The following is a 56841-nucleotide window of genomic DNA, read 5'->3' as shown; positions in this document are numbered from 1 at the left end:
CAGGATCGAGATTGGCGTCGCAGGCAAGCTGCCGCAGCCGTTCGATCTGAATCTTCTCCCGCGCCGGATCAGCCGGCGGCAGGTCGTTGTTTGCTTTCAGGACACCCACTTTCTGGGTGCATTTGAACCGTTCGGCCAGCATGTGAACCAGCGCCGCGTCGATATTGTCGATGGACGCCCTGAGCGCTTTCAGTTCTTCGACCGCCCGGCTTTCGCCCAGCCGGCTTTCCGCTTCGCTCATCGCTTCTTGCCCTTGCCCAGTCCCGGCAACCCGGGCAGTTTCGCTCCGCCGAGGCCCGGAAGACCCGGCATGCCCGGCGGCAGACCGGCACCGCCCAGTCCACCGGGAAGTCCGCCGCCCATACCGCCCGGAAGGCCTTTCGGCAGCTCCATGCCACCCGGCAGCTGGCCGGATTTGGCCATCTCCTCGAGCGCCTTCGGATCGACATCCGGCATGCCGCCGCCCATGCCGCCCATCAGCTTGCCGAGCATGCCTTTTTTCTTGCCCATGGCCTTCATCATGTCGGCCATCTGGCGATGCATCTTCAGGAGCTTGTTGACCTCGGCCACCTGGACACCCGAACCGGCGGCAATGCGCTTCTTGCGGCTTGCCTTCAGAAGATCCGGCTTGCGGCGCTCCGTGGGCGTCATCGACTGGATGATCGCGACCTGACGCTTGAACATCTTGTCGTCGATGTTGGACGCCTCGATCTGCTTCTTCATCTTGCCGACACCGGGAAGCATGCCCATCATCCCGGACATGCCGCCCAGTTTTTCCATCTGCTTGAGCTGTTCGGCGAGATCGTCCAGGTCGAACTGACCCTTCTGCATCCTTTTCGCCATCTTCGCGGCCTGTTCCGCATCGATGGCTTCAGCCGCCTTCTCAACCAGCGAAACGATATCGCCCATGCCCAGAATGCGGTCGGCGATCCGCTTGGGATGGAAATCTTCCAGCGCATCGGACTTTTCGCCCGTCCCGATCAGCTTGACCGGCTTGCCCGTGACCGCCTGCATGGACAGCGCCGCGCCCCCGCGGCCGTCACCGTCCATACGGGTCAGTGCGATACCGGTGATGCCCACCCGTTCGTCGAAACTCTTGGCCAGATTGACCGCATCCTGACCGGTCAGGGAGTCGGCGACCAGCAGGATCTCATGCGGCTGGGCGGCGGCCTTGACGTCGGCCATCTCCATCATCAGCGGCTCGTCGATATGGATGCGGCCGGCGGTATCCAGCATCACCACGTCGTAACCGCCGAGCTTGGCGGCAGACATCGACCGCCTGGCAATTTCGACTGGTCCCTGGCCCTCGATGATCGGCAGTGTGTCGATGCCGTTCTGTTCGCCCAGCACCTTCAGCTGTTCCTGGGCAGCCGGGCGACGGGTGTCCAGCGAGGCCATCAGCACCTTGCGCTTGTCCCGCTGGGTGAGACGTCTGGCCAGTTTCGCCGTGGTCGTCGTTTTACCGGACCCCTGCAGGCCGACCATCATGATCGCAACCGGCGCCGGCGCGTTCAGATCAATCGGCTGGGCCTCTTCGCCGAGCATTTCGACAAGCTGATCGTGAACGATCTTCACGACCATCTGGCCCGGCGTCACGGACTTGACGACTTCCGCGCCCACGGCCCGGTTGCGGACCTTGTCGGTGAAGGACCGCACGATCGGCAGGGCAACATCGGCCTCGATCAGCGCGCGGCGGATTTCGCGCAGCGCTTCGTTGACGTCATTTTCCGACAGCGCCCCGCGGCCGGTGAGCTTGTCGAAAATACCGCTTAATCGATCGGACAGGCTTTCAAACATCAAAGGGTCCTTGAACATCGTCGGTTTCGGGAAATCTCCCGAACCATATGGGCCGCCGTCCCTCATTTCCAGCCGGATCGAACTGCACAAAGCAGTTTCGCACCCGAGGGCGCATCGCGCTGTCGGGTGGTGACCTCCGGGAACTCTTTAGACCTGTACGGGTCCCGGTCGGCGGATCGAATTGTTGCTCACTCATATGGAGTTCGAGGGTCTATGCCTGAAAGCACAGGGAGAGTCAAGGAAAGCGGCCCGCTGTCACGCAGCAGCCCTGCCTCTCACAGCCCTGCCGGGATCACCTGAATTATTCCGCATCCCGCCGCGACGACTCATAGGCCGCCGAGATCCGGTAGTAATCGTCAAAACCGATCCTCTGCCGAAGCTCCTTGAAATCCATCAGATCGGGCGTGCGGTCCTGATCCGTTTTCAGTTTCTCCAGCGTCGCGGTCATCGCCTTCATGGCACTGGCCATCAGGGTCAAGGGATAGGCGGCGATTGCATAACCGATCTCCCGAAGCTCCCGGTGCGACAGGTCCGGTGTCTCGCCACCTTCGACGATATTCGCCATCTTCGGACCGGGCAGCTCACGACAGATTTCCGTCATCTCGGCAACGGTCTTCGGCGCTTCGACGAACAGGATATCGGCGCCGAGTTCCTTGAACTTTGCGGCCCGCGCGATCGCTTCGCCCAGCCCGTGGTCATGACGCGCATCGGTACGCGCCAGGATCAGGATGTCGGCGCCCGCTTCCCTGGCGTCCTGCGCCGCACGGATCCGGTCGAAGGCCTCTTCGCGCGCCACCACCGCCTTGCCGGGCGTATGACCGCACCGCTTTGGAGCGAGCTGATCCTCGATCATCACCGCCGCCGCCCCGGCCTTGGCCAGTCCGGTGACTGTCCGGCGCACATTCATGGCATTTCCGTACCCCGTATCCCCATCGGCCAGAAGCGGGATCCGCACCGCATCGGTGATATTGCGCGCCTGGTCGAGCACCTCCCCGTAGGACATCAGACCGAGATCCGGCTGACCGATGCGCGATGCCGAAGCGGCAAAACCGGACATGAAGGTCAGATCGAAACCCGCCTGTTCGATCAGCTTTGCCGACAGCGCGTCATAGCAGCACGGCATGACATGAAGCGTGTCTTGCGCCAGCAGGGCGCGGAGCATTTCGGCCGGAGACGGCATGATCGTGAGACCTCAGAGTTTGAACGGGATATACAGCGCCAGGTCGGTCCATACGTAGAGAATGGCCGCCGAAAACAGCATCAGGAGCAGGAACGGCAGCACGCCGCGCGACACATCCGTCAGACTGGCCTTGGCAACCGACTGGATGACATAGAGATTGAGTCCGACCGGCGGCGTGATCAGCGCGCATTCCACCATCACCACCATGAAAACACCGAACCAGATCGGGTCGAACCCGAGCAGCATCGCCGCCGGCAACAGCACCGGTGTCATGATCAGGACCATCGACAGCGCCTCGAAGACCAGTCCCATGATCAGAAGCACCACCGAAACCACCAGGATGAAGCCAAGTTGCGTGTCGATGTTCTGGCCGATGAAGACCGAAATCTCCTGCGGAATCCGGTAGAGCGTGATCGCCTTGCCGAACACCTTGGCGCCGGCGACGATCAGAAGGATGGCGACGGTCGTCGCCATGCTCTCGAAAATCGCCTCGCGAAAGCCGGTCCAGTTCAGCCGGCGCATCGCCAGCGTGATCACCAGTGCACCGGCAAGGCCCAGCGCGGCCGCCTCTGTCGGCGTTGCCGCACCGGTATAGATCACCCCGATGACATAGGCGGCCAGCACGACCGCCGGCAGGGCCCGCAGCGTCGCCCGGAACCGTTCGGGCCATTCCGTCGCCGGTTCCGGCGTGAACCCGCCAAACCAGCGCGCATAGATCATGGAAAAGGCAATGAACAGCACCACCAGCAGGATTCCCGGCCCGATACCGGCCAGAAACAGATCCAGCACCGACTGTTCGGTAACGAAGGCATAAACGATCATCGGAATGGAGGGCGGGATCAGAATGCCAAGGGTGCCGCCGGCGGCGAGCAGCCCATAGACGAACCGCCGCTCATAGCCGCGGCTGATCATTTCCGGGATCGCAACGGTGCCGATGGTCGCCGCCGTGGCGACGGAAGACCCGGAAATCGCCGCGAAGATACCGCAGGAGATGATGGTGGCAATCGCAAGGCCGCCGGGCCAATGACCGACCCAGGCGTGAACCGCCGCGAACAGGTCCCGGCCGACCCCTCCCTTCAGCAGAATGTTCGACATCAGCAGGAACAGCGGCACGGCCAGCAGGATGAAGCCGTCGAGAGTCGACAGGATCGCCTGGGGCGCCATCAGCGGTGAAAACCCGCCCAGCATCAGCAGGGCCAGACCAAGTCCGGCCAGCGCAAAGGCCACCGGCACCCGGATCAGCAGCAGCGCGAACAGCGCAACGAGAATGAGCACGACCGTCATGCCGAAGCCCCGCCGTCCCGGTTGTCTTTCAGGTCGCCATATGAAGCGGGTGTGCGCGCCAGTTCGATCAGCGCCTGCACGAACAGCAGCGAAAATCCGAACGGGATCGCCAGTTCAGAGACCCAGGTCGGCATGTCCAGCATGGAACCGGTGGTGCGTCCGCGTTCGAAGGACTCAAGGAAGATGTCGCCACCCTTCCAGGCAACCATGGCGCTCAGCAGCGCAATGGCGGCCATCGACAGCACCCGGCAGACAGTGCGCGCGCGCGGACCCATCCTGTCGGTCATGACATCAACGGCAATGTGATGGTTGGCCTGAAGCAGCCAGGGCATGGCGATCATGGTTCCCCAGATCAGGCAGAGCTGGGACAGTTCCGCAGCCCAGATGGTCGGGGCCACGAACAGGTACCGCGCCGTGACCTCATAGGTCAGCATGGCACCGGCAGCGAAAAACAGCAGCGCCGCGATCCAGGCCAGCGCCTTCAACAGATGAGAAAAGGGTTTCATGACATTTCCCGGCACCGGGACCTGCGGCCACCGGAGGGTTCAGAAAGAAAGGATACCGGCGGCGGCCGGGAAACATCCGGTCGCCGCCCAAAGATGTCGAGTTCGCGTCAGAGTTTCTGAGCCGCGTCCATCACCTTCTTGCCGAGGGGGCCGGATTTTTCGATATAGGCATCGTAAACCGGCTGGCTGACTTCTTTCCAGGCTTTCATCTCATCCTCTGACGGGGTGTAGATGGTCATGCCGTTCTTCTCGGCTTCCGCATAGGCTGCGGCCTCGATCTTGGACATCCGGTCCCGCACATCCGCCTCGGCTTTCAGCGCCGCGGCGTGGATGATTTCCCTGTGCTCTTCCGGCAGTCCGTTCCAGAAGTCCGTGTTCACCACGACGATGAACTCGATATCGGCGTTGTTGGTCACGGTGATCGTGTCCATCACCTCCCACAGCTTGCGGGATTTCACACCGGAAACGCCCGTCATGCCGATATCCACCGTACCACGCTGATAGGCCAGATATTGTTCGGAACCGGAAATCAGCGTCGGTGCACCCTCGGCAACCGTAACGAAATCGCCAAGCGTCTTGCCGAAGACACGGACCTTCTTGCCCTTCATGTCGGCCGGCGTCTTGACCGGGCCGCCGTTGGAAATCATGATCGCCCCGCCATAGGCCTGCCACCACAACACAGTGGAGCCGGTTTCCGCGATCGCCTCATCGAGCGGTCCGCGTACCGGCGAGCCCGGCGCCACGGCCGCACGTACCTTTTCTTCCGTATCGAAGAGGAACGGCTGGTAGAAGATATCAACCGCGGCCACGTCGCCGACATAGCGCGTCAGCGAAGCAACACCCATCTCGATGGTCCCGGAGCCGACGGCCGCCGGGACTTCCTTGTCCTTGAAGAGCTGCGCGGAATCGTAGATTTCAACGGCGATATCGCCATTCGAGGTCTTTTCCACCTCTTCCTTGAAGAGCTGAAGGTTCTGACCCAGGTGGCTCGTCAGCGGCAATTGCAGCGAAATGCGCAGGGTCGTGTCGGCGGCCTGTGCCGACCCGGCTGACAGGCCGAGGGCCACTGCGGCGCCAAGCGCCCAGGAAAATGCTTTCATATTATTATTCCTCCCAAAAAGCCTTTCGCTTCAGTCACGAAAGATTCCGGCAGCCACTCTTGCAAAAGCCGATTTCTGGGTCAATACGCCTCAAAGAACGTGCAAGCGGGACTGTCTGCACCCTCAACGCTATCCGGAACCTTGCATTTTGCGATGCACAAGCAGATAAAACCCCATCTGAAACCGCACGACTGCCCTGCAGACAGCCGTCCATCCCGGATGCTCGGTAAATGAATTTTCGAGCCATTGCCCTGCCGATCGGCCGTTTGCTCATCCTGATTTCCCTGTTGATGATCCTTCCCGCGGTTGCCGACGCATTCGCGGCCAATCCCGATTGGCGGGTCTTTCTCGTCTCCGGCCTCGTGCTGGGAACCGCCGGTGTTCTGACGACAATGGCCTTTCGCGGAGAACGTCCACCGATTCATTTTCGCGAAGCGATCCTGTTCGTGAACGCCGCCTGGTTTGCTTTTTCCCTCGCCGGAGCCGTCCCCTTCTATTTCAGCGGCCTGGGCATCAGCTTTACGGATGCCTTTTTCGAAACGGTCTCCGGACTGACGACGACCGGTTCCACGGTTCTGACCGGCCTCGACCGTTTTCCGCCGGGCATCCTGCTGTGGCGCGGCCTGTTGCAATGGATCGGGGGAATTGGCGTCATCGCCCTCGGAATCTGGCTGCTGCCGGGCCTGAGGGTGGGCGGAAGCCAGCTGTTTGCGCTGGAATCCTCTGAAAAGACCAGCAAGCCCTACGGCCAGATCGCGCCATTCGTCTATCGGCTGCTACTGCTTTACGGCACCCTGACATTCAGCTGCCTGCTGCTCTACCGGCTCTGCGGAATGAGTTTCTTCAATGCCGTCATCCATGCCATGACCACGGTGTCCACCGGCGGCTTTTCCACCTCGGATCAGTCCTTCGGCCAGTTTCCCGGCATCGCCGTCTACTGGGTCGCGACCGTGTTCATGCTGCTGTCGAGCGTACCGTTCCTGTATCTGATCAGAAGCCTGGAACGCCGGCAGTTCGACCGGGACGCCCAGATCGGCTTTCTGTTTTTCTTCGTGACCGCCGCATCTCTGGGGGTCTTTTACTTCGAACGCTTCATCGTCCATGACACACCGCTCCACATGTTCACCCTGGCGGTTTTCAATGTCGTGTCCGTCATCACCACCACCGGCTATGCGGCCAACGATTACCTGCAGTTCGGGCCGGCGGTGATCGCGATCTTTTTCGTGCTGACCTTCTTCGGCGGCTGCAGCGGCTCCACGGCCGGCGGTTTCAAGATGTTCCGCGTGGCGATCCTCCTCAGCTACATCCGCTCGCTCCTGCGCAGGTTCGTCCGCCCGCACCGGGTCGCCGAACCGCGGTATCAGGGTCATGCCGTGTCCGGCAATGTTCTTGAGGGAATTCTGGTCTTCGCGGTGCTCTACACAGGCACATTCGCGGCATTTTCCGTCATCTACATGATGCTGGAACTCGATCTGGAGACCGCCCTGAGCGCCTCGATCACCGCACTGGCGAATGTCGGTCCCGGCGTCGGCAACATCATCGGTCCCTCCGGAACCTTTCAGTCACTGCCGGACGTGGCCAAATGGTTCCTGGCCGTGGAAATGATCATCGGACGGCTTGAGATCATCGCGGCGTTTCTGCTCCTGACCCCCGATTTCTGGCTCGACTGACCGCACCGGAAGACCACCGCCGGACAGTGTGTCCGGCGGTGGTCCCGGTCAGGCAATCCGGCTGTGCGCACAGCAGAGGAGGTGATTGCCCGAAACAGAAATTACGGCTGGACGGCTTCGAATTCGTCCGGGTCCAGGAGGCTGTCCTGGTTCATGTCGGCGGCGTTGAAGACATCTTCGGACAGGCTCGGCACGGCAGCCGAGATTTCTTCGAAGGTGACGAACCCGTCCTGATTGCTGTCGACAGCATCAAACGACATGCCCTGGGCGAGCGCCGCGGTGGACACCGTGAACGCACCGACAAGAAGAGCAGCTGTAAGACGTTTGGACATGATTTAACCTCCAAGGGTTTGGTTTCCCGGGCTTTTCCGCGCTATTGAGCGTTGATCGGCGCCCGTTGTTCCGTCCGTCCGGCGAGCCCCTGCGACCCGCTGAACCGGAACGGGCTGACAGTGCTTCGGGATCCCGACGGCCAAAAGGCCGCTCCGGGGAAAACTCGCGGCATTGTTGTGACTGACAATCCTGCTCAGCCATCGGTTGGTCAAATTAATGTCATTTTTGACGATTTCAGGCGGATTTTGGACTGCGCCTGAGCGTCTGTCCTTACACCGGCAGGACTCTCAGCGTGAACCGAAGATCGCCGAGCCAACCCGCACGCAGGTGGCGCCGAAGCCGATGGCCACCCTGTAGTCGGACGACATGCCCATGGAGAGCTGGCTCAGTCCGTTGCGGCCGGCGATCTTTTCCAGAAGCGCGAAATGTTCACCCGGAGCCTCGTCCACCGGCGGAATGCACATCAGACCGACGATATCCAGACCGATTTCGTCCCGGCAGTCCTTCACGAAGGCATCGACCTCCTTCGGCGCAATGCCCGCCTTTTGCGGCTCCTCGCCCGTATTGACCTGGATGAAACACGGAAGCTGCCGTCCCTGTCTGTCCATTTCCGCTTTCAGCGCCCTGGCGATTTTCGGCCGATCGATCGTGTGAATCACATCGAAGGTCGCAACCGCCTCCTTTGCCTTGTTCGATTGCAGAGGGCCGATGAGGTGCAGCTCGACCCCGTCATACTCTGCGCGCAGCCCCGGCCATTTGCCCATCGCCTCCTGGACCCGGTTTTCACCGAACACCCGCTGGCCGGCCTCAAGAACCGGAAGGATCGCCTCCGCGTCAAAGGTCTTCGAAACCGCGATCAGGGTGACCGCCCCTTCCCCTCGGCCGCAGGCAGTCTCGGCATTGCGGATATCGGCCTTTATCTCTTCCAGACGATCGGTTGCGGACACCATGAAATGCTCCAGTTGGACGGCGATTGTGATCCAGGTCCCCTTGCCGGCGACGGGACGAGAGGCCGGAACCGGCCCTGTCCCTCTTAGCAGATTCATGAAATTCTCTTCAAACCCTTCTTCGACGCCCCGTCTCCCTGCCGGAAAGCCCCCCGGAACTGCCGTTGATATTACGCATTTGTTCATTTGTTTTGCCCACGATCCACCGCATGAACCACTACAACTCCCTGCATCCCGAATGACCGCATTCGGACTGCGCGCATTTGCCGTTGTCCTCGCGCTCGCTTTGCAGGGCGTCGCTGCGAAGTCGGAGACCTTCACCTTCGCGATCGGTGACTGGCCGCCCTTCACGTCCCCCGGGGCTCCCGGCTTCGGACAGCACGCGCAGAAGGTTCGCGAGACTTTCCAGGCAGCCGGACATGACGTGCGCTTCGAGTTCTTTCCCTGGCTCCGGTCTTTCGAGATGACCCGCCACGGCAGCATGCCGGCGACTTTTTCCTGGATCTTCGAAGAGGAAAGAGCGGAGGATTTCCTCTATCCGGAAACGCCCATAGACTTGGCCCGATACGTCTATTTCTACCGCCGGGACCGGTTTCCGGACGGTCTGGAGGCCATGAGCTTCGAGGATATCAAGGCCCGAGGACTGACCGTCGTCGGCATTCCCGGATACTGGTACCAGGCACCGCTGGAAAAGACCGGAGTAGTCTTTCAGGCGGTCCCGGAGGAAGCGCGGGCATGGAACATGCTCGCCCACGGCCGGGCGGACGTTTATATCGAGATAGACCGTGTCGGCCAGCGCCACAGCCGCTCCATCCTGGAGGACGCGGCGGCATCCATCGCCATGTCCGAACCGATCCGCGTCTTTCCGCTTTATGTTCTTTTCAGCAGGACCCACCCGGACGGGCTGCGAATGAAGAATATCTGGGATGCATTCGCGAACCGGCCGCGCATTTCTTCCGCCCGACCGGCCATCCGGTAGCTTTACGAATGCGGCATTGCGACATAAACAGGCAACAGCGAGATCAATCTCCTCTCACATGTTGACCCCGGGCCCGATTTCTGGTGACAGTCCGGCAGTCAATCATTCAGGAATTCCGCCGGTTCAGGCGGCAGGAACAGACGGCGCATTTGATGGCAACGGAACGGTATAACGCGCGCGAAGTGGAAGCGCGCTGGCAGAAGATCTGGAACGACAAGGACGTTTTCGTCACCCACAATGACGATCCGCGCGAAAAATATTACGTCCTGGAAATGTTCCCCTATCCGTCCGGCCGTATTCACATGGGCCATGTGCGCAACTATGCCATGGGCGACGTCGTCGCCCGCTACAAGCGCGCCAGGGGATTCAACGTTCTTCATCCGATGGGCTGGGATGCCTTCGGCATGCCGGCGGAAAACGCCGCGATGCAGAACAAGGTCCACCCGAAGGACTGGACTTACGAAAACATCGCCGCCATGCGCGACCAGCTCAAGATCATGGGTCTGTCCCTCGACTGGAGCCGGGAATTCGCGACCTGCGATGTCGGATATTACACCCAGCAGCAGCGGCTCTTCCTGAAATTTCTCGAAGCCGGGCTCGTCTACCGCAAGAACGCCAAGGTTAACTGGGACCCGGTCGACATGACCGTGCTCGCCAACGAACAGGTGATCGACGGGCGCGGATGGCGTTCCGGCGCGCTTGTCGAGCAGCGTGAACTGACCCAGTGGTTCTTCCGCATTTCCGATTATTCGGAAGAGCTTCTGGAAGCCATCGACTCTCTGGACCGCTGGCCGGACAAGGTCCGCCTGATGCAGAAGAACTGGATCGGCCGCTCCGAAGGCCTGCGCATCCGCTTCGAGTTCACCCGTCCGGCGCCGACCGGCGACAAGACCCTCGAGATCTTCACAACGCGCCCGGACACCCTGTTCGGCGCATCTTTCATGGGTCTTTCCCCCGATCACCCCATCTCGGTGAGCCTCGCGGAGGACAATCCGGAGCTCAAGGCCTTCATCGAGGAATGCCGCCGGGTCGGAACCTCCGAAGAAGCTATTGAAAAGGCAGAGAAAAAGGGTATCGATACCGGGCTTCGCGTCAAGCATCCCCTCGACAGCTCCATCGAGCTGCCGGTCTATGTCGCCAACTTCATCCTGATGGACTACGGCACCGGTGCGATCTTCGCCTGTCCGGCCCATGATCAGCGCGACCTCGATTTTGCCCGCAAATACGGCCTTCCGGTCAAACCGGTCATCCTGCCGAACGGGGCCGATCCGGCAACTTTCGAGATCGGCGACGACGCCTTTACCGATGAAGGCACCATCTTCAATTCGGATTTCATGGACGGTCTGCCCATTCCCGAGGCCAAGGAAGCCATTGCCGCCAGGCTGGAGGCCGTCACGGTGGACGGTGCCCCGCAGGCCGCACGCCAGGTGAACTACCGCCTGCGCGATTGGGGCATCTCGCGCCAGCGCTACTGGGGCTGCCCGATCCCGATCATCCACTGCGACGATTGCGGGGTTGTTCCGGAAAAGGACGAGAACCTGCCGGTCGAACTGCCGGAAGACATCAATTTCGACAAGCCCGGCAATCCGCTCGACCGCCATCCGACCTGGCGAGAGACCACCTGCCCGAAATGCGGCAAGCCGGCGAAGCGCGAAACCGACACCATGGATACCTTCGTGGATTCCTCCTGGTATTTCGCCCGCTTCACCGCCCCGGACTGCGACCAGCCGACTGACCCGGAGGCCGCCAACGGCTGGCTGCCGGTCGACCAGTATATCGGCGGCATCGAGCACGCGATCCTGCACCTGCTCTATTCCCGCTTTTTCACCCGGGCGATGCAGAAGGTCGGCGCGCTCGACCTGAAGGAACCTTTCAAGGGACTTTTCACCCAGGGCATGGTCACGCACGAGACCTATCGTCTCGGAGAAGGCGCCAACAGCCGCTGGGTCTCCCCCGCCGAAATCCGTATCGAGGATACCGACGGCGGACGGCGGGCCGTTCTGCTGGAAAGCGGCGATGAAGTCGCCATCGGCTCGATCGAAAAGATGTCGAAGTCGAAAAAGAACACCGTCGACCCGACCGACATCATCGACACCTACGGCGCCGATACGGCCCGCTGGTTCATGCTGTCCGACAGTCCCCCGGAACGCGATGTCATCTGGACGGAAGACGGCGTTCAGGGTGCCTGGCGCTTCGTGCAGCGTGTCTGGCGCCTGATCGGCGACATAGCGGAAAAGAGTGAACCGCGCGGTGGCAAGGCCCCTGAAGTTGCCGGCAAGGCGCTGGAACTGCGCCGCGCCAGCCACAAGACCCTGGCCGCGGTTTCCGGCGATCTCGAGTCCCTCGGGTTCAACCGTGCGGTGGCAAGGCTCTACGAGTTTGTCAACACGATCGGCAAGGCTCTCCATGACGGCATTGACGAAACCGCGATGGAATATGCGGTCCGTGAGGCAGCCGATTTTCTGGTCCATATGATGGCACCGATGATGCCGCATCTGGCGGAGGAATGCTGGTCGGCCCTCGGTCACGACAACCTGATATCGGAAGCCGGCTGGCCGGAAGCGGACGAGGCGCTTCTTGTCGAGGATTCGGTCACCTACCCGATCCAGATCAACGGAAAGCGGCGCGGCGAACTGACCATTGCAAAAGAGGCTTCCAAAGAGGAGGTCGAAGCGGCTACCTTGGCGCTTGATATCGTCCAGAAGGCACTGGCCGGAAATTCGCCGAAGAAGCTCATCGTGGTACCGCAAAGGATCGTGAATGTCGTTGTCTGACAACATCTTCGAGAGCAGCAACCTGCTCCGCCGCGTTGCCCTTTGCGCCGCCTTCGGACTGGCCATGACCTTGAGTGCATGCCAGGTACGCCCCCTTTACGGCTCCGGCACGGGTGAGTTCGGCACCACCTCCTCGCCTGTCACCACGGAGATGGCGGCGATCGATCTCGATTCCATCGACAGCAAGTTCGCCAACGAGGACGCCTCCCGCGTCCTCTACAACGAACTCACCTACCGGTTTGAACGCGGCGCGGGATCGCCGGCCAAGAGATACCGCCTGAAGATCCTGATGGATGTGGGAAATTCGGAAGTCGGTGTCGAACAGTTCGCGGATGTTCCCTCCGCCTACACCACCACGATGAACACGACCTTTGTTCTCAGCGATATCAACTCCGACGAAACGCTCATGACGGGCCGCGCCTTCAAATCCGCATCCTATGATTTTTCCGATCAGCGTTTCGCCAACCAGCGGGCCTATCGGAATGCGCAGGAACGGGTCGCAAAGGCGGTTGCCGATGATATCGCGGCCCGGATCGCCGGCTATTTCGCCAGCCGGTCCTAGGTTGGACGCCGACCCGGGCCCCGTGAACCGGCCTGTTTGGAAGTGCCGAACAATCCTCCGCGATCATCCGGTCACGGAGATGTCGAGAAAACCAGCCAACTGAGGAGCCCACCGGTCTTGACCGTCCTGAAAGCCGGGGAAATCGACCGATACCTTGCCAATCCGCCCGCAAGTGGCGGTGTCGTGCTGATTTTCGGTCCCGACACGGGGCTTGTCTCCGAACGCGCGGCCCGGCTGGTGAAAAAGGCTACCGAAGGCGATGACGACCCCTTCAACCTCATCAAGATCGACGCATCGGACATCAGCTCGGATCCGAATCGACTGATCGACGAAGTCCTGACAGTGCCGCTTTTCGGCGGACGGCGGATCGTCTGGGTGAAGGACGCCAGCGGGAAAAACCTCAATCCGGCCGTGGACCCGGTTCTCAAGCTCGAGGACTGGCAGACCCTCGTCGTTCTGGAGGCCGGCGACATCAAGAAGGGTGTCGGCCTGCGGAAACTCATCGAAACGCACAAGCGGGCCATCGCACTGCCCTGCTATGCGGACAACGATCGTGGCATCGACCAGTTGATCGACGAGGAGACACGGGAAGCCGGTCTGACGATTACCCGCGAGGCGCGATCGGCACTGCACAGCCTGCTGGGCGGCGACCGTATGGCCAGCCGCGGTGAGCTCAAGAAACTCTGCCTCTATACCCTCGGCAAGGGCCGCATCGAGAGCGAGGATATCGAAGCCATTATCGGCGACGCCTCGGCCTTTGAAACATCCGAACTCATCGATGCCGCCGCCTCGGGCAACCTCGGCCTGCTCGATCACGGGCTTGAACGTCTGGCCGAGGCCGGTTCCAAGGCTTCGGTGATCGCCAATCAGGCGCTGAAACATTTTCAGCAATTGCACCGGATGCGAATCGATATCGACCAGGGCAAAAATGCCCAGCAGGTCATCGATTCGCAGCGCCCGCCGGTCTTCTTCACGCGCAAGGCAGGTTTCGCGCAGCAGCTCAGAATCTGGTCCCTGAAGGATCTGGAGCGCGCGATGGGTATCCTGGGAGAAGCCACAAGGATCTCGCGCCTGAACGATCCTCTCGGCGTCCCTGTGCTGTCCGAAGCCCTGCTGACGCTGGGGCGGGCTGCAAGGGCCCGCAACCAGCGGCGATAACGGCACACGCGGACCGGCTCCGGCGCTGACCCCGAGCCATCGTGCTGTCGCGACTTCACCCGGTCTCTCTCTCAGCGGTATCGTTTTCCCGACACGATGACGGGCCGATACCCCTGTTTCCGGTCGCAATTCAGCTCGGCGGCAAGAAACAAAACCCTGCCCCGACCCACCTGAGAAACATGCAGGAAAAGCGGTCGATGGCAGACCCTTGCGCGTCTGGTCCCTAACGGGTTTCGACGCCGAGTTTGCGGCACAGCTCATCGAGCTGTTCGAGAGAGGTGTACTTGATTTTGAGGTCGCCGGTTTCCTTGCCCGGCTTGTGACCCACACTCACCTTGAGACCCAGCGTGTCGCTGAGGCGTTTTTCCAGCGCCTTGGTATCGGCATCCTTTTGCGGCTTCTCGCCGGGAGTTTTTTCGCCCTTCATCCTGGAAAGCGCATCCGGATCCTGGGAGATCTTTTCCGCGTCGCGAACCGTCAGGCCCTTCTCGACGATCAGCTCGGCCAGCGCCGCGGGGTCTTCCACGGTGATCAGGGCCCGCGCATGCCCGGCGGTCAGAAGTCCTTCGGCCAGATAGTCCTTCACCGAATTCGGAAGCTTGAGCAGACGCATCGTGTTGGCGACATGGCTGCGGCTCTTGCCGATCACCTTTGCCAGCTCACCCTGGCTGTAGCTGAAATCGGCTGTGAGCTGCTCGTAGCCCATCGCTTCCTCGATCGGATTCAGGTCGGCGCGCTGAACGTTTTCAATGATGGCAAGCTCAAGCGCTTCCTGGTCGGTGACGTCCCGGATGATGATCGGCGCCTCATGCAGGCCCGCACGCTGCGCCGCCCGCCAGCGGCGTTCCCCGGCGATAATCTCGAAGCGATCGGCCTTGCCTGCCGCCGGCCGCACGAGGATCGGCTGGACAATGCCCTTTGCCTTCAGGGATTCGGCAAGGTCCGCAAGATCCTTCTCGGTAAAGGTCTTGCGTGGGTTACGCGGATTCGGTTCGATATGCTCGATCGGCACCTTGCGCGTATCACGAATGAATTTTTCCGGCGGCGGCGCGGCTTCCGGAGCAGAATCTCCGATCAGGGCCGCAAGTCCACGGCCCAAACGCTTGTTCTTGACCTCTTTTTCCGCCATACCGCACCTTTTTTCTTCTTATATATCAATATCTTATAACGTCACAGCCTCCCAGGAAGCCGTCACGCACCTTTTCCGACAATTCGGTTCCGATTCGAACCGGCTCAGGCAGCAACCCGCCGCAACTCCCGTTCACGCTGAATGATCTCGGAGGCAAGGCGCAGATAGGCCTGGCTGCCTGCGCATTTCAGATCATAAAGCAGGGCCGGTTTGCCGTAGGACGGTGCTTCCGAAATGCGGACGTTCCGAGGGATGATTGTATCGTAAACCGCATCGCCCATGGTCTCGCGCACATCGGCAACCACCTGGCTGGAAAGATTGTTGCGGCTGTCATACATGGTCAGGACAATGCCATGAATGCTCAGCTCCGGATTGAGGGCGTTCTTCACCTGCTCCACCGTGCTGAGCAACTGGCTGAGACCTTCCAGCGCGAAGAATTCGCACTGCAGCGGCACCAGGATCGAATGCGACGCGGACAGGGCGTTGATCGTCAGGAGGTTAAGGGACGGCGGACAATCGATGAGAACATAGCTGAAGCCGATTTCCTGAAACAGCCGTGACTTGGTCAGCGACTCGATCGCAGCCCGCAACCGGAAGGCCCGGTCGCTGGTCGACGCGATCTCAAGTTCCAGCCCCAGAAGATCCATGGTCGACGGCGCAACCCAAAGCCGTTGTACGGTGGTTTCACGTACGGCTTCCGCAAGCGAGCAGTCGCCGCTCAGCACCTCATAGGTCGACAGACCACGATCCCGCCGCTCGATACCGAGCCCGGTCGACGCGTTGCCCTGGGGATCGAGATCGATCACCAGAACCTTTTCCCCGATGGCGGCGAGCGCCGTCCCGAGGTTGATGGCCGTCGTGGTTTTACCCACGCCGCCCTTCTGGTTCGCAAGCGCGAGAACGCGCGGTGTTTCGGGAAGCATGTTCATTGCCACCACACCTTCCTGGGCTACTCAGGCCGGGCTGATATATTGGAAAAAAGAAGCATCCGGCTCATTGGATCGACAAGACTTACCTTTTCTACCAGATCGAAGTCCCAACGGGCAGAGGCTTCGTTAACTTCTCTCTTAAAATCCTGACCTTTGTGGAAAACAGCCTTTGCACCCTGCCGGGTAAACGGTTCGCAAAGTTGAAAAAGCGGATCCAGCGCCGCCAGCGCGCGTGCCGAAACCGCATCGACCCTGCCCAGCGACCAGTCTTTCGCAACCGATTCGATCCGGCCCGGATGCACGGTCCCCCTGGACCCCGTCTCTCGCAGGGCAGTTCTCAGAAAGGCCGCCTTGCGCTGATTGCTCTCGATCATGTGGACATGGGCCTCTGGATCGTCCGCCAGCAGGATCGCCGTGACCACGCCCGGAAAGCCGGCGCCGCTGCCCACATCCACCCAGACCCTGGCTTCTGGATAACTCCACTGGGTCTGCAGACTGTCGACCACATGGCGGGTCCAGATATCCGGGATCGTCGATGGAGAAATCAGGTTTTGTGCGGGTTGCCACTTGAGAACCAGATCCACATAGACCTGCAGACGTTCCAACGTTTCACGTGAAACATCCCCATATTTATGCACAACCTTTCCAGAGGCATTCAACACCGCGGACCGGGTCATCACGCAGCTCCCCGCTGACCGTTCCGTTTCAGATACGACAGGATCAGGGTCAGCGCGGCCGGCGTCATCCCGTCCATGCGCGAGGCCTGGCCAAGGGTAGCCGGACGGACATCCAGCAGCTTCTGACGCACTTCATTGGACAGGCTGGAAATTGCTTCGTAATCGAAACCATCCGGGATCTGCAGGGCTTCATCGCGCTTGAGGGCATCGATATCCGCCTTCTGCCGATCGAGATAGACCGCGTAAAGCGCATCGGTCGCCACCTGCTCGGCGATCGCCGGATCAATCTCCTTGAGCTCCGGCCAGACCATTGTCAGCGCGTCGAAGGTCACATTCGGATAGGAGAGCAGATCGAAAGCCGACCGGCGAATACCGTCCTGATTGACCGGCAGTCCCCTCTTCTGTGCTTCGGAAGGCGTTACGGACAGGCGCTCCAGCAATTCCCGCGTATGGGCGATGCGCGCCAGCTTGGCCTCAAAGGACCTGCGCCGGGCTGGAGATACGCACCCCAGATCCATACCCAACGGCGTCAGCCGCTGATCAGCATTGTCGGCGCGCAGAGACAAACGGTACTCCGCCCGGGAGGTAAACATCCTGTAGGGCTCGGTGATGCCCCGGGTAACCAGGTCGTCGATCATCACTCCGATATAGCCCTGGGAACGATCCACTACGAAAGCCGGCTTTCCCGCGACCTGCAAGGCCGCATTGAGACCTGCCACCAGACCCTGCGCCCCGGCTTCCTCGTAGCCGGTCGTTCCGTTGATCTGCCCTGCGAGATAAAGACCCGCACAACGCCGTGCCTCAAGAGTCTGCCGCAACTCGCGCGGATCCACATGGTCATATTCGATCGCATAGCCCGGCTGCAGAACAACCACATCCTCCAGACCGGGAATGGTCTTCAGAAAGGCGATCTGCGCATCCTCGGGCAGCGAGGTTGATATGCCGTTGGGATAGACCGTGTGATCGTCCAGACCCTCCGGCTCAAGGAAAATCTGATGACCGTCCCGGTCCCCGAACCGGACGATCTTGTCTTCGATCGACGGGCAATAGCGCGGGCCACGGCCCTTGATATCGCCGGAGTACATTGCCGACCGGGAGAGGTTCTCCCGGATGATACGATGGGTTTCCGGCGTGGTCCGGGTGATGTGACACGGGATCTGCGGCGTCGTGATCCTGTCCGTCAGCGTGGAGAAAGGCACGGGATCGTCGTCGCCGGGCTGCTCCTCCAGCCGGTCCCAGTGAATCGTCCGGCCGTCGAGACGGGCTGGTGTCCCGGTTTTCAGCCGGCCAAGCTCGAAGCCGATCTCTTCAAGCGAGTCCGACAATCCCATGGCCGGCGCCTCACCGGACCGGCCAGCAGGAATCTTCCTGTCACCGATATGGATCAGACCTCGCAGAAAGGTGCCGCTCGTGAGAACAATGGCCGCACAGGAGATGCCGCGCCCGTCGCTCAGCTCGATACCGGCGACGCTGCGCTCTTCATCTCCGCCGTCAAAACGGATCCTGTGCGCCTCACCTTCCACCACCGTCAGATTGGCGATGGCAGCAATCTCCCGCTGCATGGCTTCGCGATAGAGCTTCCGGTCGGCCTGTGCCCGGGGACCGCGCACAGCTGGACCCTTGCGGCGATTGAGCATACGAAACTGGATACCGCCCTGGTCGGCAACACGGCCCATGAGTCCGTCCAGCGCATCGATCTCGCGAACCAGATGCCCCTTCCCCAAGCCGCCGATGGCCGGATTACAGGACATCACACCGATCGTATCGGCGCGGTGGGTAACAAGAGCCGTCGCCGCACCGAGCCGCGCCGCAGCCGCAGCCGCCTCGCAACCCGCATGACCGCCGCCGATGACCACCACATCAAATTTCAGGTTCTGCTCGCTCATGATCTCTACCGCCTGCAAGGCAATTCGGCGGCACCCGCCGCGCGCAATATCCGGATCGTTTTTCTGGATCGCTTACCGGCGCCTTGCGCCAGATTATCACAGGCCGTGCATCCGGCCCATATTCGCGAGACTTATAAGACCCAGACCCTTCGAGGTCAAAGCGGAAATCCCTGCAAGGATCCGGCCACCGGAAAGCATCAGGACCAATGAATCGGCGGCACGCAAAATGCATCATATTGGATTCACGTGAAACATGTTCCGGATATGAATCGATCCCCAGTTGGCCTGAATGATTCACGTGAAACAGGTCACTTGCCGATACAGAAATCCCGGAAGATCACGTCGAGCAGATCCTCCACATCGATCCGCCCCGTGATGCGACCGAGGGCATCCGCTGCCCGGCGCAGATCCTCGGCCCGCAATTCGGCCGGCAGTTGCTTCGCCTCCACCGCCGCCTGCAGACCGGCCAGGCATTCTTCAAGGTAATGCCGGTGCCGGTCACGGGTCGCAAGAGGGGCTTCGCCAACGGAAATCGTTTCCTCGGCAAAACGGGTCAAGCGGTGAAGAAGGGGGGTCAGACCATCCGGTTTCCTGGTAGAGCAGGCAATTTCCTCGATCGTTCCGGAAGAGTCTTGTTTCGGAAGAGTCTCAAGATCTCTCTTCGTGTGAACCGTCCAGAGAGGAACATTGCTGCGCAGATCCTCCGGCAAACCCGCGACAGGATCATCCGCAGCAAGACCGCCCGGCTCCATGGCCCAGAGGATCAGGTCGGCCCCCCGTCCTTTTTCTTCTGCCCTGCGAATCCCTTCCCGCTCGACGACTCCCTCCGTCTCCCGCAACCCGGCCGTATCGACCAGTGTGACCGGATAGCCTCCCAGGTCCAGATGCACTTCGATAGCGTCCCGGGTTGTCCCGGCTTCCTCGGTAACGATGGCCACGTCCCGTCCGGCAATCCCGTTCAGCAGGCTGGACTTGCCGGCATTGGGAGCGCCCATCAGAACGACCTGAAGACCGGATCGCAGACGCTCTCCGCTCCTGGAGCGCGCCAGATGATCGGCGATTTCCGTTTGAAGCTCCCGCGCCCCTGCCCAGACTTCATCGGCAACACTGCCCGGAACGTCCTCTTCATCGGCGAAATCGAAGTCCGCCTCGATCATCGCCCGCATGTGGATCAGGCGTTTGCGCCACCCTTCATAAAGGCTGCCAAGCGCACCTCCCATCTGGCGCAGGGCCTGTCGGCGCTGGCCTTCCGTTTCCGCGGCAATAAGATCGGCAAGGCCCTCAACCTCCGTCAGGTCCATGCGGCCATGGTGAAACGCCCTGCGGGTGAACTCTCCGGGTTCCGCCGGCCGGCAGGCCTCGAAGGATCCCAGAACCCTGAGAAGGCCGCTCACCACGGCCCTGCCACCATGGCACTGGAACTCGGCAACATCCTCCCCCGTGAAGCTCGCAGGGCCCTCGAAAAGAAGCACCAGGGCCTCGTCCAGCACATCCTGTGTCCCCGGTTCATGCAGACGGGTCAGCATCGCCTTGCGCGGCTGGGGCAGCCGCCCGCACAGGGCCTGGACGATCTCCCTGGTCCCTGGTCCCGAGACCCGGATCACCGCAACGCCGGAGGGCACAGCCCCGCTGGAGAGCGCATAGATCGTATCTGTCATGAGTACCCTTCCGACGAACCCGGTCATTTCCTGCCTCTCCGGCCAGGCCGGATTCGGATTGCCTCTTTATCAACTATGCCCACCGACTTAAAGACACCGGCCGGATCCGTTCCGCCAGCGAATCAAATGCCCCGCCGCTACATGGGTAAACATCGCAACCGCGACTATCTCTGTTTCACGTGAATCAATCTCTGAACAGCCCGACCGATGGCCCACTCCCGTTCCCGGGAAGTCTTCTTCCGGATTTCCAAAAAAGAATGAACTCGACAGAAATGAACACCGGGCGGTTCCCTCCGGCCCTATCCGCAGGGAGCTATCCAGCCGCTGCGACGAGGGTAGCCGGATCAGGGGCCCTTACAGGCACAAGGCCGATGTCCGTCGTCCAGGGTTCGGACCGGGTCCGATTCAAAACGGTGGCCTTCCCTGCGTCTCCCGGCTGTCTGAGCTTACGGATCATGTTTCACGTGAATCCCGGACCATCACCCGCGCGCCCATCCGGGCTTCGATTCCAGGCGGTGCGGCCCAGCCGATAGAGGATATGGGGCGCGAAAGGATGGTGCTCCGGAATGCTGGGATGAAGGAAATCGCCTTCGTGGTCCCGCGTCATGCCAAGACGTCGCATGACATTCTGCGAGGGCGCGTTATCCGGGATGGTAAAGGCGACGATCTCGTCCAGACCAATGGTTTCAAAACCGAATCGAAGCCACGCCCGGGCAGCTTCACTCGCGTAGCCCTGTCCCCAGGCCGACTGTTTCAACCGCCAGCCTATCTCCACACACGGATCGAAAGGCAGGGGTTTCGGATAGTCCGGACGGTTCAAGCCGACAAAACCCAGGAAGGCACCTGTCTCTTTCAGCTCCACCGGCGCTATGCAGAAGCCGTCGCGCTCCTGCTTTTCGCGGCTTCTGGAAATCAGCAATATGCTTTTTTCCCGCGACAACGGTTCCGGAAAATAGCGCATGACTTCCAGGTCCGCACATATCTCCGCGAAAGGATCGATGTCTTCATCCCGCCAGGCCCGCAATAGCAATCGATCGGTTTCCAGAAATACGGGCATGTCCATTCCATGAATACGGTTCCGAATCAAAATGGCTGATTCACGTGAAACAAATCTTACCAAAAAGTAAAGGCGCGAACCCGTTCGGGTCGCGCCTTCCATTTCCTGACTGGCAGCTGCCGATCAGGTATTCATGCTGTCGAAGAATTCATCGTTAGACTTGGTCTGCTTGAGCTTGTCGAGCAGGAACTCGATCGCATCGACCGTGCCCATGGGGTTGAGGATACGACGCAGCACGAAGGTCTTCTTGAGACGTTCATGCGGAACCAGCAGCTCTTCCTTCCGGGTACCGGAGCGCTGAATGTCGATTGCCGGGTAGACACGCTTGTCGGAAATCTTCCGGTCAAGGATGATTTCGGAGTTACCCGTACCCTTGAATTCCTCGAAGATGACTTCGTCCATGCGACTGCCGGTATCGATCAGTGCGGTCGCGATGATCGTCAGCGACCCGCCCTCTTCGATGTTTCGGGCCGCCCCGAAGAAACGCTTCGGCCGCTGCAGGGCGTTGGCGTCGACACCACCGGTCAGGACCTTGCCCGATGACGGCACGACCGTATTGTACGCACGGCCGAGACGGGTAATGGAATCCAGCAGGATGACGACATCCCGACCATGTTCGGTCAGACGCTTGGCCTTCTCGATCACCATCTCCGCGACCTGCACGTGCCGCGACGCCGGTTCGTCGAATGTGGACGACACCACTTCGCCGTCAACCGTTCGCTGCATGTCCGTCACTTCTTCCGGACGCTCGTCGATCAGAAGAACGATCAGATAGCATTCCGGGTGGTTCCGGGTGATCGACCTGGCGATGTTCTGCAGGAAGACGGTCTTACCTGTCCGCGGCGGCGCGGTGATCAGCGCACGCTGACCCTTGCCGAGAGGTGCCACCAGATCGATGATACGCGAAGACAGATCCTTGTTGGTGGGATCTTCGATTTCCATCCGGAAACGTTCATCGGGATAAAGCGGCGTCAGGTTGTCAAAATGAACCTTGTGCCGGGCCTTGTCCGGATCTTCGAAATTGATCGTGCTGACCTTGAGAAGGGCGAAATACCGCTCTCCTTCCTTCGGACTGCGAATCTGGCCCTCGACGGTATCGCCCGTCCGCAAGGAAAAGCGGCGGATCTGCGAGGGGGAGACATAGATATCATCCGGTCCCGGCAGATAGTTCGCATCCGGAGACCTGAGGAATCCGAATCCGTCCTGCAGAACCTCGACGACACCTTCGCCGACGATTTCCACATCCTGGGCAGCCAGATTTTTCAGGATAGCGAACATCAGCTCCTGCTTGCGCATGGTGCTGGCGTTTTCGACTTCGAGCTCCTCAGCTGTCTGAAGCAGCTCGGTCGGTGTTTTTGCTTTTAGATCTTTAAGTTTCATTTCCCGCATGGAATTGGGGTCTTTGATGTTGTTATGGAGATATGGTTTGGGAGGTCGTTCTGAGCCGCATGGGTTCGCCCGGCCAGAATGTATCTGAAAGACTTTTAGACGTGTCCAGATTGTACGGCGATTGCTGAGTGACTGAAAACAAACTACAGCGCCGTTTGGAAGTGGCCGGAAGATACGTTCTTTTCGAATGAATCGCAAGCCCGGATTTCTGCCGATTTCTCCGGGCCCGATACGGTCCTTCCAGCCATGCCGGCAAGCGGCCGCCGAAACGGCGGCCGATCCGTTTCACACACGCGTTGCCTCAGAAAGGTTTGCCGATCACAAGGATCACGATTCCGATCATCAGCACTGTCGGAACTTCGTTCAGGAAACGGTAGAAGCGCGGTGACCGGGTGTTCTCGTCCCGAGCGAAGGTCTTCACGCAGCGGCTCAGATAGCCGTGAACGCCCGACATGACAATCACCAGCGTGAACTTCGCATGAAACCAGCCGTCCCGCCACGCATCCAGCTCATAGGCCAACCACAGCCCGAAAATCCAGGCGGCGATCATGGAGGGATTGATGATCCCCTTGAGCAGACGCCGTTCCATCACCTTGAAGGTCTCCGACTGCACGGATCCCGTTTGCGCCTCGGCGTGATAAACGAACAGTCTCGGCAGATAGAGCATGCCCGCCATCCAGGCGATGATCGAAATGACGTGCAGCGATTTGATCCAGAGAAAGAGATCCATCCGTCTTAACCCTTCTTCACCAGATCGACCATGCGCGCCACATTTTCAGGATCCGCATCCGGTGTCACACCGTGGCCGAGGTTGAAAATCAGCGGACCCTTGTCGAATGTTCTGAGAATGTGTTCCACGCCCTCTTCCAGAGCCCGTCCGCCGGCGACCAGTCTCATGGGATCGAGATTGCCCTGGATGGGAACCTGTTTCTGGATGTCCAGAGCAAGCTCGTCGGGAGCCGTCCAGTCCAGACCGACCGCATCGACACCGGTTCCCTCGATATAGGCTTTCATGCGGGCCGAGGACGCCTTGGGAAATCCGATGATGGTGGCATCCGGCCGCGCCGCCTTGACGCCCGATACGATTCGGCCGGTCGGTTCGATCGACCAGCGCCGGAACCCGGCATCGTCCAGAACCCCGGCCCAGGTATCGAAGATCTGTACCGCGTCCGCACCCGCGTCCAGCTGCCGGACAAGATACCGGATGGAAGCGGTAACCAGTTCGTCGATGAAACGCTGCATCAGATCCGGATCGCGATAGGCGCCCACTCGCGCGGCGACCTGGTCCGGGGTGGTGTGTCCGGCAACCGAATAGCAAGCAACCGTCCAGGGAGCGCCGCAGAAGCCGAGTAGCGTCGTTTCCTCAGGCAGCTCTGCCCGAAGGCGGGAAACCGTCTCGATGACGGGTTTGAGATGATCCTCGGCCCGTTCCTGTTCCAGCCGGTCTATGAGACTGGAAGACAGCGGTTCCAGCACAGGACCACGCCCTTCTTCAAAACGAACCGGATATCCGATGGCGTCCGGAACGACAAAGATGTCCGAGAACAGGATGCTTGCATCAAAACCGTAACGGCGGATCGGCTGGAGTGTGGCTTCCGTGGTGAGATCCGGAGAATAGCAGAACTCCAGGAAATTCGATGCCTTGGCCCTGAGTTCCCGGTATTCGGGCAGATAGCGTCCGGCCTGCCGCATCATCCAGACGGGAGGTGGCCAGATCTTTTCGCCCTTGAGAACCCTCATCACGGTTCTGTCTTGAGACTTCATGAGGCAGCGCCTTTCCCACTTTTCGATTCTAATAAAGAGTCTTTATTTGAATCTGTTTTTATTGTTTGAGCGTGGATTACAGGGATCAATTTCTATCCACAATCCGTCCGCTTGAATTTCTCGCCGGGATAAATCCGGCCCCTTGTTTAGCTGAATCTCTCCCCAAGAGTCGATAAAACGATTATCAGTTAAATTACAGATACTTAAACAGGTGTTAACCTTTCGTTAGGAAATTGGGCGCTAGTGGACAATCTGTCGATATGTCACAGAGTTCCTGTGAATCCACATTCACCGGGAACCGTTTCGGGATCGGTTTGCCCGCGTTTAGGTTTTGTTAATAAATCATGCTGAGCGGGCATAAACTTCGTGCTAGGCAGAGGCCGAATGGGCTTTGCCCCAATTCATCAACAGCCCTGGGGATGACAGCGTGAACAAGTCGAGACACTATTTCCATTTGCATCTGGTGTCCGACTCCACCGGCGAAACCCTCATGACCGTGGCGCGTGCGGCCACCGTGCAGTATGAAAATGTTCAGGAAATCGAGCATGTCTATCCGCTCGTTCGCTCCCAGAAACAGCTCGACCGGGTCATCAGCGAAATCGAGAAGGCACCGGGCATCGTGCTCTACACGCTCGTTGACGTGGACATCGCCAAGCGGCTGGAACTCAAATGCCGCGAACTCGGTGTTCCCTTCGTCAATATCCTGGACCCGGTCTTTGCCGTCTTCCAGTCCTATCTGAATGTGACGCAGACCCACCGCATTGGCGGGCAGCACGAACTGGACGCCGAGTATTTCCGGCGTATGGAAGCGCTCAATTACACCATGTTGCATGACGACGGCCAGGTCTGGGACGATCTGGAATCCGCGGATATCGTGCTCATCGGCATATCCAGAACCTCCAAGACCCCGACCTGTATCTATCTCGCCAATCGGGGCATCAAGGCGGCGAATGTCCCGCTGGTTCCAGGCATTCCCCTTCCGGAACACGTGAAGAAGCTGAAAGGGCCGATGATCGTCGGCCTGATCGCATCCGTTGAGCGCATCCAGCAAATACGCCGCAATCGGGTCTTGTCGCTGAATTCGGATGGCTATAACGACACCTATGTGGACCGGAAGGAAATCTCCCAGGAGATCAACATGACCCGCAGACTGTGCACCGAGAACGAATGGCCGCTGATCGACGTCACCCGGCGTTCGGTCGAGGAAACAGCCGCGGAAATCATGACTCTTTTCAAGACCCACCGGACCGAGCGGGAAGACAGCCACGGAAGGTGAGCTTCCGCAACGCACAGCAGAGGACTTCCATGGCACTTGTACTTGCGAGCGGCAGCAGCATCCGGGCCGAGCTGCTCAAAAACGCCGGACTGCGGATCGAGGTCGATCCGGCCGATGTGGACGAACGGGCCGTTGAGGCCCCGCTTCTGAAAGCGGGGTTCCCGCCGGAAGATCTGGCGGGCATTCTTGCCGAAGCGAAGGCGAATGATGTCAGCGCCCGCCGTCCCGGAGATCTTGTGATCGGAGCGGATCAGATCCTGGCTTTCGAGGGCGAGCGGCGCACGAAACCCGAAAACATGGAAGCCGCCCGCCGTCAGTTGCTGGCATTTTCCGGAAAGACGCACGAACTCCTGTCCGCGGTGGTGATTTCCCGCAATGGAGAAGCTCTCTGGCGCCACGTTTCCACCGCCCGTCTGACCATGCGCGGCCTGACACCGCAGTTTGTCGGCCATTACCTCGCCGCCGCCGGCGATGACGTTCTTTCAAGCGTCGGTGCCTATCAGCTAGAAGGCATTGGCGTGCAGCTTTTCGAAAAGATTGACGGCGATTATTTCACCATCCTCGGCCTGCCGATGCTGCCTCTCCTGGCCCGCTTGCGCGCACTGGAAGTGATCGAAACATGACTGCAGTCACCAGAAAGGCCGCCGTCACCGGCCATCCTGTTGCCCATTCCCGGTCGCCGCTCATTCATGGCTACTGGTTGAAAAAGCACGGTATCGCCGGTGAATACGGATGTCTGGATGTGGCGCCCGAAGAGGCCGACAGGTTTTTCCGGAATTTTTCGCAAAGCGGTCTGGTCGGCGCCAATATCACGGTTCCGCACAAGGAAACCGCCGCCGCCGCCTGCGACCGGCTGGACGAAGCCGCCAGGGTCATGGGGGCGGCCAACACCATCTGGCTGGATGATGACGGCGCATTGCACGGGTCGAATACGGACTGGACGGGATTTCTGGGAAACCTCGACCAGCGTGCCCCAGGGTGGGATGACACCTCCCGCACAGCGGTCGTTCTGGGTGCGGGAGGTGCCGCGCGGGCAATTGTCTTCGCGCTGCTTTCCCGGAAATTCACAACTGTGCATATCGTCAACCGGACAGCGGAAAAGGCCAGGAAAATCGCCGCTGAATTTGGAACCGGAACGATCGGGCATGGCTGGGATAATCTGGGGATCCTGCTTGAAGAAGCCGATTTCCTCGTGAATAGCACCTCTCTCGGCATGACCGGCAACCCGCCGCTCGGGATCGATCTCTCCCCCCTGCGGAAAGACGCCCTGGTGACCGATATCGTCTATGTGCCGTTGCAAACCGATCTCCTGAAACAGGCGGAACAACGCGGCAATCCCGTCATTGACGGCCTCGGCATGCTGCTCCATCAGGCGGTTCCCGGATTCGAGCGCTGGTTCGGTGTGCGCCCGCAGGTGGATGAGGCCCTGCGCGCGCTGATCGTTGAGGATCTGGGAGGACGATCATGATCCGCCTGGGCCTGACCGGTTCGATCGGCATGGGAAAATCGGTGACCGCGAAGATGTTCGCTGCGGAGGGCGTGCCGGTTCATGACGCCGATGCTGCCGTTCATGCCCTTTACAGCGGCCGCGCTGCTCCGTTGATCGAAGCCGCCTTTCCCGGCACCGTCACCGACGGCAAGGTGGACCGCAAACTGCTGTCGCCCCGGGTTTTGGACAAGCCGGAGGCCATGAAGCGGCTGGAAGCGATTGTTCATCCGCTGGTGCGCGAGGTGGAGGAAGAGTTTCTGGAAAAGGCAAGAGCCGCGAGGCGGCGTCTTGTCGTGATGGATATTCCCTTGCTGTTCGAGACGGACAGCATGCGCCGGGTGGATGTGGCCGTTGTCGTGACCGCCGACGCACGGATTCAGCGCCAGCGGGTCCTTGCCCGGCCCGGCATGACGGAGGACCGGTTCCACTCGATCCTGCAAAAGCAGATGCCGGATGCCGAAAAACGCCGGCGTGCGCATTTTCTGCTCGACACCGGGCATGGCATGGAGCCGGCCCGGCGCGGCGTGCGGGCAATTCTGAAGGCTCTGGCCGGTTGCGGCTGAAGCACGGGGAAAACACCTCCCGCGTCCTTGGCTTCGCCGGGATCAGCCGTCACACTGGATTTTAAAGACAGGCAGGCGAAATCATGCGTGAAATATCCTTCGATACGGAAACCACGGGCCTCAATCCGCGCGGCGGCGATCGGCTGGTTGAAATCGGCGGTGTGGAGCTCATCAACCACATTCCGACAGGCAACGCCTATCACGTCTACATCAACCCGCAGCGCGACATGCCGGAAGAAGCGTTCCGCGTGCACGGTCTGTCGGCGGAGTTTCTGGCGGACAAGCCGCTGTTTCCCGACATCGTTGATGAATTTCTGGAATTTGTCGGAGACGGCACGCTGGTCATTCACAATGCCGCCTTCGACATGGGTTTCATCAACATGGAACTGGAGCGTGCCGGCCGGGGACCGATTCCGGGAAGCCAGGTGATCGATACGCTGGACATTGCCCGGCGCAAGCATCCGAGCGGGCCGAATTCCCTCGACGCGCTCTGTTCGCGATATGGCATCGACAACTCCAGGCGCGTGAAGCACGGCGCATTGCTCGATGCGGAAATCCTGGCCGAGGTCTATCTGGAACTGATCGGCGGACGGCAGACCGCACTCGGTCTGGTGCTCGAGGAAGAGGAGACATCTTCTTCGGGCATGACCATGGAAGCGGGGGAACTCGGTCCCTTCAACGCCAGGCGTCGTCCCGAGCCGCTAGCCCCGCTCCTGTCCGGGTCGGAATATGAAGCCCACAAGGCCTTTATCGCGGGCATGGGTGACGATTCCATCTGGACGAAATACGAGAGCTGACACGCGCGGCCGGTATTACCCCAGCAGCCAGCGCGAAGTGTCAAAATGGCGCCATGACCAGGAACTGCTGAAAGCCCAGGCCATCGTCTGTCCGATGGTCCACAGTCTCGCCCGCTCGCGATCGATATCCAGTTCCCCGGACAACCGGTCCAGCCGATAGAGCACTTCTGCCTCCGAGTGGCCGAATTCGAAACTTCTCACGATCGGGCTCAGGCAGAAGGCCGGATCCCCCACCAGCGGTTTCGGATCGATCGCCAGCCATGGTGCCCGTTCGGCTGCCAGCACATTGTGGCCGTGAAGGTCCTGATGAAGAAGAACACAGGCGGTTTCCTGCGATGTCAGGCCGGAAAGGGCATCGATGGCGGCCTCTACCAGGCGGTGTTCGCACGGTTTGCCGGCCCGCCGCCAGTCCCGGTCCAGGGAGTGTATCCAGAGTGTCGCTTCGTCTTTCAGGGAATTGAAGGGACCTGCGGCCGGAACCAGCAATTTGCGCAGAAGATCTGCCATGACTCCGAGCTTGTCGGCGCATGGGTCATCGGCCAGAAACCGTCCCGGCCGGCAGCGCTCCAGCAGAAGAACCCCTGTTTCGGCTGCGTGGTCGAGCAGACGGATGGCGCCCGTACCGTTCCAGGCCAGGAGGGCCTCCGCCTCGTGGCGGGACTCCCGGTCGATGAACTGGCATTTCAGCACAGCCTCCCCGTCGGCCCGTTTCACGGGCACCACGTAGGAAACGCTGCCTCCGGGAAACGGCGGTCCGCAGATCTGCAGATCAAGGCGCCGGCATGTGGCGGCAACCAGATCAGGAAGCAACGACAGCCACCTGCGCCCATCCTCCGACTGATTCAGCCAGGACAGGTTATCCGGGATGACAACTTCAGGCACCGTCAACCGCGGTTCCGACCTAGAGCATGGACGGCAGGACGCGGTCGGGCGGACGGTGGCCGTCCATGAAGGTTCTGATATTGATGATCACCTTCTCGCCCATCTCGATCCGGCCTTCTATCGTTGCCGATCCCATGTGCGGCAGCAGCAGCACATTGTCCATCTTCGCCAGCTTTGGATTGACCGCGGGCTCATGCTCGAAAACGTCCAGGCCGGCCCCGGCGAGATCGCCTGATTCCAGCATGCGGATCAGGGCGTTTTCGTCGATGACCTCGCCACGGGCGGTGTTGACCACATAGGCGCCCTTTTTCATGAGCTTCAGGCGCCGGGCGGACAGAAGATGGAACGTGCCGGGCGTATGCGGGCAATGGATGGAGACCACATCCATGCGCGCCAGCATCTGGTCGAGGCTGTCCCAGTAGGTCGCTTCCAGCTCTTCCTCGATGCTGTCGGAGACGCGGCGGCGATTGTGATAATGGATCGACATGCCGAAGGCCTTGGCCCGCCGGGCCACGGCCTGGCCGATCCGGCCCATGCCGATGATGCCGAGCCGCTTGCCCCAGATCCGGTGGCCGAGCATCCAGGTCGGCGACCAGCCGGCCCAGTCTCCTGCTTCCAGGGCCTTGATGCCTGTGGCAAGACGACGCGGCACGGCGAGCATCAGGGCCATGGTCATGTCTGCCGTGTCTTCGGTCAGTACGCCGGGGGTGTTCGTGACATTGATTCCCCGGTTGTTGGCGGTCACGACATCGATGTTGTCGACGCCGTTCCCGAAGTTGGCGATCAGCTTCAGGTTCTCCCCCGCCTGGGACAGGATCGAGGAATCGATACGGTCGGTCACGGTGGGTACCAGCACATCCGCGGATCTGACAGCCTCCACCAGTTCCGCCTGGCTGAAAGGCCTGTCATTTTCATTCAGACGTGTCTCGAAGAGCTCCCGCATCCGCGTTTCGACGACGTCCGGAAGCTTCCGGGTGACAACGACGACAGGCTTCTTTTTCACCATACCAAATTGCCTTTCGCGCTTCGTTGAAGGTTTGTTAACCTCAACGGTTCCACCTTGACGCTGCGCGTAGCGCGAGCGGATAAGACCATACCCTTTTCCTAGCAGATGGTCCGCCAGAAACAAGGGATCGGCTACATTCGCCGCGCATTGCCGGGGAGCCGGTCTCGGCCCGCTGGTTTTTGCGCAGGTTTTTCGGTAATGATTTGCCACAAGTTAACAACCAATAACAATTGGACTACCGGACAATATGGCTCGTTCGATCTCAGGTGCCCGAATTCCCTTCAGTCTCGCCGCCAGGCTGCTTTTTGGCGCGATGGTTCTTTTCGCGGGACTGGGCAACACGGCCCTTCCCGGCGCCGCCCAGGGAACGACGACCGGTGCCAGCGGGCTTCCCGTGCCGCGCTTCGTGAGCCTGAAATCGGACCGGGTGAATGTCCGTGTCGGCCCCTCGCGCGATCACGACATTGCCTGGACCTTTGTCCAGTCGGGTCTTCCGGTTGAAATCATTCAGGAATTTGAGAACTGGCGGCGAATTCGCGACTGGGAGGGAAAACAGGGCTGGGTGTTTCACTCGCTGCTGTCCGGCCGGAGGACGGCTCTCGTCACGCCCTGGGAAAAGAGCGATCTCACACCGCTGCGCGCCCGGTCCCGTTCGGACGCGGATATTGTCGCCGAGCTCGAGCCCTTCGTCCTGACGTCGGTGACGGAATGCGCCGGTGGCTGGTGCCGGGTCAATGGCGAGAATTATGACGGCTGGCTGGACCAGACCAGGCTTTTCGGTGTCTATCCTGACGAGCTGATCGAGGATTGATCCCCGTTCGGGGAACCGCAGCAGGACGTCATTGTGTGCTGGAGGATCGAAAACACACGATTCCACGCATGAAAAAAGGCGACCCGCCGGCCGCCTTTTCTGTCTTGTCGCGCGACTGAAGAGAAATCTAGTCCGCCGTCACTTCCTGGGCCTTGAGTTCTCCCAGCCGTGGCATGGACATGATGTTGTAGCCACTGTCGACGAAATGGATTTCCCCGGTGACCCCGCCCGACAGGCCGGACAGGAGATAAAGACCCGTCCCGCCGATTTCCTCCAGCGAAACCGTCCGGCACAGCGGCGAATTGCGTTTCTGGAAATTGAACATCAGCCTTGCGTCGGAGACGCCTGATCCGGCGAGCGTACGCACGGGTCCGGCGGAGATCGCGTTGACGCGGATATTCTGTTCGCCGTAGTCGACCGCCAGATAGCGCACGGATGATTCCAGCGCCGCCTTGGCAACGCCCATGACATTGTAGTTCGGCATCACCTTGGTGGAGCCGCCGTAGGTCAATGTCACCATCGCGCCGCCATTGGGCATGATGGCCGCCGCCCTCTTGGCGATTTCCGTGAAGGAAAAGCAGGAGATGAGCATGGTGCGGGAGAAGTTTTCCCGGGTCGTGTCAGCGTATTTGCCGCGCAGTTCGGACTTGTCGGAAAATGCGATGGCATGAACCAGAAAGTCGATGCTGCCCCATTCTTCCTTCAGCGTGTCGAAGACGCTGTCGACTGAATTGATGTCCTCGACATCGCAGGGCAACAGGATCTTCGATCCGATGGAATCCGCCAACGGTTTGGTACGCCGCCCGAAGGCGTCGCCCTGATAGGTGAAGGCAAGTTCCGCACCGTGGTCCGAGAGAGTCTTGGCGATGCCCCATGCGATGGAATGGTCATTGGCAACACCCATTATCAGGCCACGTTTGCCCTTCATCAGTTCAGTCATATAAAACTCCTCAGCCGTGGTAGCGCGACAGCGCAAGGGAGGCATTTGTACCGCCGAAGCCGAAGCTGTTGGAGAGCACGGTATCAAGTCCGGCGTCGTCGACACGCTCCCTGACGATCTCGCCGTCCTTGAGCGCGGGATCGAGCTGGGTAATGTTGGCGGAAGCCGTGATGAAATCGTTCTGGAGCATCAGCAGGCAGTAGATTGCCTCCTGCACGCCCGTTGCGCCGAGGCTGTGCCCGGTCAGCGACTTTGTCGAGGACACCGGAGGCTGGTTTTCGCCGAAGACGCGGCGGATGGCCTCGATTTCGCCGATATCGCCCACTGGCGTCGATGTACCATGTGAATTGATGTAGTCGACCTTGCGCTCGCCCAGGGTTTCAATGGCAAGGCGCATGCAGCGCTCGCCGCCCTCGCCGGACGGGGCGACCATGTCATAGCCGTCCGAATTGGCCGCATAGCCGGTCACTTCGGCATAGATCTTGGCGCCGCGTGCCTTGGCGTGTTCCAGTTCCTCCAGCACGACAACCCCGCCGCCGCCGGCGATGACAAAGCCGTCGCGGGTCGCGTCATAGGCCCGGGCCGCTGTCTGCGGCGTGTCGTTGTATTTGGAAGACATGGCGCCCATGGCGTCGAACAGGCAGGACAGGGTCCAGTCCAGTTCCTCGCCGCCACCGGCGAACATCACATCCTGCTTGCCGAACTGGATCTGTTCCGTCGCCGCGCCGATGCAGTGGGCGGAGGTGGAGCATGCCGAGGTGATGGAATAGTTGATGCCCTTGATCTTGAAGGGAGTCGCAAGGCAGGCCGAATTGGTCGAGCTCATGCCGCGGGTGACCATGAACGGCCCCATGCGCTTCGGCGAGCCTTTTTCCAGAACGATCCGGTGCGCCTGGAACAGATTCTTGGTCGAGGGGCCGCCCGATCCCATGATGAGCCCGGTACGGACATTGGAAACATCCGTTTCCTCCAGTCCGCTGTCGCTGATGGCCTGCTGCATGGCGATGAAGTTGTAGGCCGCGCCATCGCCCATGAAACGGAGCTGGCGCTTGTCGACAAGCGAGGGGATGTCGATATCCGGTTTGCCGTGAACCTGGCTGCGGAATCCGTGTTCCGCATAATCGGGTGCAAAACTGATGCCGGACTTGCCTTCTCGCAGACTTGTCAGCACTTCCTCGACGTTCGATCCGATGGACGAAACGATTCCCATACCGGTGACGACAACGCGTCTCATTGCGGTCTCCTACCTTTTCTCTCTGGATCAGCCTGCGTTCGCGTGGGTCCACGGGAAGCCGGAAAGCCAATCGGAATTGGTGTGCCGATGATCCGGCACCTTGAACTCGATCAACTCGCCCGCCTTCGTTCTTCCACGTGACGACAGGTTGATCAGGATAATGCGCAAACCGGCGCTTCCAATGAAAAAGAAGCGCCGGTCTGAAAATAAACCCGCAGGAAGGGCGTCAGGACTTCGCCAGGCCCACGCGCAGATCGGTCGCCTTGTAGATCTGCTCGCCGTCGGCTTTCAGCCAGCCATCCGCGGTGCCGAGCACCAGGCGGCCCTTCATGATGCGTTTGAAATCGATACCGTATTCCACCAGCTTCACGTCGGGCGTGACCATGCCCTTGAACTTGATTTCACCGGTCGACAGGGCCATGCCCTTGCCTTCGAGACCCAGCCAGCCGAGGAAAAAGCCTGTCAGCTGCCACATGGCGTCGAGACCGAGGCAGCCCGGCATGATCGGGTTGCCCTGAAAATGGCACGGAAAGAACCAGAGATCCGGCTTGATGTCGAATTCGGCGCGGGCATATCCCTTGTCGAATTCGCCACCGGTTTCGGAAATCTCGGTAATCCGGTCGAACATCAGCATCGGCGGAAGAGGCAACTGCGCATTGCCCGGGCCAAAAAGCTCGCCTCGGCCGCAGGCGAGAAGGTCTTCGTAATCGTAGCTGGAGCGGCGTTCGGTCATGCAAGGTCCGTTTTTGTTTCCTGCCCGGGCCCTCCCGAAGGCGGAACGGGTTGGTTTTCTGGTCGTTTGAGGCGCCTTCCTAACACAGGGGAACCCCGACCGAAAGATGTCACGTGCCCGAACCTGCTGGCTTTTCCGGGACATGTTTCAGGATTTCTGCTTCATAACAGCGCAGATGGTGACGCCGGTCGGAAATTCAACGAGGCGTTTAAAACTTGCATCCCGGGTGCAAGAAATGGCAGATATAAGGAGATGTCCGGTAAATCAGCGGTTTGAACTGCGGGCGCAAACCCGGAAATTGCTGTTTATGAACGTGACCTTGCATATGGATCTACAGAGGAATGACGACGCATATGGCGACGGAATCTGCCGGTAAGAACGTAACCGACATCCTGCGGACCGCGGGTCTGCGGCCGACACGCCAGCGTGTTTCCCTGGCGGAGCTGCTTTACTCGAAGGGTGACCGTCACATTTCCGCGGAGCACCTTCACGAGGAAGCCGTGCAGGCGGATGTTCCGGTTTCCCTGGCCACCGTCTACAACACGCTGCACCAGTTCACCGAGGCCGGTCTCCTGCGTGAAGTCGCGATCGACGGCAACAAGACCTATTTCGACACCAACGTGTCCGACCATCACCATTTCTTCATCGAAGGCGAAAACCGGGTGATCGATATTCCCGGTGAAGGCGTCGGTATCGGCCGTCTTCCCGAAGTGCCCGAGGGCATGGAAGTGGTGCGGGTCGAGGTGGTCGTTCGGGTGCGCGAGAAGCAATAACCCCCGGCTCTACGCCAGACCGTTGTCGACGTAGCGTAGTTTCCAGACAAAATAATCCGACGTCTCACCGATCTCGCTGAGGTGACGCTGACCGTCCGCTTCGAAACCGATCTTGCGGAGCAGATTGGCCGAACGCGTGTTTTGCGGATGGGTGATGGCGCACAGCGTGCGCAGCTTCAGTTCCTTCTGCGTGAACTCCTGTACCGCCTGGCCGGCTTCCTGTCCGAAACCCTGGCCGCGGAACTCTTCAAGCAGGGCGAAACCGAGATCCGGATGGTCGAGCTCCTTGCGCACGACGATCCCGCAGACACCGATCGGCTGACCCGTCTCCTTCAGCTCCACCAGCCAGAGCCCGACGCCATTCGCCGCAAAGCGCGCCAGCGTCTTGCCCTTGATATATTGCACCGCCTGTTCTGTCGTACGGATGCCTGCGTCGGAAATGTAACGGATGTAATCCGGTTCGTTCATGAGCTTCAGGTAAAAGCCGGCATCATTGGGGGACGGCAGCCGGAAGCGCAGACGTTCGCTCGTCGGATAGGGACCCAGGGGGAAACTCAAGCTGCGGTATCCTTGTCGATCAGGGCTTTTGTGCGCAGGGCGATTTCGGGAATCGCGTCGAATTTTTCCTTCTCGGGGCTCTTGCAAAGATCGTAGATGACGCAACGCCGGCACTCGGGCTTGCGGGCCTTGCAGATGTAGCGTCCGTGCAGGATCAGCCAGTGGTGGGCATGCAGCGCAAATTCCGGCGGCACCACTTTTTCAAGCGCTTTTTCCACTTCCAGGGGAGTCTTTCCCGGTGCGATGCCGATCCGGTTTCCCAGCCGGAAGAGATGCGTGTCGACGGCAATCGTCGGATGGCCGAAATAGATGTTCAGCACGACATTCGCCGTTTTCCGGCCGACACCGGGCAGCTTTTCCAGCGCCTCGCGGTCGTCGGGAACCTCGCCGCCGTGGTCGCGGATAAGCTGCTGGGACAGAAGGATGACATTCCTGGCCTTGGTCTTGTAAAGGCCGATCGTCCTGATCTCCTCGCGCAGCCGGTCTTCGCCGAGCGCGACCATCTTTTCCGGCGTGTCGGCGATCTGGAACAGGTGCCGGGTCGCCCGGTTCACCCCGACATCGGTTGCCTGCGCGGACAGGACCACAGCCACCAGCAGCGTGAAGGCGTTTACATAGTTCAACTCCCCCTTCGGTTCGGGATTGTCGGCGTGGAACCGCTGGAAGATCGCATAAGTCTCCGCCTTGCTGTAGCGGGACCGTTTCAGCACCTTGCCGGGATTGTCGACGGAGGGTGTGCGGGAACGGGAGGATCGGGTGGACCGCCCGGCTCCCTTGCCGGAAATTGAGCTCTTTGCTTGAGTCATATTCACTCTATAATCCGAGCGCATGAGCGAGAACAATCTGAAACCCGAGAAAATCGACGATTCACCGCAGGACGATCGACCGTTCTTTTCCGCGGTCCTTACGCCCTACCGGTCGCTCGGGTCAAACGGCTTTCTGATTCTCATGGCCTGTTTCGGGGTCGTCAGTTTCATATCCGGCTTTCTGTTCTGGCGTATCGGTGCCTGGCCCGTGTTCGGATTTTTCGGTCTGGACATGGCGCTCATGTGGTTCGCCTTCCGCATGAACTACCGCTCGGCGCGGCTCTTCGAGGAAGTTGCGATCTCCCGCCATGAAATCGCCATCCGCAAGGTCGGCCCCGGGAAGAAATATCACGAATACCGCTTCAATCCGTCCTGGACCCGGCTCACGGTCGAGCGGATCGATGATGAAGGTGTCGTGAAGATCTGTCTGACAGGCCGGGGTGAAACGGTCGATCTCGGCAATTTCCTCAATCCCGTCGACCGCACCAGTTTCGCCGGAGCAATGGCCAACGCGCTTGCGGTGGCAAAGGCCGGCGGCGTCTAGGATTCAGGCTGTGAGGGCTGCGGGCGCACCCTGAAGGTGGCGATCAGCACGATCAGTGCCGCGACCGAGGAAAGCGCTGCCGTGTAAAGCACGGTCCTGAAATCGGTGGCACTGGCGATGAACCCCATGGAGACGCTGCCGATCATGCCGCCGAGAAACAGGCTGTTCATGTAGATCGCCGTGGCGCGCCCGGGCCTGTCCGGCGCAAAACTTTGCACGAAACTGATCGCTACTCCGGCAAACAGACCGTAATAGGTGCCTTCCAGCACCGAGATCGTCAGCACCTGCCAGACTGCCGTGACCTGAGCGAACAGCAGCATGCTTGCCGCCGCAAGACAGGCCGCGAGCAGCAGCACCTGACGGATGCCGATGCGTTCCGCCAGCCGGACGGAACCGAAAATGACGAACACCTCCACGAGGCATTTGACCGAAAGGGACAGACCGGGGGTCGCGCCGGGCAGGCCGGTTTCCCGCACGAAGAACAGCGGCATGGCGGACACGAACAGGGAGTTGGTGATCACGAAACCCAGACAGGTCAGCCCGGCGATCAGAAGTCCCCAGTTGACGGGTTCGCGGTTGGTGCTGGTCCTTCTTTTCCTGTCGGTCCTGAATTCCTTGGGCACGGCGATCTGCCAGAGCGTCAGATAGGTCAGCCCGATCCCGAAGGCGCACATGAAGGCGGTCCGGAAACCGAATTGCGCGACGAGCATGAAGGACACCGCCGGGCCGATCATCCACGCCAGGGAAACGGTCATGCGCTGCCAGGAATTGATGCGGGTGATATCCAGGCCCCGTTTTTCGGCATTGAGCCGCCCGAACGTGAAGATGATGCCGGCTCCCATGTTGGCGACACCCATCAGCGGCGCGACGGCGACGAGCAACATGACAAAGCTGGACGTCTGCGTCAGCAGCGCGCTGGCCACAATGAAGGCGCAGACGGAAAACAGGAGCAGGCTCTTGACCGGAAATCCCTGATCCAGCCGCTCGCCGGCCCAGCGGTTGGAAACCAGCGTCAGCGGCAGGACCAGACCTGTATACACGCCGACCTTCCAGGGCGGCGCGCCGAGGCCTTCAACGATGAAGAAGCTCATCATCGGAACGAGCGCGGATGTACCGAGGCTGTTCGTGAACTGCAGCAGGAGGATCAGCACCTCCTGGCGGCGCAACTGGATGGATGAGAACATGAGGAATTGCGCCAATGGATGCGCGGCAGGCCGGTAGCTTCCGGCGTCGGCCGCAGTTCGGAAGTTTGGAAGGACTGAACGAAAGGCCGTTTGCGGGAGCAAGCGGGTGAAGGCGCAAACGGGGTACGGATTTCGGGAATACTGCCAGCGGAATGAAATTGGCGTCAAGAGGGAACGGCGGCGCCGTTCCCCGTTCTGCGACGGCAGGAAGTCAGCCTGACTTTCCGCTGAGTGTCTTCAACCTGTAAAGCGCTTCCAGGGCTTCGCGCGGGGTCATGTCGTCCGGATCGATGTCCCTGAGGCAGTCCAGCACCGGGTCCGGCTCGGCGGAAGCAGCGGCAGCGGGCACCAGATTGGCGAACAGCGGCAGTTCGTCGATCAGGTTCTCCGCGGGAGACCCGCGGTCCTGTTCTTCAAGCTGGCTGAGAACCTGCTTGGAGCGCTCCACCACCGAGGCCGGAAGCCCGGCGAGCTTGGCGACCTGGATGCCATAGGACCGGTCGGCGGCGCCCGGCACGATCTCGTGCAGGAAGATGACGTCGCCGTTCCACTCCTTGACCGAAACGGTTGCATTGGACAGGCGTTCGAGCCTGGCCGAAAGCGCGGTAAGTTCGTGATAATGGGTGGCGAAGAGGGCGCGGGACCTGTTGACCTCGTGAAGATGCTCGATGGTCGCCCAGGCGATGGACAGACCGTCGAACGTGGCCGTCCCCCGGCCGATCTCGTCGAGAATGACCAGCGACCGGTCGCCGGCCTGGTTGAGGATGGCGGCCGTTTCGACCATTTCCACCATGAAGGTGGAGCGGCCGCGGGCAAGGTCGTCGGCGGCGCCGACACGGGAAAACAGCCGGTCCACGACGCCGATATGCGCAGCCGTCGCCGGCACGAAGGCACCCATCTGGGCCAGAACGGCAATCAGCGCGTTCTGGCGCAGAAAGGTCGACTTACCGGCCATGTTCGGCCCGGTGATCAGCCAGATGTGGCCGGTGTCCCCGTCCTTGTCGGGACCGAGACTGGCGTCATTGGCGACAAAGCTGTCACCACCGGCCTTTTTCAGTGCCTTTTCGACGACCGGATGGCGCCCGCCCTTGATCTCGAAGGCCCGGCTGTCGTCGACGGTCGGGCGCACATGGTTCTCTTCCTGCGCGAGCTTGGCCAGCGCCGCCGAGACATCCAGGATGCCTAGTCCCTGCGCCGCCGCCTTGATGGCCTCGCCCGTGCCGATGATCGCCTGGGCCAGCCGGTCGAATATCTCGAGCTCGATGGCGAGCGACCGTTCGCCGGCGCTGGCGATCTTGGATTCCAGCTCGGCCAGTTCCGTCGTGGTGAAGCGCATGGCGCCGGCCATGGTCTGCCGGTGGATGAACCGTGCCGGATCCGCGGTCATTTTCTCGGTCTGGGCGGAGGGAACCTCGATGAACCAGCCGAGCACGTTGTTGTGCTTGATCTTCAGGGAACGCAGCCCGAGTTCTTCCGAATAGCTGGCCTGCAGCCTGGCGATCACCTTGCGGCTTTCGTCGCGCAGGGCGCGCAACTCGTCGAGATCGGCGTTGTAACCGGTGGCGATGAAATTGCCGTCCCGTTTCAGGAGAGGCGGATCTTCCTTGATCGCGGACACCAGCTCCGCACCCAGGTCGTGCGGCGCCTGCTCCAGGCTTGCCCGGGCCGCCGCGATTTCCGCCGGAATCGCGTCCTTGACCGAGCCGGTCTGATCGAGAACCGCGCGGGCCGCTTCAAGCCCCTGGGCAACCGCAAGGATGTCGCGCGGGCCGCCCCGGTTCAGCGCGATGCGCGACAGTGCCCGGGCCATGTCCGGCGCGCCCTTCAGGGTCTGGCGCAGCCCCTCGCGCATGATTTCGTTTTCGAGAAAAAAGGCGACCGCATCGTGCCGGCGGTGAATTGCGGCCACATCGACGAGCGGGCCGGCGAGACGGCTGGCAAGAAGCCGTGATCCGCCCCCGGTCACCGTACGGTCGATCGTGGCAAGCAGGGAGCCCTGTTTTTCGCCGGACAGGGTTCTCGACAGTTCGAGGTTGGCCCGGGTGGCCGGGTCGATCAGCATGCGGCCCGCACCGGCCTCGCGCGTCGGCGGGTCGAGCGGCGGGCGCTCGCCAAGCTGGGTTTTTTCGACATAGGCGAGAATGCCTGCGGCGGCTGACAGTTCGGCCCGGCTGAAGGTGCCGAACCCGTCCAGCGTCTTCACGCCGAAATAGTGTCCCAGCCGGTCGGTCGCGGTCGAACTGTCGAAAAAGGCGCGCGGCACCGGCGACAGCGCGCCGCCCGGTTGCTCGGCGATCTGGCGCAGCTCGCTTTCCTGGAGAAGGTTGTCCGGCAGGATGAGTTCGCGCGGCATCACCTGCGCCAGATCCGCGGCCAGCCGCTGGTGGTCGGTTTCGGAGACCTGGAAGGACCCCGTCGACATGTCGATCCAGGCAAGGCCGTAAATCGCGTCGCCTTCCAGCGAGCCGCCTTTCAGGCGCGTCAGCGCCATCAGGTAATTGTTGGCGCCCGCGTCCAGCAGACGCTCTTCCGTCAGCGTACCGGGCGTCACCAGACGGACCACATCCCGCCGGACCACGGATTTGGAACCGCGTTTCCTGGCCTCGGCCGGATCCTCCGTCTGCTCGCAAACGGAAACCCGGTGGCCCTTGGCGATCAGCTTCTGCAGGTAGTCGTCGGCGGCATGAACCGGCACACCGCACATCGGGATGTCCTCGCCCTGATGCTTGCCGCGTTTGGTCAGCGTGATGCCGAGCGACTGCGAGGCGATCTCCGCATCCTCGAAGAACAGCTCGTAGAAGTCCCCCATCCGGTAGAACAGCAGGCTGTCCGGATTGGCGGTCTTGATCTCGATATACTGGGCCATCATCGGCGTGACCTTGGCGTCCGCCGGGGCTCCCTGTTGCGCGCTCCGTCCACTCATGCCTGATACCTAGATCAACCGGCTTTCGAGGGAAAGCGCCTGAATGCGGTTAAGTTGATCGATCCAAAGGAGAAAGAGCCCTGAGCGCGAATCTTGCCGGCCCGGACTGTTTCGGCGCTGCTTGTCCGTCATTGTGCAAAGTGGGTACTGCGTCGCGGGTTGAGGCTTCAATTTTCAGCAGATAAGGTCAAGATCCCGCCGCCAAGAGCGGGTTTTCTAGAGGAAGCGCCCGCGTCATGTCCGCCGATAAGAATTCGCCCAATACGTCCGTCAGCTTCACCGATCAGGAAGCGCTGAAGTTCCACCAGGAAGGCCGGCCCGGCAAGCTGGAAATCACGCCGACCAAACCGATGGCCACGCAGCGCGATCTGTCGCTGGCCTATTCTCCCGGCGTGGCGGTTCCGGTGCAGGCCATCGCGGACGATCCGAGCCGCGCCTACGATTACACCACCAAGGGCAATCTCGTTGCGGTGATCACCAACGGAACCGCGATCCTGGGAATGGGAAACCTCGGCGCTCTGGCCTCAAAGCCGGTGATGGAAGGCAAGGCGGTCCTCTTCAAGCGCTTCGCCGACGTCGATTCCATCGACCTCGAGATCGATACCCAGGACGTGGAGGAATTCGTCAACTCCGTCCGTTATCTCGGCCCTTCCTTCGGCGGCATCAATCTTGAGGACATCAAGGCGCCGGAATGCTTCATCATCGAGCAGCGCCTGCGCGAGCTGATGGACATTCCGGTCTTCCACGACGACCAGCACGGTACGGCGATCATCGCGTCCGCCGGTCTCATCAACGCCCTGCATCTGACGGGCCGGGACATGAAGGACACCAAGGTCGTCTGCAACGGCGCCGGTGCGGCGGGCATAGCCTGTATCGAGCTGATCAAGGCGATGGGCGTTCCCCATCAGAACGTCACCCTCTGCGACACCAAGGGGGTGATCTACAAGGGTCGCGAGGAGGGCATGAACCAGTGGAAATCCGCGCATGCCATCGAGACGCAGGACCGCTCGCTCCAAGACGCCATGAAGGGGGCTGACGTCTTTTTCGGCGTGTCGGCCAAGGGAGCGCTCACCACGGACATGCTGCGGGTCATGGCGCCGAACCCGATCATCTTCGCCATGGCGAACCCGGATCCGGAAATCACGCCGGAAGAGGCTGCCAGCGTCCGCGACGACGCCATCGTTGCCACGGGCCGCTCGGACTATCCCAATCAGGTCAACAACGTCCTGGGCTTTCCCTATATCTTCCGCGGCGCCCTGGACGTTCATGCCACCACCATCAACGAGGACATGAAGGTCGCCTGTGCCCATGCGCTGGCCGAGCTCGCCCGGGAGGAAGTTCCGGACGAGGTCGCCGCAGCCTATCGCGGCAACCGGCCGAAATTTGGGCCCGAATACATCATTCCCGTTCCCTTCGACCCGCGGCTGATCCACGCGATTCCGCCCGCCGTTGCCCAGGCGGCAATGGATTCCGGCGTGGCCCGCCGGCCGATCGTGGACATGGAAGCCTACAGGCAACAGCTGTCCGCGCGCCGCGATCCGGTGGCCGGCACCCTGCAGCGGATCTTCTCCAAGGTCCGTCAGCAGCCCAAGCGGGTGGTCTTTGCGGAAGGCGAAGAGGAACCGGTGATCCGCGCCGCCACCAGTTTCGTTTCACAGGGACTGGGCGAAGCCATTCTGATCGGCCGTGAAGACGAGATCAAATCCGTGGCGGAACGGGCCGGCATCGATATTGACCGCGTCGGCATCTCCATCCAGAACGCCCGGCTTTCCGACCGCAACACGGATTATGCGCAATATCTCTACGGCCGTCTGCAGCGCAAGGGCTATCTGCTGCGCGACTGCCAGCGCATGGTCAACAACGACCGCAACTACTGGGGTGCCATCATGGTGGCGCGCGGTGACGCCGATGCCATGGTCACCGGCGTCACCCGCAACTATTCCGTGGCGCTGGATACCGTGAAGGCCACCATCGATCCCAAGCCCGGCCACCGGGTCATCGGCGTTTCGCTGGCGCTGGTGCGCGGCCGCACGGTGCTGATCGCCGATACGGCGGTGATCGACATGCCGACTTCGGAGGAACTTGCCGACATAGCCGAGGAGGCAGCTCACGTCGCCCGCAAGCTGGGCTACGAGCCGCGGATCGCCATGCTGGCCTATTCCACCTTCGGGCACCCGAAGGGCGAACGTTCCGAAAAGGTGCTGGAAGCGGTGAAGATCCTCGACCGGCGCCGGGTGGATTTCGAATATGACGGCGATATGGCGGCCGATGTGGCCCTCAACATGGACCGAATGGCAGCCTATCCCTTCTGCCGCCTCACCGCGCCTGCCAACGTCCTCGTCATGCCGGCTTTCCACTCCGCATCCATTTCCACGAAGATGCTCCAGGAGCTGGGCGGAGCCACCGTCATCGGCCCGCTGCTCGTCGGCTTCGACAAGCCCGTGCAGATCGTGCCCCTGGGCGCCAAGGACAGCGATATCGTCAACATGGCGGTGATCGCGGCATTCAACGTGACGTGATCTCAGGGACTGCGGACCATCAAACGCCGGCAAGGCGCTCCGGCAGGGTCTCCTGCCGGATCCAAGCTTTCATCGTTGCGGCGAACAGGTCCGGGTCTCTGGCGATCCAGCCGTGCCCGAGCCCCGGAACCAGGCGCGCCGTGCAGTTCGGCATCCTGTCCTGAAAGACCGGCAGGGACGCATTGATCGCGCTGTGTTCCTTCTCGCCGGCAATCACGAGCGTCCGGACCGGGACGTCCGGCAGATCCGCCCGGACGTCGAACGCCAGAGCATCCGCGCCGATTTTCCGCATGGTGGCGGCGGAGGCGTTCGCTCTTCTGTCCGGTTGACTGATCAGCCGGACATCCATGATCCCCATCGAACGGGCCATCTTCTCCCGGGAGCGCTTCGACGCCATCATCCAGGAAGACACATGCATCATGGTGCGCAGAAATGCCGAGGAGGGAATGGGATCGCATTGAAACCCGCTCAGGACGGCGGTCCGCACGAGGCCGGGATGCCGCGCCATGAGCTTGAAGCCGATGTAGGAGCCCATCGACAGACCGGCGATATCGACAGGCGCGCCGCCGAGCGACCCGATGACGTCGGCCACGGCATCGCCTGCCTGAGCAAAATCGGTGACCTCGACTGCCTTGCTCTTTCCGTGTCCCGGCAGATCGATGCAGATGCAATTGAACTCCGGAAGCCGTTCGGTGGCGGCAATCCACATGCGCCGGTCGAATCCCGCGGCATGCAGAAAGACGATCGCCGGGCCGTCTCCGGGTTTCGTTTGGCTGAAATGCAACATTCTTTCTGACCGCCCGTATCCGTAGTTCTGTCGGGTCGGGCTTGTAGCGCATTTTCGTGCGCTTTGGCCGGAAATCCGCGATCGGTTTGCAGTTTCTTTCCGGGCCGGGTGGCTGCCGGCGCCGGAAAGTCCGTTCTGCTTTGACAATTGTCTTTCGAGCGGCGATACCTCGAACCATGTCTGATATTCAAGTCAAGATCTGCGGTCTTTCGACCGAAGCAACCATGGAAGCCGCGCTTGACGCGGGGGCGGATATGGTCGGGCTGATGTTCTATCCGAAAAGCCCGCGGCATGTGTCTCTTACCCAGGCGTGCAAACTGGCCGACATGGCCCGCGGCAGGGCGGAAATCGTTGCGGTGACCGTCAATATGGATCTGGATGGACTGTCGCGGATCAACGAACTGGTTGCACCCGATACCTTCCAGTTTCACGGCAGTGAAACCCCGGAAGCATGCGCCGCGGTCAAGGTGATGCAGGGAACCGGGATCATGAAGGCCGTGGCGGTTTCGGAAAAGGCGGATCTCGAAGAGGCGCAATATTATGCCATCGTCGCGGACAGGATCCTGTTTGATGCCAAGCCGCCGCAGGGATCGGATCTGCCTGGCGGCAACGGCGTCTCCTTCGACTGGACGCTGCTGAAAGATCTTGACCTGAAGAAGCCCTATATGCTTTCCGGGGGACTGAATGCGGCAAATGTCGCGGACGCCATCCGGCTGAGCGGGGCAAGGGCGGTCGACGCCTCCTCCGCTGTCGAGCGGGAACGCGGCGTCAAGGACAACGATCTGATCCGCGCTTTTGTAGCTGCGGCCAAAAACGCCTGATATCCGGGCACGATATCTGCCGGCGGCAAGGAGATTTAGCGTGAACGACATGGCGAACAGCATCCGGACCGGTCCGGACGAACGCGGGCATTTCGGCATTTTCGGTGGCCGCTATGTGGCCGAGACCCTGATGCCGCTGATCCTGGATCTGGAACAGCACTACAAGGACGCCCGGAACGACCCGGCCTTCCATGCCGAGATCGAGAATCTCAACAAGCATTACACGGGCCGCCCTTCGCCACTCTATTTCGCCGAACGTCTGACGGAAGAACTCGGCGGAGCGAAGATCTATTTCAAGCGCGACGAGCTGAACCACACGGGATCCCACAAGATCAACAACTGCCTGGGCCAGATTCTTCTGGCCAAGCGCATGGGCAAGACCCGCATCATCGCGGAAACCGGCGCCGGCCAGCATGGCGTTGCCACGGCCACGGTCTGCGCCCGCTTCGGACTTCCCTGTGTCGTCTATATGGGCAAGACCGACGTGGAGCGGCAGAAACCCAACGTCTTCCGCATGAAGCTTCTGGGCGCGGAAATCGTTCCGGTGACCGCCGGAGCCGGCACGCTCAAGGACGCCATGAACGAGGCCCTGCGCGACTGGGTCACCAATGTCGATGACACCTATTACCTGATCGGCACCGCGGCCGGCCCCCATCCCTATCCGGAAATGGTGCGCGATTTCCAGTCGGTGATCGGCAAGGAGCTGCGCGAGCAGATGATGGAAGCCGAAGGCCGTCTTCCGGACGCGCTGGTGGCCGCCGTCGGCGGCGGTTCCAACGCCATCGGCCTGTTCCACCCCTTCCTCGATGACAAGAACGTAAAGATCTACGGTGTCGAAGCCGGCGGCCGCGGTCTGCAGGGCGAAGAGCATTGCGCCTCGCTGACGGCGGGAAAACCCGGGGTTCTCCACGGCAACCGGACATATCTGCTGCAGGATGACGACGGCCAGATTCTCGAAGGCCACTCGATTTCCGCCGGTCTCGACTACCCGGGCATCGGGCCGGAGCACTCCTGGCTGAAGGAGATCGGTCGCGTCGAATATGTGCCGATAATGGATACCGAGGCGCTGGAGGCCTTCCAGCTTCTGACCCGCGTCGAGGGCATCATTCCGGCGCTCGAGCCCGCCCATGCCCTGGCCCATGTGGTCAAGCTGGCGCCGCAGATGGACAAGGATCAGATCCTGGTCATGAACCTGTGCGGCCGCGGCGACAAGGATGTCTTCGCTGTGGGCGAAATGCTGGGCTTCGACCTTTAGGGCATCGGCCCTATTTTCCGGACCGGATCGGGCCGTGCGTTCTGGCAACGCGCGGCCCTTGCCTTGCCGGGATCGGTCGGGCGATCATCACCTCTTCAAGAAGCTGTTGCCGTCCACGGGCATCCAGATGCTCTGCCTGCCGGAGCGGGTTGGACGCCGTGGTCCGGTCCGAAGCGCGGTTCTGGCCGGAGTGTGCGGAAAATCCCGAACGGAAGTCCTTCATGCGCCGCCAGAGTTTTTCACCCAGGGGCGTGGGGGCAGGCTCGAAGAGGGAATGGGCCATTTTCAGCTCCGTTTTTTGGTTGATGGCTAACGACTGCACCTAAAATAGGCGCACATAGTGCATTTTTCCAGTCAAAATTTTTGCTTGGTGCGACGATCAGCCATGCAGGAAAGGCAAGGCTGCTCCCGGCCGCCCGATCCTCCGGTCTGCCGCCCGGAACGCACCGGTTTGCGCATTGATAGATTGACAGGGCGCATGTGCCCCCCGTACATCGCAGGGACGAAATCAGGCCTGCGGGAATTGAAGCGGGCGCAGGAAGGGTAGCAGTGCATGACGCAAACGCGCATCGACCGCCGTTTTAAGGCCTGTGCGGACGCAGGCCGGCCGGCTCTCGTCACCTTTATTACCGCAGGCGATCCGGATCCGGACACGTCCCTGGCCGTTCTGAAGGCGCTCCCGGCCGCCGGTGCCGACGTCATCGAGCTCGGCATGCCCTTTTCCGATCCCATGGCCGAAGGCATACCGATCCAGCTCGCCAACCAGCGCGCGCTGGCCGCCGGCCAGACCATGGAAAAGACCCTCGACATGGTGCGCGCCTTCCGCGAACAGGATCAGGACACGCCGATCATCCTGATGGGCTACTACAATCCGATCTATGTGCGCGAACCGGTGAAATTCGTGCAGGTTGCCAGGGATGCCGGCGTCGACGGTTTCATTATCGTCGATATTCCGGCGGAGGCCGATGACGAGTTGTGCATTCCGGCAATGGAGGCCGGACTGAATTTCATCCGCCTGGCGACGCCCACGACGGACGACAAGCGGCTTCCTGCCGTTCTGGCCAACACCTCCGGTTTCGTCTATTACGTATCGGTCACCGGCATTACCGGCGCCGATATCGCCGATACGGGCCGGGTCGCGGATGCGGTCAACCGGATCAAGAGCCATACGAACCTGCCCGTAGCCGTCGGTTTTGGCGTCAAGACGGCGGAACAGGCGGCCGTGATCGGCAAGGATGCCGACGGTGTGGTCGTCGGTTCGGTTCTGGTCAATGCAATTCGCGAGAGCCTGGACGACACCGGCAAGGCGACCGGCGGAACCGTTCAGGCGGTTGCGGACGTTGTCACCGGTCTCGCCGCCGGCTGCGCCCGGGCCCGCAGGGCCTGATCCGGCTGCCGGAATTGAAGGAATTGCGGCGGACCCCATATTTCCGCCAGTTGGTAACCGAAGCGATTGCGGAGACAGCCGGGCCGGTGGGCCGGGCGGATCCCGGAAAAGCTCAAAGAAACGGACACGTGAAACGTGAACTGGATCAATTCTATCGTACGCCCCAAGATCCGGGATCTTTGGAAAAAACGTGAAGTTCCGGAGAACCTCTGGATCAAGTGTCCGGAAACCGGCGAGATGGTGTTCCATCGGGATCTGGAAGCCAATCTCTGGGTCATTCCCAATTCCGGTCACCACATGCGCATGCCGGCGCGCCGGCGGCTGGAGTCCTTTTTCGACGATGGCCAGTACACGCGTCTCCAGACGCCGGAGGTCCACGCCGATCCGCTCAAGTTTCGCGACAGCAAGCGTTACACCGACCGCCTGAAGGAAGCCCGGTCCAAGACCGGTGAGGACGAAGCCATTCATGTTGCCCAGGGCAAGGTCAACGGAATGGACATCACCGCTGCCGTTCAGGACTTTGCCTTTATCGGTGGTTCTCTGGGCATGGCGGTCGGCGAAGCCATACTGACCGGCATGCTCAAGGCCGTGGAAGACAAGACTCCGTTTGTCATGTTCGTGGCCTCCGGCGGCGCCCGCATGCAGGAAGGCATCCTGTCGCTGATGCAGATGCCGCGCACGACTGTCGGTGTACAGATGCTGCGGGAAGCCGGACTGCCCTATATCGTGGTGCTGACGAATCCGACCACCGGCGGCGTTTCCGCCTCCTATGCCATGCTCGGCGATGTGCAGATATCCGAACCCGGAGCCCAGATCGGCTTTGCCGGCCGCCGGGTGATCGAACAGACGGTGCGCGAGAAACTGCCGGACGATTTCCAGACCGCGGAATATCTTCTCGATCACGGCATGATCGACATGGTGGTGCCGCGCCAGCAGATGAAGGACACCGTTGCCCGGATCTGCGGCATTCTCATGAAGCGGGAAATCCAGCTTCCGCAAATGGCGCTCGAGGCGCCGGAACAGACGGAGTCCGAGACCGAGGTGGATCCGGCCGTACCGGCTGAATCCGCTGTCAAGGAAGCCGAAGCGGCCAAATAGGCGCTTCCGTTTACCCTGTAGTGTCGCGAAAGCGGCATGAGAGGACAAATTCGCGCTGTCCGCTTGTCAGCTGGCCGGTCATCTCGTAAACGCGTATCTCATGCTGAACACGGGCCCGGACAGTCCCGCGGAGGGCGCATTGGATCAAATCACCAAAATCCTCGATCGCCTGCTCGCGCTGCACCCGAAGGAGATCGATCTCTCGCTCGGGCGCATGCATCGGCTGCTTGCGGCGCTCGGCCACCCGGAAAGGCATCTGCCGCCGGTCATCCATATCGCCGGAACCAACGGCAAGGGCTCCGTGACCGCCACCATGCGGGCCGTACTGGAAGCCTCCGGAAAGCGCTGCCACGTCTACACCTCGCCGCATCTGGTCTCCTTCAACGAGCGTATTCGGCTCGGCACGGACGGACGGTTCGTCTCCGACCCCATGCTTCAGGACGCGTTGCAGCGTTGCGAGGAAGCCAATGGCGGCGAGGAAATCACCTTTTTCGAAATCACCACCGCCGCCGCCTTTGTGCTCTTCGCCGACAATCCGGCCGATGTGCTGCTTCTGGAAGTCGGCCTTGGCGGGCGCCTGGACGCGACCAATGTCATCGACCGGCCGCTGGCAACCGTCATTACGCCGGTGTCCATGGATCACGAGAAGTTTCTTGGCAATGATGTGGCCGACATCGCCGCTGAAAAGGCCGGCATCATCAAGCAGGGTGTGCCGGTCGTTTGCGCGGCGCAGGAAGACGCGGCTCTCAGGGTGATCGGGCGTCAGGCGGCGCGCAACCGGGCACCTCTCGAGGTTTTCGGTCAGGATTTCGTGGCCCTGGAGGATCAGGGCCGAATGATCTACCAGGACGACGACGAGCTGATCGACCTGCCGCCGCCGGTGCTGAACGGCCGCCATCAGTTCGCCAATGCCGGTCTGGCGCTGGCAACCCTCAAGGCTGCCGGACTTCTGCCGGAAGAGGCGGTCATTGCCGGCGGCCTGAAGTCGGTCAACTGGCCGGGACGCCTCCAGCCGGTCACCCATGGACCGCTCCACGATCTGTGTCCGGAGGATGCGGAAGTCTGGGTGGACGGCGGCCACAATCCGGGAGCCGGTATTTCCATCGCTCAGTTCATGGGCGAGCAGGAGGAACGCGCTCCCCGCCCGCTCTATCTCGTCTCCGGCATGCTGACCACCAAGGATCCGGTTGGTTTCTTCCGCCCCTTTCACGGTCTGGTGCGCCATGTCTGCACCGTGCCGATTTCCTCGACAGCGACGGCAAGAACGCCGGAAGACCTCGCCGACCACGCGCGATGCGCGGGCCTGGAGGCAACGCCGTTCCAGACACTGGACGCAGCGCTTGCCGATGTGGCAGCCTGTGCCGCGAAAGACGGCGAGCCGCCGCGGATCCTGATTTGCGGATCGCTCTATCTTGCCGGCGAGGCTCTGGCGCGCAACGGGACGGCGCCCGAGTGAAGACCTGTGCGTTCATGGTGCCGGAGCTTGCTGTGGCGCGAAGGAGATCAACTTGATGCATTCCTTGTTCAAGGTACCGGTCTGGTTTGCCGGACTGGCTGCCGGCGCCGTGGCGACAGTCGGCGTTTCCCTGGCACTGACCGGACAGTATGAGACCCCGCCGGAACAGGACCCGGCCGTGGTGCTGCACGGCAAGGACCAGGGCCCGGGCTACGCCGTTCTGGCCCCGGTCCGCGGTGACGGGTTCCTGCGCATTTACCAGCTTCAGACGGATCTCGGCGTCGAGCGGGTCGAAGGCGACGGTCTGCTGAAACTCAGGCTGGCCGAGATCGCCGCCCTGGTCGGACTGGAAAGCCTCAAGAATGATGCGAGTTTCGTGGACGGTCTCAAGCAGGCGGCAATGAAGCCGGTCGAATTCGTCGAAAGCACGGTGACCGACCCGGTCGGCACGGCGAAGAGCACGGTGACCGGCGTGGGGCGCATGTTCGGGCGTCTGACAAAAGGCGTGGAGTCGGTGGTGAGCGGCAAGGGAGGCTCTCCGGCGGACCTGGCGAAGGCGATCACCGGTCAGGCCCGTGCCCGGCGCGAACTGGCGGTCGATCTGGGTATGGATCCCTATACGTTCTACCGTCCGCTTTCGGAAAAACTCGATGAAACCGCCAGCGTCACCACGGCGGGAAACTGGACGGTCACGGCGATCACCAGCCTGCTGCCGGGCGGTCTGATCGTGAACACCGCCCGCACCGCGGACAATTTCCGTACGATGATCGTCGACAGCTCCCCGGCCGAACTGGAGCAACGCACGGCGGAAACACTGCGCAAGGCAGGGGTTTCCGAGGTGACGATCGGGAAGATCGCCGCAAATCCGTTCTTCACGGAGGGCGAAAAGGCGGTCATCGCCTATCAGCTTCTGGCCATGCCGGGGGTTCAGGATCTCGACATCGTCGCCGCGAAGGCCGCCGAGGCGGAAAGTCGGGAGGTCGCCTATTTTCAACTTCGGCGGGTCGTCCTGCTGGAAACCTACAACAGGACCGTCTCAGGTCTCGGCCAGATCAAGCTGGTCTCGGGCATCCCGGTCGCCATCAGGCGCGATGGACTCGCGGCCATTGTCATGCCGCTCGACATGGTGGCCTGGACGCAGACCGTGGCGCAGGCCTTTTCCGCCATGCATGAAGGCCTTGGCAGTCTGCCGTTCCCTCCCTCCGGCGTGGATTTCCTGATCACCGGCGACCTGACCCCCATGGCAGCCGAACGCCTCGCCTCCTTCGGCTGGTCGATCACCGGCAGCTATCCCATGCCGGCCGGGCCGGTGCATTGACCCGGCAGGAAGTCGTGATTATCCGGTTGGGAAAACAGATCCTTCAGACACATTCCAGGACCGGCCCGGACAGACCGGTTTCCCAGCCGAGAATGGCGCGCTTGCGGGTCAGACCCCAGTGATAACCGCCCAGCTTGCCGCCCTTGGCGAGCACCCTGTGGCAGGGAACCACAAAGGAAATCGGGTTGCGGCCGACCGCCGTTCCCACCGCCCGTGACGCCCTGGGACTGCCGATGTGCGTAGCCACGTCGGAATAGGTGGTCACCCGGCCCATCGGAATGTTCAGGAGCGTCTGCCAGACCCGGATCTCGAAATCCGTGCCGATCATGACGATGTTCAGGGGTTGGTCCTGCCGCCATTGTTGCGGGTCGAACACCCGGTCCGCATAGCCGGCAGTCGCCTCCTGATCCTGCACATAGGACGCCGCCGGCCAGCGACCGCACATGTCCTCCAGGGCGGAGTGTTCCGCGCCCGGATCGGCAAAGCCCAGCCCGGCAAGGCCCTTGTCGGTTGCCATGACCAGAACCTGCCCGAAGGGCGAGGCATGAAACCCATAGGCGATCGTCAATCCTCCGCCCCGGTTGCGATAGTCGCCCGGGGTCATGGCTTCATGGGTGACGAAAAGATCGTGCAGGCGGGATGAACCGGACAGGCCGACCTCATGGGAGGTATCCAGAACGCTGACAGAATCCCTGAGAAGCGCCTTGGCATGATCCAGCGTGATCGCCTGCAGGAACTGTTTCGGCGTCAGCCCGGCCCAGCGCGAGAACACCCTTTGCAGCTGGATCGGCTGCAGCCCCGCTTCCCGGGCCAGCTCTTCCAGCGAGGGCTGCTCGCGCCAGTCCCGCGTGATCCGTTCCAGTGTCCGGCGGACAACGTCATAATGCTCCGCGGCTTCCTCGCCGACGCAGATCGGCCTGGGTTCCGGTGCCAGGCCGGCAAGATCGATGGCTTTGGTCATGTCGGTTGCTTCGCTTTCTGCATTCGGGTCCGATCCTATCGGTCGCCAGCGGCGGAAGCGACCCGATTTGCGAGACAGGCAGGGCGACCTGCGAACCCGTGATTTCAGCAGTCAGGAATGACCCTTGTCTGCTGCAGGCGGCATTACCCCGTTTCCTGCTTGAACTCGCTTGCGGAGACCGCCGGACCCTTGCGGGTGGTCAGAAGCAGATTGGTTTCCGTCGCCGCGATGCCCTCGATCAGCCGGATGCGGTTCAGGGCGTCGTCGAAAGCGGAAAGATCCCGTGTCGCGATATCCAGGACAAGATCCCATTTGCCGTTGGTGGAATGAATGGCCCTGACTTCGGTCATCGCGCCCAGGGCGCGGATAGCGGGATCGGTGTTCCGTCCCTCCACCATGACGAGGGTGACGGCGCGGATGGGCAGGTCCCGCCAGTCGTCGCGCAGCACCGCCGTGAACCCCAGGATCTCCCCCGAGTCCATAAGCTTTTCCATGCGCGCGCGAACCGTGGCACGGGTGACCTTCAGGTCATTGGCCAAATCGGACACTGATCTCCGGCCGTCATGGCGGAGCAGGGTTATCAGGCGAAGATCCAGATCGTCCATTGTTTCACTTTGATCAATTAAGCCGATCAAAATGGTAATTTCTGCAGCGCATTTGATCAAGTGTCCGGATGTACTCCGCCACCGGGTTTCCGCAAAATTGTCCCTGCATTCGGATTCGTTCGGAGGACGTCGTGACTCTTGCCGGAAAACAGATCGTACTGGTTGGCGCGCCCGTCGATGAAGGCGCGGGACAGAGAGGTTGCCTCATGGGGCCGGACGCCTATCGCACCGCCGGCCTGATCGGCATGCTGGAGGCGCTGGGCCACTCGGTAGACGATCACGGCAATCTGGCGCCCGCGACGGTCGGCGCTTTGCGCCCGCCCAATCCGGTCCTGAAGAATTATCCGGCCTATGTCGCCTGGACGCGGGCGCTTCATGACAAGGCCGCGGATCTCGGCAGCGCGTCCGTGTTCCCGATCTATCTTGGCGGCGATCATGCTCTGGCGGCGGGAACCGTTTCCGGCCAGGCGAGAGCTGCGGCGGCGAAAAACCGGCCGCTTTTCGTTCTCTGGCTCGATGCCCATTCGGATTTCCACACCTTCCAGACCACGGCCAGCGGCAATCTGCATGGCACGCCTCTGGCCTTCCTGTGCGGCCTGCCCGGTTTCGACGATCTGCTCGGCTCGCCGTTTCGGCATGCCCTGAAACCGGAAAATGTCGAGATCCTCGGGGTCCGGTCCATCGACCCGGAAGAGCGCGACATGCTGCGGGAACTCGGGGTCGGCGTCAGCGACATGCGCCGGATCGACGAGGAAGGCATCGGCTCGCTGCTGCGGCCGTTCCTGGAGCGGGTGCGGGCCGCCGACGGCCTGCTGCATGTCTCTCTGGATGTCGATTTTCTCGATCCGGAAATCGCTCCTGCCGTCGGCACCACCGTTCCGGGCGGGGCCACTTTCCGCGAGGCGCATCTGGCCATGGAAATCCTGCATGACAGCGGCCTGGTGACCTCCCTCGATCTCGTTGAACTCAATCCCTTTCTGGATGAACGCGGAAAAACCGCGCGCCTGATGGTCGAGCTGGCCGGCAGTCTTTTCGGCCGCCGCGTGTTCGATCGCCCGACAAGAAGCTTCTAGAGGATCTGACAAATGTCACGCAGAACCACCACTCTGAAACCCTCCGATCTCGCCTATGTGCCTTTCGTCAGCGTCGACAACATGATGCGGAACCTGCGCGCCATTGGTGTGGAAACATTCCTGCGCGGTCTGGCGGATTACATCGAGCAGGACTTCCTGCGCTGGGAAAGCTTCGACAAGAAGCCGCGCATCCCGGCGCATGGGCCCCAGGGGGTGATAGAACTGATGCCGACCAGCGACGGCGAGACCTTCGGCTTCAAATATGTCAACGGCCATCCGGGCAACACCCGTGACGGCCTGCAAACGGTGACGGGTTTCGGCGTTCTCGCCAACCTGAAGACCGGCTATCCGGTTCTCTTCAGCGAAATGACGATCCTGACGGCCCTGCGCACGGCGGCGAATTCGGCTCTGGCGGCGAAATATCTGGCACCACCGCGCGCAACCACCATGGCCGTGATCGGCAATGGCGCCCAGTCCGACTTCCAGTGCCTGGCGTTCAAGGAACTTCTCGGCATTACCGACATCCGCGCCTATGACATCGAGAAGGCGGCGAGCGTGCGCCTTGCCCGAAACCTGCTGGACTGCGGGCTGAATGTGACCATCTGCAAGACGCCGGAAGACGCCATCGAGGGGGCGCAGATCATCACAACGGTGACCGCCGACAGGAAGCAGGCCACCATCCTGACCGACAACATGATCGGCGCCGGGGTGCACATCAATGCGGTCGGTGGCGACTGTCCCGGCAAGACCGAGCTGCATCGGGACATCCTCCTGCGCTCGGACATTTTCGTAGAGTTTCCCGACCAGACCCATGTCGAGGGTGAATTCCAGCAGCTCGACCGCGAGCATCCGGTGACCGAACTCTGGCAGGTCTATTCCGGCAAGGCCCCGGGCCGCACTTCCGACCGCCAGATCACCCTGTTCGACAGCGTCGGCTTCGCGATCGAGGATTTCGCCGCCCTGCGTTACCTGCGCGACCTTCTGCCGAAAACCGGTCACTTCGAAAAGCTGGATCTGCTGGCCGACCCGGACGATCCGCGCGACCTCTACGGCATGGTGCTGCGCTCCGCCGCCTGCGATGACGACAAGGCCGCATGACTGCGCGGGAGCGGCTACAGGCGCTGCTTGATGGTTTGGAAAGGCAGGAACCATGCGGCTCCGCCGTTGCCGTCACGAGAAACCTTCCGCTCCCGGACCTGAAATCTTAAGAAAATCCATGTTGTAAGAGGGCAGCTTTACGACCTGCCCCTGTTTTCCGAGGATTTTCATGACCTTCAAAGCCCTGGCTGTTTTGAGCATTGCCGTCTGTACCGCGACCTCAGCGCAGGCCGGCGGGCAGTATTTTTCCTTCAAGGACTGGAACGTGCAGATCGATACGGTCGACACGGGCGAAGACCTGCGCATCACCTGTTCGATGTGGACCGGCGGTGACGGCGATCCGACGGTCGGATTGTCGGTCTCCAACGGCGATGCGCTTCCGCCCGACTTTTTTCCGGGTGTCCAGCTGACCGAACGCGCCTTCCGCGGTCAGGCAACCCTTCTGCAGAACGATCAGAAGGTAAATTTCGTCTTCGATGACGGTGACAGCGCGCAGGCGACGGTGTTTGCCGGTTTCGACGAAGAGGGCTTTGCCTTCGCGGAAACGAATTTCCCCTTCGAGGACAACCAGCGTGTCCTGCAGGCCATGCAGCGCAACGGCCAGATCGACATCGTCGGGCCGGCCGGACCCGTTTACACCGCGTCCCTGAACGGCTTCAGCGCATCCTATCGCAAGATTGCAGAGCAGTGCGGCTTCACGGTCGACGGCGTGATCGGCGGATAAGCGGGCATGACCGGACGGTCATCCGGGACACACCCTAGGCGGGAACCGCTTCCAGGGCGCCGTCGATGTCGGCAATGACGGCCTCGGCGGCGGCGGCCGGATCGGCGGCCTGGCTGATCGGCCGGCCGACGACAAGATAGTCGCTGCCCGCCTGCACGGCCTCCGCCGGGGTCATGACACGGCGCTGATCGCCGGCGGCATTGCCCGGCGGGCGGATGCCTGGGGTCACGATGACCAGCTCGTCGCCGAGGATCGGCCGCAGCCTTCGGGTTTCCGTTGCGGCGCAGACGATCCCGCCCATATGGGCGTCTCTGGCATCCCTGGCACGCGCTTCGACCACTTCCGCGATCGGACCGCGGTATCCGGCCGCACACAGGTCCGCCTCATCCATGGAGGTCAGCACGGTCACACCCAGCAGACACAGGTCCGGATTGCCCTCCT

54 protein-coding genes (2 of these 54 cut by a window edge) are annotated in these 56841 nt (G+C 61.3%); 23 read left to right on the top strand and 31 right to left on the bottom strand.

The genetic code is table 11. The features are described from left to right. The 6 genes from DCO57_RS09070 to dctP form a co-directional block, all read right to left on the bottom strand. Positions 1-241 carry the 5' portion of a chorismate mutase gene (locus tag DCO57_RS09070; protein ID WP_165814694.1) on the bottom strand. It extends 83 nt beyond the left edge of the window, so only the first 241 of its 324 coding nucleotides appear in the window; it begins with the start codon at positions 239-241; the stop codon falls past the left edge of the window. Then, complete coding sequence (ffh, locus tag DCO57_RS09065) at positions 238-1797, bottom strand: signal recognition particle protein (RefSeq protein WP_116698662.1); 1560 nt, start codon at positions 1795-1797, stop codon at positions 238-240. Before ffh ends, DCO57_RS09070 begins: the two co-directional genes overlap by 4 nt. A gap of 301 nt (positions 1798-2098) precedes the next feature. Then, a complete protein-coding gene (locus tag DCO57_RS09060) occupies positions 2099-2977 on the bottom strand; it encodes an isocitrate lyase/PEP mutase family protein (protein ID WP_116698556.1) in 879 nt (292 codons plus the stop codon). 12 nt (positions 2978-2989) lie between these two features. Further along, on the bottom strand, positions 2990-4261 hold the full coding sequence (locus DCO57_RS09055) for a TRAP transporter large permease (protein ID WP_116698555.1): 1272 nt from the start codon (positions 4259-4261) through the stop codon (positions 2990-2992). Next, a complete protein-coding gene (locus DCO57_RS09050; RefSeq protein WP_116698554.1) occupies positions 4258-4767 on the bottom strand; it encodes a TRAP transporter small permease in 510 nt (169 codons plus the stop codon). The genes DCO57_RS09055 and DCO57_RS09050 overlap by 4 nt, the downstream gene beginning before the upstream one ends. A gap of 107 nt (positions 4768-4874) precedes the next feature. Continuing rightward, the gene (dctP, locus tag DCO57_RS09045) at positions 4875-5867 is read right to left on the bottom strand and encodes a TRAP transporter substrate-binding protein DctP (RefSeq protein ID WP_116698553.1); all 993 of its coding nucleotides are present in this window, start codon (positions 5865-5867) and stop codon (positions 4875-4877) included. A 230-nt stretch (positions 5868-6097) separates the two neighbouring features. Between dctP and DCO57_RS09040 the strand changes: the two genes are divergently transcribed. After that, positions 6098-7537, top strand: a complete 1440-nt coding sequence (locus DCO57_RS09040) for a TrkH family potassium uptake protein (RefSeq protein ID WP_208977863.1) — start codon at positions 6098-6100, stop codon at positions 7535-7537. Between the two features lie 101 nt (positions 7538-7638). Here the strand turns inward: DCO57_RS09040 and DCO57_RS09035 are convergent, their stop codons facing one another. Together DCO57_RS09035 and DCO57_RS09030 are read right to left on the bottom strand one after the other, a co-directional pair. Continuing rightward, the gene (locus DCO57_RS09035; RefSeq protein ID WP_116698552.1) at positions 7639-7869 is read right to left on the bottom strand and encodes a hypothetical protein; all 231 of its coding nucleotides are present in this window, start codon (positions 7867-7869) and stop codon (positions 7639-7641) included. A gap of 288 nt (positions 7870-8157) precedes the next feature. Then, on the bottom strand, positions 8158-8820 hold the full coding sequence (locus tag DCO57_RS09030; RefSeq protein ID WP_116698660.1) for a YggS family pyridoxal phosphate-dependent enzyme: 663 nt from the start codon (positions 8818-8820) through the stop codon (positions 8158-8160). 235 nt (positions 8821-9055) lie between these two features. Between DCO57_RS09030 and DCO57_RS09025 the strand changes: the two genes are divergently transcribed. The 4 genes from DCO57_RS09025 (at position 9056) to holA (ending at position 14290) form a co-directional block, all read left to right on the top strand. Continuing rightward, complete coding sequence (locus DCO57_RS09025; RefSeq protein WP_116698551.1) at positions 9056-9796, top strand: hypothetical protein; 741 nt, start codon at positions 9056-9058, stop codon at positions 9794-9796. 152 nt (positions 9797-9948) lie between these two features. After that, on the top strand, positions 9949-12570 hold the full coding sequence (gene leuS, locus DCO57_RS09020; protein ID WP_116698659.1) for a leucine--tRNA ligase: 2622 nt from the start codon (positions 9949-9951) through the stop codon (positions 12568-12570). Then, the gene (locus tag DCO57_RS09015; protein WP_208977862.1) at positions 12557-13132 is read left to right on the top strand and encodes a hypothetical protein; all 576 of its coding nucleotides are present in this window, start codon (positions 12557-12559) and stop codon (positions 13130-13132) included. Before leuS ends, DCO57_RS09015 begins: the two co-directional genes overlap by 14 nt. Before the next feature lie 117 nt (positions 13133-13249). Beyond that, positions 13250-14290, top strand: a complete 1041-nt coding sequence (holA, locus tag DCO57_RS09010) for a DNA polymerase III subunit delta (RefSeq protein WP_116698550.1) — start codon at positions 13250-13252, stop codon at positions 14288-14290. Between the two features lie 223 nt (positions 14291-14513). Here holA and DCO57_RS09005 read toward each other — a convergent pair whose 3' ends face one another. The 9 genes from DCO57_RS09005 to hemE form a co-directional block, all read right to left on the bottom strand. After that, positions 14514-15419 carry a ParB/RepB/Spo0J family partition protein gene (locus DCO57_RS09005; protein WP_116698549.1) on the bottom strand — a complete coding sequence of 302 codons (906 nt, stop codon included), beginning with the start codon at positions 15417-15419 and terminating at the stop codon, positions 14514-14516. Between the two features lie 104 nt (positions 15420-15523). Further along, a complete protein-coding gene (locus DCO57_RS09000) occupies positions 15524-16348 on the bottom strand; it encodes a ParA family protein (RefSeq protein WP_116698548.1) in 825 nt (274 codons plus the stop codon). A 20-nt stretch (positions 16349-16368) separates the two neighbouring features. Beyond that, entirely contained in the window at positions 16369-16953 is a 585-nt protein-coding gene (gene rsmG, locus DCO57_RS08995; RefSeq protein WP_244287917.1) for a 16S rRNA (guanine(527)-N(7))-methyltransferase RsmG, read from the bottom strand. A 71-nt stretch (positions 16954-17024) separates the two neighbouring features. Then, positions 17025-18911: a tRNA uridine-5-carboxymethylaminomethyl(34) synthesis enzyme MnmG gene (gene mnmG / locus DCO57_RS08990; RefSeq protein ID WP_116698546.1), complete on the bottom strand. Its 1887-nt coding sequence runs from the start codon at positions 18909-18911 to the stop codon at positions 17025-17027. 308 nt (positions 18912-19219) lie between these two features. Beyond that, on the bottom strand, positions 19220-20569 hold the full coding sequence (gene mnmE / locus DCO57_RS08985) for a tRNA uridine-5-carboxymethylaminomethyl(34) synthesis GTPase MnmE (RefSeq protein WP_116698657.1): 1350 nt from the start codon (positions 20567-20569) through the stop codon (positions 19220-19222). Between the two features lie 460 nt (positions 20570-21029). Further along, positions 21030-21728, bottom strand: a complete 699-nt coding sequence (locus tag DCO57_RS08980; RefSeq protein ID WP_347876551.1) for a GNAT family N-acetyltransferase — start codon at positions 21726-21728, stop codon at positions 21030-21032. 21 nt (positions 21729-21749) lie between these two features. Continuing rightward, positions 21750-23015: a transcription termination factor Rho gene (rho, locus tag DCO57_RS08975; RefSeq protein WP_116698545.1), complete on the bottom strand. Its 1266-nt coding sequence runs from the start codon at positions 23013-23015 to the stop codon at positions 21750-21752. Positions 23016-23316: 301 nt separating this feature from the next. Next, positions 23317-23745, bottom strand: coding sequence for a protoporphyrinogen oxidase HemJ (hemJ, locus tag DCO57_RS08970; RefSeq protein WP_116698544.1), 429 nt, complete (start codon positions 23743-23745; stop codon positions 23317-23319). 5 nt (positions 23746-23750) lie between these two features. After that, entirely contained in the window at positions 23751-24779 is a 1029-nt protein-coding gene (gene hemE, locus DCO57_RS08965) for a uroporphyrinogen decarboxylase (protein WP_116698543.1), read from the bottom strand. Positions 24780-25206: 427 nt separating this feature from the next. Between hemE and DCO57_RS08960 the strand changes: the two genes are divergently transcribed. The 5 genes from DCO57_RS08960 (at position 25207) to dnaQ (ending at position 28904) form a co-directional block, all read left to right on the top strand. Then, positions 25207-26055 carry a pyruvate, water dikinase regulatory protein gene (locus tag DCO57_RS08960; protein WP_165814693.1) on the top strand — a complete coding sequence of 283 codons (849 nt, stop codon included), beginning with the start codon at positions 25207-25209 and terminating at the stop codon, positions 26053-26055. A 29-nt stretch (positions 26056-26084) separates the two neighbouring features. Further along, the gene (locus DCO57_RS08955) at positions 26085-26678 is read left to right on the top strand and encodes a Maf-like protein (protein ID WP_116698655.1); all 594 of its coding nucleotides are present in this window, start codon (positions 26085-26087) and stop codon (positions 26676-26678) included. Further along, positions 26675-27523 carry a shikimate dehydrogenase gene (locus tag DCO57_RS08950; protein ID WP_116698541.1) on the top strand — a complete coding sequence of 283 codons (849 nt, stop codon included), beginning with the start codon at positions 26675-26677 and terminating at the stop codon, positions 27521-27523. The genes DCO57_RS08955 and DCO57_RS08950 overlap by 4 nt, the downstream gene beginning before the upstream one ends. Next, a complete protein-coding gene (coaE, locus tag DCO57_RS08945; protein WP_116698540.1) occupies positions 27520-28107 on the top strand; it encodes a dephospho-CoA kinase in 588 nt (195 codons plus the stop codon). Before DCO57_RS08950 ends, coaE begins: the two co-directional genes overlap by 4 nt. Before the next feature lie 83 nt (positions 28108-28190). Further along, the gene (dnaQ, locus tag DCO57_RS08940) at positions 28191-28904 is read left to right on the top strand and encodes a DNA polymerase III subunit epsilon (protein WP_116698539.1); all 714 of its coding nucleotides are present in this window, start codon (positions 28191-28193) and stop codon (positions 28902-28904) included. Between the two features lie 15 nt (positions 28905-28919). Here dnaQ and DCO57_RS08935 read toward each other — a convergent pair whose 3' ends face one another. Continuing rightward, positions 28920-29714 (bottom strand): aminoglycoside phosphotransferase family protein, encoded by a 795-nt coding sequence (locus DCO57_RS08935; RefSeq protein WP_205756116.1) that lies wholly within the window; start codon positions 29712-29714, stop codon positions 28920-28922. 91 nt (positions 29715-29805) lie between these two features. Next, positions 29806-30792, bottom strand: coding sequence for a D-glycerate dehydrogenase (locus DCO57_RS08930; protein WP_116698538.1), 987 nt, complete (start codon positions 30790-30792; stop codon positions 29806-29808). A gap of 313 nt (positions 30793-31105) precedes the next feature. Between DCO57_RS08930 and DCO57_RS08925 the strand changes: the two genes are divergently transcribed. After that, entirely contained in the window at positions 31106-31603 is a 498-nt protein-coding gene (locus DCO57_RS08925) for an SH3 domain-containing protein (protein ID WP_116698653.1), read from the top strand. Positions 31604-31730: 127 nt separating this feature from the next. Here DCO57_RS08925 and fabI read toward each other — a convergent pair whose 3' ends face one another. From fabI to fabA, 3 genes are all read right to left on the bottom strand, one after another. Further along, positions 31731-32543: an enoyl-ACP reductase FabI gene (gene fabI / locus DCO57_RS08920; RefSeq protein ID WP_116698537.1), complete on the bottom strand. Its 813-nt coding sequence runs from the start codon at positions 32541-32543 to the stop codon at positions 31731-31733. Between the two features lie 10 nt (positions 32544-32553). Continuing rightward, a complete protein-coding gene (gene fabB / locus DCO57_RS08915; protein ID WP_116698536.1) occupies positions 32554-33777 on the bottom strand; it encodes a beta-ketoacyl-ACP synthase I in 1224 nt (407 codons plus the stop codon). Between the two features lie 226 nt (positions 33778-34003). Then, positions 34004-34510 carry a 3-hydroxyacyl-[acyl-carrier-protein] dehydratase FabA gene (fabA, locus tag DCO57_RS08910; RefSeq protein ID WP_103221887.1) on the bottom strand — a complete coding sequence of 169 codons (507 nt, stop codon included), beginning with the start codon at positions 34508-34510 and terminating at the stop codon, positions 34004-34006. A gap of 353 nt (positions 34511-34863) precedes the next feature. Between fabA and irrA the strand changes: the two genes are divergently transcribed. Next, the gene (gene irrA / locus DCO57_RS08905) at positions 34864-35283 is read left to right on the top strand and encodes an iron response transcriptional regulator IrrA (RefSeq protein WP_208977860.1); all 420 of its coding nucleotides are present in this window, start codon (positions 34864-34866) and stop codon (positions 35281-35283) included. A gap of 9 nt (positions 35284-35292) precedes the next feature. Here the strand turns inward: irrA and DCO57_RS08900 are convergent, their stop codons facing one another. Further along, a complete protein-coding gene (locus tag DCO57_RS08900) occupies positions 35293-35841 on the bottom strand; it encodes a GNAT family N-acetyltransferase (protein WP_165814692.1) in 549 nt (182 codons plus the stop codon). Beyond that, positions 35838-36647: an endonuclease III gene (gene nth, locus DCO57_RS08895; RefSeq protein WP_116698652.1), complete on the bottom strand. Its 810-nt coding sequence runs from the start codon at positions 36645-36647 to the stop codon at positions 35838-35840. The genes DCO57_RS08900 and nth overlap by 4 nt, the downstream gene beginning before the upstream one ends. Positions 36648-36669: 22 nt before the next feature. On the opposite strand from nth, the gene DCO57_RS08890 reads away from it, so the two are divergent. After that, positions 36670-37191 carry a DUF2244 domain-containing protein gene (locus tag DCO57_RS08890; RefSeq protein WP_116698533.1) on the top strand — a complete coding sequence of 174 codons (522 nt, stop codon included), beginning with the start codon at positions 36670-36672 and terminating at the stop codon, positions 37189-37191. Here DCO57_RS08890 and DCO57_RS08885 read toward each other — a convergent pair. Next, the gene (locus DCO57_RS08885; RefSeq protein ID WP_116698651.1) at positions 37188-38375 is read right to left on the bottom strand and encodes an MFS transporter; all 1188 of its coding nucleotides are present in this window, start codon (positions 38373-38375) and stop codon (positions 37188-37190) included. The two genes, DCO57_RS08890 and DCO57_RS08885, sit on opposite strands and share 4 nt — an antisense overlap. A 211-nt stretch (positions 38376-38586) precedes the next feature. Further along, positions 38587-41298, bottom strand: a complete 2712-nt coding sequence (gene mutS, locus DCO57_RS08880; RefSeq protein WP_116698532.1) for a DNA mismatch repair protein MutS — start codon at positions 41296-41298, stop codon at positions 38587-38589. A gap of 236 nt (positions 41299-41534) precedes the next feature. Here mutS and DCO57_RS08875 point away from each other — a divergent pair, with 236 nt between their 5' ends. Continuing rightward, positions 41535-43817, top strand: coding sequence for an NADP-dependent malic enzyme (locus DCO57_RS08875; protein ID WP_116698531.1), 2283 nt, complete (start codon positions 41535-41537; stop codon positions 43815-43817). Between the two features lie 19 nt (positions 43818-43836). On the opposite strand, the gene DCO57_RS08870 is transcribed toward DCO57_RS08875, so the two are convergent. Then, a complete protein-coding gene (locus DCO57_RS08870) occupies positions 43837-44604 on the bottom strand; it encodes an alpha/beta hydrolase (protein WP_116698530.1) in 768 nt (255 codons plus the stop codon). 176 nt (positions 44605-44780) lie between these two features. Between DCO57_RS08870 and DCO57_RS08865 the strand changes: the two genes are divergently transcribed. Together DCO57_RS08865 and trpB are read left to right on the top strand one after the other, a co-directional pair. Further along, entirely contained in the window at positions 44781-45425 is a 645-nt protein-coding gene (locus DCO57_RS08865) for a phosphoribosylanthranilate isomerase (protein WP_116698529.1), read from the top strand. 49 nt (positions 45426-45474) lie between these two features. Next, positions 45475-46680: a tryptophan synthase subunit beta gene (gene trpB / locus DCO57_RS08860; protein WP_116698650.1), complete on the top strand. Its 1206-nt coding sequence runs from the start codon at positions 45475-45477 to the stop codon at positions 46678-46680. 10 nt (positions 46681-46690) lie between these two features. Here trpB and DCO57_RS08855 read toward each other — a convergent pair whose 3' ends face one another. Beyond that, positions 46691-46963, bottom strand: a complete 273-nt coding sequence (locus DCO57_RS08855; RefSeq protein ID WP_133192646.1) for a hypothetical protein — start codon at positions 46961-46963, stop codon at positions 46691-46693. A gap of 270 nt (positions 46964-47233) precedes the next feature. On the opposite strand from DCO57_RS08855, the gene trpA reads away from it, so the two are divergent. From trpA to DCO57_RS08835, 4 genes are all read left to right on the top strand, one after another. Beyond that, the gene (trpA, locus tag DCO57_RS08850) at positions 47234-48067 is read left to right on the top strand and encodes a tryptophan synthase subunit alpha (protein ID WP_116698527.1); all 834 of its coding nucleotides are present in this window, start codon (positions 47234-47236) and stop codon (positions 48065-48067) included. Positions 48068-48202: 135 nt separating this feature from the next. Then, positions 48203-49165 (top strand): acetyl-CoA carboxylase, carboxyltransferase subunit beta, encoded by a 963-nt coding sequence (gene accD, locus DCO57_RS08845; protein WP_116698526.1) that lies wholly within the window; start codon positions 48203-48205, stop codon positions 49163-49165. Positions 49166-49304: 139 nt separating this feature from the next. Then, positions 49305-50621: a folylpolyglutamate synthase/dihydrofolate synthase family protein gene (locus DCO57_RS08840; protein WP_244287912.1), complete on the top strand. Its 1317-nt coding sequence runs from the start codon at positions 49305-49307 to the stop codon at positions 50619-50621. 55 nt (positions 50622-50676) lie between these two features. After that, positions 50677-51939 (top strand): hypothetical protein, encoded by a 1263-nt coding sequence (locus DCO57_RS08835; protein ID WP_116698524.1) that lies wholly within the window; start codon positions 50677-50679, stop codon positions 51937-51939. A gap of 43 nt (positions 51940-51982) precedes the next feature. On the opposite strand, the gene DCO57_RS08830 is transcribed toward DCO57_RS08835, so the two are convergent. Both DCO57_RS08830 and DCO57_RS08825 read right to left on the bottom strand, forming a co-directional pair. Then, positions 51983-52900, bottom strand: coding sequence for a bifunctional helix-turn-helix domain-containing protein/methylated-DNA--[protein]-cysteine S-methyltransferase (locus DCO57_RS08830; RefSeq protein ID WP_116698523.1), 918 nt, complete (start codon positions 52898-52900; stop codon positions 51983-51985). Between the two features lie 143 nt (positions 52901-53043). Then, positions 53044-53505: an Lrp/AsnC family transcriptional regulator gene (locus DCO57_RS08825; RefSeq protein WP_116698522.1), complete on the bottom strand. Its 462-nt coding sequence runs from the start codon at positions 53503-53505 to the stop codon at positions 53044-53046. Between the two features lie 131 nt (positions 53506-53636). Between DCO57_RS08825 and rocF the strand changes: the two genes are divergently transcribed. The 3 genes from rocF (at position 53637) to DCO57_RS08810 (ending at position 56400) form a co-directional block, all read left to right on the top strand. Then, positions 53637-54578, top strand: coding sequence for an arginase (rocF, locus tag DCO57_RS08820; RefSeq protein WP_279629133.1), 942 nt, complete (start codon positions 53637-53639; stop codon positions 54576-54578). Between the two features lie 12 nt (positions 54579-54590). Further along, entirely contained in the window at positions 54591-55676 is a 1086-nt protein-coding gene (locus tag DCO57_RS08815) for an ornithine cyclodeaminase (RefSeq protein WP_116698520.1), read from the top strand. A gap of 169 nt (positions 55677-55845) precedes the next feature. Then, positions 55846-56400 (top strand): hypothetical protein, encoded by a 555-nt coding sequence (locus tag DCO57_RS08810; RefSeq protein WP_116698519.1) that lies wholly within the window; start codon positions 55846-55848, stop codon positions 56398-56400. A gap of 34 nt (positions 56401-56434) precedes the next feature. Here DCO57_RS08810 and pyrF read toward each other — a convergent pair whose 3' ends face one another. Then, a protein-coding gene (gene pyrF / locus DCO57_RS08805) for an orotidine-5'-phosphate decarboxylase (protein ID WP_116698518.1) crosses the window boundary here: on the bottom strand, positions 56435-56841 show its 3' portion. The gene runs 334 nt beyond the window's last position; the window shows 407 of its 741 coding nt (coding positions 335-741); its start codon lies beyond the right edge, outside the window; its stop codon occupies positions 56435-56437.

Source organism: Labrenzia sp. 011 (assembly GCF_003075075.1).
In the GTDB taxonomy this organism is placed as follows: domain Bacteria; phylum Pseudomonadota; class Alphaproteobacteria; order Rhizobiales; family Stappiaceae; genus Roseibium.
This window is presented reverse-complemented; position numbering and strand designations above follow the sequence as displayed.

Bases quoted from the DNA above. Each gene is read 5' to 3' on its own strand.
- ffh (WP_116698662.1), bottom strand. From the start codon at position 1,797: ATGTTTGAAAGCCTGTCCGATCGATTAAGCGGTATTTTCGACAAGCTC.
- DCO57_RS09060 (WP_116698556.1), bottom strand. From the start codon at position 2,977: ATGCCGTCTCCGGCCGAAATGCTCCGCGCCCTGCTGGCGCAAGACACG.
- DCO57_RS09055 (WP_116698555.1), bottom strand. From the start codon at position 4,261: ATGACGGTCGTGCTCATTCTCGTTGCGCTGTTCGCGCTGCTGCTGATC.
- DCO57_RS09050 (WP_116698554.1), bottom strand. From the start codon at position 4,767: ATGAAACCCTTTTCTCATCTGTTGAAGGCGCTGGCCTGGATCGCGGCG.
- dctP (WP_116698553.1), bottom strand. From the start codon at position 5,867: ATGAAAGCATTTTCCTGGGCGCTTGGCGCCGCAGTGGCCCTCGGCCTG.
- DCO57_RS09040 (WP_208977863.1), top strand. From the start codon at position 6,098: ATGAATTTTCGAGCCATTGCCCTGCCGATCGGCCGTTTGCTCATCCTG.
- DCO57_RS09035 (WP_116698552.1), bottom strand. From the start codon at position 7,869: ATGTCCAAACGTCTTACAGCTGCTCTTCTTGTCGGTGCGTTCACGGTG.
- DCO57_RS09030 (WP_116698660.1), bottom strand. From the start codon at position 8,820: ATGGTGTCCGCAACCGATCGTCTGGAAGAGATAAAGGCCGATATCCGC.
- DCO57_RS09025 (WP_116698551.1), top strand. From the start codon at position 9,056: ATGACCGCATTCGGACTGCGCGCATTTGCCGTTGTCCTCGCGCTCGCT.
- leuS (WP_116698659.1), top strand. From the start codon at position 9,949: ATGGCAACGGAACGGTATAACGCGCGCGAAGTGGAAGCGCGCTGGCAG.
- DCO57_RS09015 (WP_208977862.1), top strand. From the start codon at position 12,557: ATGTCGTTGTCTGACAACATCTTCGAGAGCAGCAACCTGCTCCGCCGC.
- DCO57_RS09005 (WP_116698549.1), bottom strand. From the start codon at position 15,419: ATGGCGGAAAAAGAGGTCAAGAACAAGCGTTTGGGCCGTGGACTTGCG.
- DCO57_RS09000 (WP_116698548.1), bottom strand. From the start codon at position 16,348: ATGAACATGCTTCCCGAAACACCGCGCGTTCTCGCGCTTGCGAACCAG.
- mnmG (WP_116698546.1), bottom strand. From the start codon at position 18,911: ATGAGCGAGCAGAACCTGAAATTTGATGTGGTGGTCATCGGCGGCGGT.
- mnmE (WP_116698657.1), bottom strand. From the start codon at position 20,569: ATGACAGATACGATCTATGCGCTCTCCAGCGGGGCTGTGCCCTCCGGC.
- DCO57_RS08980 (WP_347876551.1), bottom strand. From the start codon at position 21,728: ATGGAAGGCGCGACCCGAACGGGTTCGCGCCTTTACTTTTTGGTAAGA.
- rho (WP_116698545.1), bottom strand. From the start codon at position 23,015: ATGCGGGAAATGAAACTTAAAGATCTAAAAGCAAAAACACCGACCGAG.
- hemJ (WP_116698544.1), bottom strand. From the start codon at position 23,745: ATGGATCTCTTTCTCTGGATCAAATCGCTGCACGTCATTTCGATCATC.
- hemE (WP_116698543.1), bottom strand. From the start codon at position 24,779: ATGAAGTCTCAAGACAGAACCGTGATGAGGGTTCTCAAGGGCGAAAAG.
- DCO57_RS08955 (WP_116698655.1), top strand. From the start codon at position 26,085: ATGGCACTTGTACTTGCGAGCGGCAGCAGCATCCGGGCCGAGCTGCTC.
- DCO57_RS08950 (WP_116698541.1), top strand. From the start codon at position 26,675: ATGACTGCAGTCACCAGAAAGGCCGCCGTCACCGGCCATCCTGTTGCC.
- coaE (WP_116698540.1), top strand. From the start codon at position 27,520: ATGATCCGCCTGGGCCTGACCGGTTCGATCGGCATGGGAAAATCGGTG.
- dnaQ (WP_116698539.1), top strand. From the start codon at position 28,191: ATGCGTGAAATATCCTTCGATACGGAAACCACGGGCCTCAATCCGCGC.
- DCO57_RS08930 (WP_116698538.1), bottom strand. From the start codon at position 30,792: ATGGTGAAAAAGAAGCCTGTCGTCGTTGTCACCCGGAAGCTTCCGGAC.
- DCO57_RS08925 (WP_116698653.1), top strand. From the start codon at position 31,106: ATGGTTCTTTTCGCGGGACTGGGCAACACGGCCCTTCCCGGCGCCGCC.
- fabI (WP_116698537.1), bottom strand. From the start codon at position 32,543: ATGACTGAACTGATGAAGGGCAAACGTGGCCTGATAATGGGTGTTGCC.
- fabB (WP_116698536.1), bottom strand. From the start codon at position 33,777: ATGAGACGCGTTGTCGTCACCGGTATGGGAATCGTTTCGTCCATCGGA.
- fabA (WP_103221887.1), bottom strand. From the start codon at position 34,510: ATGACCGAACGCCGCTCCAGCTACGATTACGAAGACCTTCTCGCCTGC.
- irrA (WP_208977860.1), top strand. From the start codon at position 34,864: ATGGCGACGGAATCTGCCGGTAAGAACGTAACCGACATCCTGCGGACC.
- nth (WP_116698652.1), bottom strand. From the start codon at position 36,647: ATGACTCAAGCAAAGAGCTCAATTTCCGGCAAGGGAGCCGGGCGGTCC.
- DCO57_RS08890 (WP_116698533.1), top strand. From the start codon at position 36,670: ATGAGCGAGAACAATCTGAAACCCGAGAAAATCGACGATTCACCGCAG.
- DCO57_RS08885 (WP_116698651.1), bottom strand. From the start codon at position 38,375: ATGTTCTCATCCATCCAGTTGCGCCGCCAGGAGGTGCTGATCCTCCTG.
- mutS (WP_116698532.1), bottom strand. From the start codon at position 41,298: ATGAGTGGACGGAGCGCGCAACAGGGAGCCCCGGCGGACGCCAAGGTC.
- DCO57_RS08875 (WP_116698531.1), top strand. From the start codon at position 41,535: ATGTCCGCCGATAAGAATTCGCCCAATACGTCCGTCAGCTTCACCGAT.
- DCO57_RS08870 (WP_116698530.1), bottom strand. From the start codon at position 44,604: ATGTTGCATTTCAGCCAAACGAAACCCGGAGACGGCCCGGCGATCGTC.
- DCO57_RS08865 (WP_116698529.1), top strand. From the start codon at position 44,781: ATGTCTGATATTCAAGTCAAGATCTGCGGTCTTTCGACCGAAGCAACC.
- trpB (WP_116698650.1), top strand. From the start codon at position 45,475: ATGGCGAACAGCATCCGGACCGGTCCGGACGAACGCGGGCATTTCGGC.
- DCO57_RS08855 (WP_133192646.1), bottom strand. From the start codon at position 46,963: ATGGCCCATTCCCTCTTCGAGCCTGCCCCCACGCCCCTGGGTGAAAAA.
- trpA (WP_116698527.1), top strand. From the start codon at position 47,234: ATGACGCAAACGCGCATCGACCGCCGTTTTAAGGCCTGTGCGGACGCA.
- DCO57_RS08835 (WP_116698524.1), top strand. From the start codon at position 50,677: ATGCATTCCTTGTTCAAGGTACCGGTCTGGTTTGCCGGACTGGCTGCC.
- DCO57_RS08830 (WP_116698523.1), bottom strand. From the start codon at position 52,900: ATGACCAAAGCCATCGATCTTGCCGGCCTGGCACCGGAACCCAGGCCG.
- DCO57_RS08825 (WP_116698522.1), bottom strand. From the start codon at position 53,505: ATGGACGATCTGGATCTTCGCCTGATAACCCTGCTCCGCCATGACGGC.
- DCO57_RS08815 (WP_116698520.1), top strand. From the start codon at position 54,591: ATGTCACGCAGAACCACCACTCTGAAACCCTCCGATCTCGCCTATGTG.
- DCO57_RS08810 (WP_116698519.1), top strand. From the start codon at position 55,846: ATGACCTTCAAAGCCCTGGCTGTTTTGAGCATTGCCGTCTGTACCGCG.